General features: G+C 58.7%; 51 protein-coding genes, 6 tRNA genes and 3 pseudogenes (2 of these 60 only partly in view). 24 read left to right on the forward strand and 36 right to left on the reverse strand.

All coding sequences use genetic code 11. From position 1 onward, the window contains the following. From C4Q27_RS07990 to C4Q27_RS08000, 3 genes are all read right to left on the reverse strand, one after another. Positions 1-155: the 5' end (the start) of an amino acid permease gene (locus C4Q27_RS07990; protein WP_064492826.1), read on the reverse strand. Its footprint begins 1,285 nt before the window's first position; the window shows 155 of its 1,440 coding nt (coding positions 1-155); it begins with the start codon at positions 153-155; the stop codon falls past the left edge of the window. A 142-nt stretch (positions 156-297) separates the two neighbouring features. Continuing rightward, positions 298-1,569: a cystathionine gamma-synthase family protein gene (locus C4Q27_RS07995; protein WP_104886707.1), complete on the reverse strand. Its 1,272-nt coding sequence runs from the start codon at positions 1,567-1,569 to the stop codon at positions 298-300. A 167-nt stretch (positions 1,570-1,736) separates the two neighbouring features. After that, positions 1,737-2,621: a homocysteine S-methyltransferase family protein gene (locus tag C4Q27_RS08000; protein WP_177409998.1), complete on the reverse strand. Its 885-nt coding sequence runs from the start codon at positions 2,619-2,621 to the stop codon at positions 1,737-1,739. 119 nt (positions 2,622-2,740) lie between these two features. On the opposite strand from C4Q27_RS08000, the gene C4Q27_RS08005 reads away from it, so the two are divergent. Together C4Q27_RS08005 and C4Q27_RS08010 are read left to right on the forward strand one after the other, a co-directional pair. After that, positions 2,741-3,562: an ABC transporter substrate-binding protein gene (locus tag C4Q27_RS08005; RefSeq protein ID WP_003247511.1), complete on the forward strand. Its 822-nt coding sequence runs from the start codon at positions 2,741-2,743 to the stop codon at positions 3,560-3,562. Continuing rightward, positions 3,559-4,380 carry an amino acid ABC transporter permease gene (locus C4Q27_RS08010; RefSeq protein ID WP_003247513.1) on the forward strand — a complete coding sequence of 274 codons (822 nt, stop codon included), beginning with the start codon at positions 3,559-3,561 and terminating at the stop codon, positions 4,378-4,380. Before C4Q27_RS08005 ends, C4Q27_RS08010 begins: the two co-directional genes overlap by 4 nt. A gap of 105 nt (positions 4,381-4,485) precedes the next feature. On the opposite strand, the gene C4Q27_RS08015 is transcribed toward C4Q27_RS08010, so the two are convergent. Continuing rightward, positions 4,486-5,415 (reverse strand): malate dehydrogenase, encoded by a 930-nt coding sequence (locus C4Q27_RS08015; RefSeq protein WP_064492824.1) that lies wholly within the window; start codon positions 5,413-5,415, stop codon positions 4,486-4,488. Between the two features lie 425 nt (positions 5,416-5,840). Here C4Q27_RS08015 and C4Q27_RS08025 point away from each other — a divergent pair, with 425 nt between their 5' ends. After that, the gene (locus C4Q27_RS08025; RefSeq protein WP_104886708.1) at positions 5,841-7,226 is read left to right on the forward strand and encodes a GntP family permease; all 1,386 of its coding nucleotides are present in this window, start codon (positions 5,841-5,843) and stop codon (positions 7,224-7,226) included. Positions 7,227-7,289: 63 nt separating this feature from the next. Here C4Q27_RS08025 and C4Q27_RS08030 read toward each other — a convergent pair whose 3' ends face one another. From C4Q27_RS08030 to C4Q27_RS08065, 7 genes and pseudogenes are all read right to left on the reverse strand, one after another. Beyond that, positions 7,290-7,517, reverse strand: coding sequence for a hypothetical protein (locus C4Q27_RS08030; RefSeq protein ID WP_014755271.1), 228 nt, complete (start codon positions 7,515-7,517; stop codon positions 7,290-7,292). Between the two features lie 478 nt (positions 7,518-7,995). Next, entirely contained in the window at positions 7,996-8,406 is a 411-nt protein-coding gene (locus C4Q27_RS08040; protein WP_010951907.1) for an NUDIX domain-containing protein, read from the reverse strand. Between the two features lie 87 nt (positions 8,407-8,493). Further along, a complete protein-coding gene (locus tag C4Q27_RS08045; protein ID WP_010951906.1) occupies positions 8,494-8,949 on the reverse strand; it encodes a GFA family protein in 456 nt (151 codons plus the stop codon). Between the two features lie 181 nt (positions 8,950-9,130). Beyond that, a complete protein-coding gene (locus C4Q27_RS08050; RefSeq protein ID WP_104886709.1) occupies positions 9,131-9,601 on the reverse strand; it encodes a helix-turn-helix domain-containing protein in 471 nt (156 codons plus the stop codon). Continuing rightward, positions 9,598-9,965, reverse strand: a pseudogene (locus tag C4Q27_RS29730) (HipA domain-containing protein); the annotation flags it as partial. The pseudogene C4Q27_RS29730 and the gene C4Q27_RS08050, both read right to left, overlap by 4 nt. A 725-nt stretch (positions 9,966-10,690) precedes the next feature. After that, positions 10,691-11,080, reverse strand: a complete 390-nt coding sequence (locus C4Q27_RS08060) for a hypothetical protein (protein WP_003247529.1) — start codon at positions 11,078-11,080, stop codon at positions 10,691-10,693. Further along, positions 11,073-12,472: pseudogene (locus C4Q27_RS08065) on the reverse strand (PAAR domain-containing protein). Before C4Q27_RS08065 ends, C4Q27_RS08060 begins: the two are co-directional and overlap by 8 nt. Before the next feature lie 510 nt (positions 12,473-12,982). On the opposite strand from C4Q27_RS08065, the gene C4Q27_RS08070 reads away from it, so the two are divergent. Together C4Q27_RS08070 and C4Q27_RS08075 are read left to right on the forward strand one after the other, a co-directional pair. Beyond that, positions 12,983-15,463 carry a DUF4062 domain-containing protein gene (locus C4Q27_RS08070; RefSeq protein ID WP_104886710.1) on the forward strand — a complete coding sequence of 827 codons (2,481 nt, stop codon included), beginning with the start codon at positions 12,983-12,985 and terminating at the stop codon, positions 15,461-15,463. A 713-nt stretch (positions 15,464-16,176) separates the two neighbouring features. Continuing rightward, positions 16,177-16,761: an SLATT domain-containing protein gene (locus C4Q27_RS08075; protein WP_104886711.1), complete on the forward strand. Its 585-nt coding sequence runs from the start codon at positions 16,177-16,179 to the stop codon at positions 16,759-16,761. A 363-nt stretch (positions 16,762-17,124) separates the two neighbouring features. Here C4Q27_RS08075 and C4Q27_RS08080 read toward each other — a convergent pair whose 3' ends face one another. The 3 genes from C4Q27_RS08080 to C4Q27_RS29290 are packed head-to-tail and all read right to left on the reverse strand — an operon-like array spanning position 17,125 to position 20,391. Beyond that, entirely contained in the window at positions 17,125-17,598 is a 474-nt protein-coding gene (locus tag C4Q27_RS08080) for a nucleoside 2-deoxyribosyltransferase (protein WP_104886712.1), read from the reverse strand. Next, on the reverse strand, positions 17,591-19,192 hold the full coding sequence (locus tag C4Q27_RS08085; RefSeq protein WP_104886713.1) for an SIR2 family protein: 1,602 nt from the start codon (positions 19,190-19,192) through the stop codon (positions 17,591-17,593). Before C4Q27_RS08085 ends, C4Q27_RS08080 begins: the two co-directional genes overlap by 8 nt. Continuing rightward, entirely contained in the window at positions 19,192-20,391 is a 1,200-nt protein-coding gene (locus C4Q27_RS29290) for a DUF6884 domain-containing protein (protein WP_158666128.1), read from the reverse strand. The genes C4Q27_RS08085 and C4Q27_RS29290 overlap by 1 nt, the downstream gene beginning before the upstream one ends. An 833-nt stretch (positions 20,392-21,224) precedes the next feature. On the opposite strand from C4Q27_RS29290, the gene C4Q27_RS29295 reads away from it, so the two are divergent. Then, the gene (locus C4Q27_RS29295) at positions 21,225-21,512 is read left to right on the forward strand and encodes a hypothetical protein (RefSeq protein WP_158666129.1); all 288 of its coding nucleotides are present in this window, start codon (positions 21,225-21,227) and stop codon (positions 21,510-21,512) included. A gap of 321 nt (positions 21,513-21,833) precedes the next feature. Here the strand turns inward: C4Q27_RS29295 and C4Q27_RS08105 are convergent, their stop codons facing one another. The 10 genes and pseudogenes from C4Q27_RS08105 to C4Q27_RS08160 all read right to left on the reverse strand — a co-directional run bounded on the left by C4Q27_RS08105 (position 21,834) and on the right by C4Q27_RS08160 (position 31,260). Next, entirely contained in the window at positions 21,834-22,109 is a 276-nt protein-coding gene (locus tag C4Q27_RS08105; RefSeq protein WP_104886717.1) for a hypothetical protein, read from the reverse strand. Positions 22,110-22,143: 34 nt separating this feature from the next. Further along, positions 22,144-23,468: pseudogene (gene ltrA, locus C4Q27_RS08115) on the reverse strand (group II intron reverse transcriptase/maturase). Between the two features lie 634 nt (positions 23,469-24,102). Beyond that, a complete protein-coding gene (locus C4Q27_RS08120) occupies positions 24,103-24,549 on the reverse strand; it encodes a GNAT family N-acetyltransferase (RefSeq protein ID WP_104886720.1) in 447 nt (148 codons plus the stop codon). A 10-nt stretch (positions 24,550-24,559) separates the two neighbouring features. Further along, complete coding sequence (locus C4Q27_RS08125; RefSeq protein WP_104886721.1) at positions 24,560-26,113, reverse strand: IS66 family transposase; 1,554 nt, start codon at positions 26,111-26,113, stop codon at positions 24,560-24,562. A 63-nt stretch (positions 26,114-26,176) separates the two neighbouring features. Beyond that, positions 26,177-26,512: an IS66 family insertion sequence element accessory protein TnpB gene (gene tnpB / locus C4Q27_RS29740; protein ID WP_004575513.1), complete on the reverse strand. Its 336-nt coding sequence runs from the start codon at positions 26,510-26,512 to the stop codon at positions 26,177-26,179. Continuing rightward, positions 26,509-26,829 carry a transposase gene (locus C4Q27_RS08135; RefSeq protein ID WP_010954361.1) on the reverse strand — a complete coding sequence of 107 codons (321 nt, stop codon included), beginning with the start codon at positions 26,827-26,829 and terminating at the stop codon, positions 26,509-26,511. Before C4Q27_RS08135 ends, tnpB begins: the two co-directional genes overlap by 4 nt. 548 nt (positions 26,830-27,377) lie before the next feature. After that, positions 27,378-28,532, reverse strand: coding sequence for a Fic family protein (locus C4Q27_RS08140; RefSeq protein ID WP_104886722.1), 1,155 nt, complete (start codon positions 28,530-28,532; stop codon positions 27,378-27,380). 249 nt (positions 28,533-28,781) lie between these two features. After that, positions 28,782-30,203, reverse strand: coding sequence for a group II intron reverse transcriptase/maturase (ltrA, locus tag C4Q27_RS08150; protein ID WP_104886724.1), 1,422 nt, complete (start codon positions 30,201-30,203; stop codon positions 28,782-28,784). A gap of 499 nt (positions 30,204-30,702) precedes the next feature. Beyond that, positions 30,703-30,778: transfer RNA gene (locus C4Q27_RS08155), tRNA-Thr, on the reverse strand. 71 nt (positions 30,779-30,849) lie between these two features. Beyond that, entirely contained in the window at positions 30,850-31,260 is a 411-nt protein-coding gene (locus C4Q27_RS08160) for a pilin (RefSeq protein ID WP_012051131.1), read from the reverse strand. A gap of 216 nt (positions 31,261-31,476) precedes the next feature. Here C4Q27_RS08160 and C4Q27_RS08165 point away from each other — a divergent pair, with 216 nt between their 5' ends. The 4 genes from C4Q27_RS08165 to yacG are packed head-to-tail and all read left to right on the forward strand — an operon-like array spanning position 31,477 to position 34,374. Then, positions 31,477-32,685: a type II secretion system F family protein gene (locus C4Q27_RS08165; protein WP_104886725.1), complete on the forward strand. Its 1,209-nt coding sequence runs from the start codon at positions 31,477-31,479 to the stop codon at positions 32,683-32,685. Positions 32,686-32,687: 2 nt separating this feature from the next. Then, positions 32,688-33,554 (forward strand): A24 family peptidase, encoded by an 867-nt coding sequence (locus C4Q27_RS08170; RefSeq protein ID WP_104886726.1) that lies wholly within the window; start codon positions 32,688-32,690, stop codon positions 33,552-33,554. Continuing rightward, positions 33,554-34,177, forward strand: coding sequence for a dephospho-CoA kinase (gene coaE / locus C4Q27_RS08175; protein ID WP_104886727.1), 624 nt, complete (start codon positions 33,554-33,556; stop codon positions 34,175-34,177). The genes C4Q27_RS08170 and coaE overlap by 1 nt, the downstream gene beginning before the upstream one ends. Continuing rightward, on the forward strand, positions 34,174-34,374 hold the full coding sequence (gene yacG / locus C4Q27_RS08180; protein WP_010951889.1) for a DNA gyrase inhibitor YacG: 201 nt from the start codon (positions 34,174-34,176) through the stop codon (positions 34,372-34,374). The genes coaE and yacG overlap by 4 nt, the downstream gene beginning before the upstream one ends. A 193-nt stretch (positions 34,375-34,567) precedes the next feature. Here yacG and C4Q27_RS08190 read toward each other — a convergent pair whose 3' ends face one another. Then, positions 34,568-35,275 carry an energy-coupling factor ABC transporter permease gene (locus C4Q27_RS08190; protein WP_020190540.1) on the reverse strand — a complete coding sequence of 236 codons (708 nt, stop codon included), beginning with the start codon at positions 35,273-35,275 and terminating at the stop codon, positions 34,568-34,570. Positions 35,276-35,361: 86 nt separating this feature from the next. On the opposite strand from C4Q27_RS08190, the gene C4Q27_RS08195 reads away from it, so the two are divergent. The 4 genes from C4Q27_RS08195 to C4Q27_RS08210 all read left to right on the forward strand — a co-directional run bounded on the left by C4Q27_RS08195 (position 35,362) and on the right by C4Q27_RS08210 (position 38,164). Continuing rightward, positions 35,362-35,793 (forward strand): hypothetical protein, encoded by a 432-nt coding sequence (locus C4Q27_RS08195; RefSeq protein WP_064492471.1) that lies wholly within the window; start codon positions 35,362-35,364, stop codon positions 35,791-35,793. 55 nt (positions 35,794-35,848) lie between these two features. Further along, positions 35,849-36,478 (forward strand): DUF1780 domain-containing protein, encoded by a 630-nt coding sequence (locus C4Q27_RS08200; RefSeq protein ID WP_003247546.1) that lies wholly within the window; start codon positions 35,849-35,851, stop codon positions 36,476-36,478. A 132-nt stretch (positions 36,479-36,610) separates the two neighbouring features. Further along, entirely contained in the window at positions 36,611-36,784 is a 174-nt protein-coding gene (locus C4Q27_RS08205) for a DUF3094 domain-containing protein (RefSeq protein WP_008091951.1), read from the forward strand. 84 nt (positions 36,785-36,868) lie between these two features. Continuing rightward, positions 36,869-38,164, forward strand: coding sequence for an NAD(P)/FAD-dependent oxidoreductase (locus tag C4Q27_RS08210; RefSeq protein WP_003247549.1), 1,296 nt, complete (start codon positions 36,869-36,871; stop codon positions 38,162-38,164). 190 nt (positions 38,165-38,354) lie between these two features. Here C4Q27_RS08210 and C4Q27_RS08215 read toward each other — a convergent pair. From C4Q27_RS08215 to rluD, 8 genes are all read right to left on the reverse strand, one after another. Further along, positions 38,355-38,430, reverse strand: a tRNA-Lys gene (locus C4Q27_RS08215). A gap of 5 nt (positions 38,431-38,435) precedes the next feature. Then, positions 38,436-38,512 (reverse strand) — tRNA-Pro (locus C4Q27_RS08220). A 46-nt stretch (positions 38,513-38,558) separates the two neighbouring features. Continuing rightward, positions 38,559-38,634, reverse strand: a tRNA-Lys gene (locus C4Q27_RS08225). Between the two features lie 6 nt (positions 38,635-38,640). Continuing rightward, positions 38,641-38,717 (reverse strand) — tRNA-Pro (locus C4Q27_RS08230). Between the two features lie 4 nt (positions 38,718-38,721). Beyond that, positions 38,722-38,797, reverse strand: a tRNA-Asn gene (locus C4Q27_RS08235). Between the two features lie 444 nt (positions 38,798-39,241). Next, positions 39,242-41,806 carry an ATP-dependent chaperone ClpB gene (gene clpB / locus C4Q27_RS08240; RefSeq protein ID WP_010951887.1) on the reverse strand — a complete coding sequence of 855 codons (2,565 nt, stop codon included), beginning with the start codon at positions 41,804-41,806 and terminating at the stop codon, positions 39,242-39,244. Between the two features lie 249 nt (positions 41,807-42,055). Continuing rightward, entirely contained in the window at positions 42,056-42,796 is a 741-nt protein-coding gene (gene pgeF, locus C4Q27_RS08250; protein ID WP_010951886.1) for a peptidoglycan editing factor PgeF, read from the reverse strand. Further along, positions 42,793-43,755: a 23S rRNA pseudouridine(1911/1915/1917) synthase RluD gene (rluD, locus tag C4Q27_RS08255; protein WP_003247554.1), complete on the reverse strand. Its 963-nt coding sequence runs from the start codon at positions 43,753-43,755 to the stop codon at positions 42,793-42,795. The genes pgeF and rluD overlap by 4 nt, the downstream gene beginning before the upstream one ends. 147 nt (positions 43,756-43,902) lie before the next feature. Between rluD and C4Q27_RS08260 the strand changes: the two genes are divergently transcribed. The 10 genes from C4Q27_RS08260 (at position 43,903) to C4Q27_RS08310 (ending at position 53,807) form a co-directional block, all read left to right on the forward strand. Beyond that, positions 43,903-44,922 (forward strand): outer membrane protein assembly factor BamD, encoded by a 1,020-nt coding sequence (locus C4Q27_RS08260; RefSeq protein ID WP_003247556.1) that lies wholly within the window; start codon positions 43,903-43,905, stop codon positions 44,920-44,922. A gap of 94 nt (positions 44,923-45,016) precedes the next feature. After that, positions 45,017-45,247, forward strand: a complete 231-nt coding sequence (locus C4Q27_RS08265) for a PP0621 family protein (RefSeq protein WP_014589594.1) — start codon at positions 45,017-45,019, stop codon at positions 45,245-45,247. A 267-nt stretch (positions 45,248-45,514) separates the two neighbouring features. After that, positions 45,515-46,279: a FadR/GntR family transcriptional regulator gene (locus tag C4Q27_RS08275; RefSeq protein WP_020192253.1), complete on the forward strand. Its 765-nt coding sequence runs from the start codon at positions 45,515-45,517 to the stop codon at positions 46,277-46,279. Between the two features lie 90 nt (positions 46,280-46,369). After that, positions 46,370-47,572: an ABC transporter substrate-binding protein gene (locus tag C4Q27_RS08280; RefSeq protein WP_003247562.1), complete on the forward strand. Its 1,203-nt coding sequence runs from the start codon at positions 46,370-46,372 to the stop codon at positions 47,570-47,572. A gap of 65 nt (positions 47,573-47,637) precedes the next feature. Further along, entirely contained in the window at positions 47,638-48,498 is an 861-nt protein-coding gene (locus tag C4Q27_RS08285; RefSeq protein ID WP_003247565.1) for a branched-chain amino acid ABC transporter permease, read from the forward strand. Between the two features lies 1 nt (position 48,499). Further along, positions 48,500-49,519: a branched-chain amino acid ABC transporter permease gene (locus tag C4Q27_RS08290; RefSeq protein WP_104886730.1), complete on the forward strand. Its 1,020-nt coding sequence runs from the start codon at positions 48,500-48,502 to the stop codon at positions 49,517-49,519. Continuing rightward, on the forward strand, positions 49,519-50,271 hold the full coding sequence (locus tag C4Q27_RS08295; protein ID WP_010951882.1) for an ABC transporter ATP-binding protein: 753 nt from the start codon (positions 49,519-49,521) through the stop codon (positions 50,269-50,271). The genes C4Q27_RS08290 and C4Q27_RS08295 overlap by 1 nt, the downstream gene beginning before the upstream one ends. Next, the gene (locus C4Q27_RS08300) at positions 50,271-50,966 is read left to right on the forward strand and encodes an ABC transporter ATP-binding protein (protein WP_020192256.1); all 696 of its coding nucleotides are present in this window, start codon (positions 50,271-50,273) and stop codon (positions 50,964-50,966) included. The genes C4Q27_RS08295 and C4Q27_RS08300 overlap by 1 nt, the downstream gene beginning before the upstream one ends. Before the next feature lie 152 nt (positions 50,967-51,118). Continuing rightward, positions 51,119-52,396 carry a Zn-dependent hydrolase gene (locus C4Q27_RS08305; RefSeq protein ID WP_104886731.1) on the forward strand — a complete coding sequence of 426 codons (1,278 nt, stop codon included), beginning with the start codon at positions 51,119-51,121 and terminating at the stop codon, positions 52,394-52,396. A gap of 1 nt (position 52,397) precedes the next feature. After that, entirely contained in the window at positions 52,398-53,807 is a 1,410-nt protein-coding gene (locus tag C4Q27_RS08310) for an amidase (protein WP_104886732.1), read from the forward strand. Between the two features lie 76 nt (positions 53,808-53,883). On the opposite strand, the gene thiO is transcribed toward C4Q27_RS08310, so the two are convergent. The 3 genes in view from thiO to C4Q27_RS08325 are tightly spaced (at most 54 nt apart) and all read right to left on the reverse strand, a layout consistent with a single transcriptional unit that may run on beyond the window. Further along, complete coding sequence (gene thiO, locus C4Q27_RS08315) at positions 53,884-54,981, reverse strand: glycine oxidase ThiO (RefSeq protein ID WP_020192259.1); 1,098 nt, start codon at positions 54,979-54,981, stop codon at positions 53,884-53,886. 54 nt (positions 54,982-55,035) lie between these two features. Then, positions 55,036-55,425 (reverse strand): type IV pilin protein, encoded by a 390-nt coding sequence (locus C4Q27_RS08320; protein ID WP_010951877.1) that lies wholly within the window; start codon positions 55,423-55,425, stop codon positions 55,036-55,038. A gap of 1 nt (position 55,426) precedes the next feature. After that, positions 55,427-55,635, reverse strand: the final stretch of a protein-coding gene (locus tag C4Q27_RS08325) for a hypothetical protein (RefSeq protein WP_104886733.1). The gene runs 256 nt beyond the window's last position; only the last 209 of its 465 coding nucleotides appear in the window; its start codon lies beyond the right edge, outside the window; it ends in the stop codon at positions 55,427-55,429.

Genomic DNA, 55,635 nt, shown 5'->3' on the forward strand with positions numbered 1-55,635 from the left:
AACGGGCCGGCCTGGTTAACGGTGTAGCCCGACGTGAGAAACAGGCCGGTGCCTATCACTCCGCCCAGCGCCAGCATGACGATGTGGCGGGTTTGCATATCCTGCTTGAAGGTATGCGCCGAGGCATTTCTAGTTGTGGTTGTCTGCACGGACATTGTGGGTTACTCATGAAAGTTGGCGGGCAAGGACGTAGCAACGACCTCGTCTTGGCAGAGCGAATCGAGTTGCCTTGCATATTGTTTTTGTTCGACTTCATGAAGTGGCACCCACCACACGGGTGGGTGCTACGCGCCAGCCTCAGGCCTGCACCGGGCTCTGGCAGGCGTCTGCGTCAGCGTGCAATTCCTTTGCGACGGCCAGTTCCTCACGCACCGATGCACAGGCCTGTGCCAGGTCCGCCAGCAGGTCATCGGTTTCCTCGATGCCCACTGAAATGCGCACCAGCCCTTCGGAAATGCCCAGCGCCAGGCGCTCTTCCAAAGTGTTCTCGACATGGCTGGTGGTGCGCGCCGGGCCATAGATGGTCTCTACCGCGCCGAGGTTGCCGGCCCGGTGGGCATACTTCAGCCGCGGCAGCAAACGGGCCACGGTCGGCATGCCGCCCTTCAGCACGAAGCTGACAATGGCGCCAAACCCGCGCATTTGCGCCTTGGCAATGGCATGCCCGGCATGCGCCGGCAAACCTGGGTAGTTCACCGCTTCAACCAGCGGCTCGGTGCTCAGGTAAAGGGCCAACGCCATGGCACTGGCTTGCTGCTGGCGCAGGCGCACTGCCAGGGTCTTGATACCGCGGATGATCAGGTAGGCCGAGAACGGGTCCAGCGCCGCACCGTTGATTTCCCGGTAGTGCCGCACCTGGGCCATCAACGCCTCCGCACCGCACACCACCCCACCCAGCACGTCACCATGCCCGGACAGAAACTTGGTTGCGCTGTGCACCACCACATCCACGCCCAGCGCCAGCGGGTTCTGGTTCAGTGGGGTGGCAAAGGTGTTGTCGGCCACCACCAGCGCCCCCACCTTGTGCGCAGCGGCGCTCAGCCGACGAATGTCCAGCACCTTCAGCGTCGGGTTGGTGGGGGTTTCCAGGTACAGCAGGTCGCAACCGGCGGCAATCTCGCGCTCCAGCGCTTCAGTGTCCAGGGTATCGCACAGGCACACTTGCACGCCCATGCGCGGCAGAAACTCTTCGAAGATCTTGTTGGTGCCGCCATAGCTGTCGCGGGTCGACACCACGCGTTTGCCGTTGGACAGGAAGGTGTGCAGCACGGCACTGATGGCCGCCATGCCACTGCTGAACGCGACTGCCGACTCGGCTTGCTCCAGTTCGGCCAGTTTTGCTTCCAGCGTGGCGACCGTGGGGTTGCTCATGCGGCTGTAGATGAAGCCCGGCTGCTTGCCCTGCGCCACGTCGTACCAGGCATCGATATCGTTATAGCCATAAGCGGCGCTGACCACGATCGGGGTCTGCGTGGCGTTGTACGGGTGCTGTACCTGTTCCCCGCTCCACACAACCCGCGTCCCCACACCGGCCGCAGCATTGCCCTCGATTTTTTCGTTGTTGTTCATATCCGGTTCCCGCCCAGCTGAGTTGTGTACACCGATGCAGCATCGGCCTTCAGCGGACTATAGGGAGATGACGGAGGCCTGAAAAACGATGGAATCCGGGTCTGACTGGCGTTTTTTTTAATGGCTGCGGGCCGGACGCTGCAAAAGCCGCCCGGCCACGTGGGCGCTTAGGCCAGGTTGCGCTTCAGCTCGGCGATATGCTCCGGGCCGATGCCACAGCAACCGCCGACCATGCTGGCACCACGCGCACGCCAGTCCTTGGCCCATGCCAGGTAACCCGGCGGATCGAGGTCTTCGCGCAGTTCGTCCAGGCCATCGTTGGCAGTGGCTTCTTTGGGCTGCGGCGGGAAGGCGTTGGCATAGGCACCAATGGCAATCTCGGCGTTGTGTCGCTCGATGACCGAGCGCGCGACATCAATGGCGGCGCCGATCACCTCCGGCTGGCTGCAGTTGAACAACACCGCAGCCACGCCCAGGCTGACTGCGGCTTCGATGGCTTCGGCCACCGGTTCACCGGAACGCAGGCGCGGAACCTCGTCGACGTCCTCGTCCTGCAGGGTGAAGGACACCCAGAACGGCCTGCCGTCTGCCGGCAAATGGCTATGAATGGCCCGCACTTCGGCCACGGAACTCTGGGTTTCGGCCAGCCACAGGTCAACATGCGGGGCCAGGCCCTGGAGCAACGGGGTCAGCACCTCTGCCACACGCTCGGGCTGGAACAGGTCTGGGCGGTAGGACCCGAACAGCGGCGGCAGCGAACCGGCCACCCTGACCGGGTGCGCGCCGCTATCTGCCGCGTGCCGCGCAAGCTGGCCTGCGATATGGGCCAGCTGTCGCCCTTCGGCGGCAAAGCGTTCTTCACCGATGTGGAACGGCACTACCGCATAGCTGTTGCTGGTGATGACCTGCGCACCCGCCTCGATGAAGGCTGCATGCACACCCACGACCGCCTCCGGCGCCTCGCTCAGCGCCAGCGCCGACCACTCGGGCTGGCGAAACGGTGCACCACTGCGCTGCAGCTCTCGGCCCATGCCGCCGTCCAGAATTACCATCGTTCGCTCTGCCATATAACTTCTCTGAAGGTTCTTATGAATAAAATTCATTATGGGGATTGGCGGTTATAACTATTAAATACCCTATCACCCATTTGCCCAACATATCAGGTATGTACATGCGATTTTCTTCTCTGCTGGGTGCGGGCCTTGTACTGCTCGCAACTGCCACCCAAGCCTTTGCTGGCGCCACGTTGGAGCGGGTTGAATCGCGCAAGGAAATGGTCAACGTGCTGATGGAAAGCTACCCGCCGTTTTCCTTCCTCAATGACCACAACCAGCTCGACGGTTACGACGTGGACGTAGCCAAGGCAGTGGCCGACAAGCTCGGCGTCAAACTGCGCCTGGAAACACCGTCCTGGGACGTGATTGCCGCTGGCCGCTGGAGCGGGCGCTACGACATCTGCATTTGCTCGATGACCCCGAGCAAGGCGCGCGCCGAGGTGTTCGACTTCCCCGTGGAGTACTACGCTTCGCCCGCCGTGATCGTGGTCAATGCCTCGGATGAGCGCATCCATGGCGCCAAAGACCTGGAAGGCCGCAAGGTGGGTTCGATCAGTGCATCGAGCTACGAAAGCTACCTGAACAAGAACCTGGTCATTGAAGGCAAGGAAGACCAGAAGATCGATTACCCGTTCGACTTCGTGCAGGCTGCGCCCTACGACACTGAAAACGTCGCCTTCCAGGACTTGGGCCTGGGCACTGGCGTGCGCCTGGACGCCATCATTACCAACCTGGTGACCGCGCAGCCGCGCCTGCAGCAAGACAAGCGCTTCAAGCTGGCCGGTGCGCCGCTGTATGAAGAGCCCAACGCGGTGGCCATCGAAAAAGGCGACCCTGAGTGGGATGCCAAGGTACGCCAGGTGTTCGCCGAGCTGAAGGCTGATGGCACCCTGGCCAAGCTGTCGCAGAAATGGATTGGCGCCGACATCAGCAAATGAGCACCTTCCCTCCCTCCCCCAAGCCCGTGGCAAAGCCTGCGGGCGCCGGCCTGTTCGGCTTTCGCACCCGGTTACTGCTGACCTGGCTGGCGTTGTTCGGGCTGTTTGTCGCCTTCTTCCTCAGCTTTGACCTGAAGTTCGCCATCATTCTGGAGAAGTTTCCCAACCTGGCCGGTTTCAAGCTGGGGCCCAATGGTTTTCTGCAAGGCGCCGCACTGACCCTGTTCCTGTGCCTGTGCTCGATGGTGGTATCCGTGCTGCTCGGCTTTGCCGCCGCGCTGGCACGGTTATCCAACAGCGCGGTGTTGGTGGGTGTGGCCAGCTTCTACACCTCGTTCTTCCGTGGCACGCCGCTGCTGATCCAGATTCTGCTGATCTACCTGGGGCTGCCGCAGGTGGGCCTGGTACCCGGCGCCATCAGCGCCGGCATCATTGCCTTGTCGCTGAACTACGGCGCCTACCTGAGCGAAATCTTCCGCGCCGGCATCCTCGGCGTGGCCCGTGGGCAGCGTGAAGCAGCATTGGCGCTGGGCATGCGCACGCCGCAGATCTTCTGCCACATCATCCTGCCCCAGGCCATGCGGGTGATCATTCCGCCCACCGCCAACCAGTTCATCTCGATGCTCAAGGATTCGTCGCTGATTTCCGTGATGGGGGTTTGGGAGGTGATGTTTCTGGCGCAGTCGTATGGGCGTTCGAGCTATCGCTACCTGGAAATGCTGACCACCGCCGCCGTGATCTACTGGGTGCTGTCGATACTGCTGGAGCTGCTGCAGGCGCGCCTGGAACGGCATTTTGGCAAGGCTTATCAGCGCTGAGGGCTGCACCCGGCCCCTTGCAGAATCATCTATGCAGGCACGACGTGCAGGAGCGCCACCAGGGCGCTCCTGCATCGACCGCGTCAACTTAAGCCGCTTTGCCGCTCACAAAGCTTTCATCTCGGCAATATCCCGCGCTACCTGGTCGGCAGAGTGGTCGAACATCGCCTGTTCCTGCGCATCCAGCGGCAACTCGATAATCCGCTCAAGCCCCTTCTCTGCCAGTACGCAGGGCACACCCATGGCGATATCCGTTCGCCCATACTCGCCCTCAAGAATCGCCACCGCCGGCAAAATACGGTTCCGCCCATTGGCGATCGCATCGACCATCTGCGCAATGGCCACGCCCGGTGCATCGCAAGCGCTCCCCATCTTCTTCAACCCCAGAATCTCGCCGCCGCCCTTACGTGTGCGTTCGACAATCTGCTCGATCTGCTCATCGGACAAGAAGTGCGACAACGGCACCGAGCCAATCTGGCAGTAGCGCATCAGCGGCACCATGCTGTCGCCATGCCCGCCCAACACCAGCGCCGTGATATCCCGTGCAGAAAACCCAGTTTGCTCAGCGATAAAACACTTCATGCGCGCGGTATCCAGCACCCCCGCCTGCCCAAACACCTTGTCGCGCCCCTGCCCGCTGACGCTCCAGGCGCGGTAGGTGAGCACATCGACCGGGTTGGACACCACCAGCACCGTCGCTGTCGGCGCGTGGTGTTTGATGTCCGCCATGATGCTGTCGAGGATTGGCAGGTTGGTACTCAATACATCCTGACGCGACTGGCCGGGCTTGCGCGGCACGCCCGCCGTGATCACCACCAGCTCGGAGCCCTCGAGCATCTCGGCTTTGGCCCCGCCGTGAACATAGGTGTCGGAACCTGAATCCACAGCCGCCTGCCAAACGTCCAGCGCCTTGCCTTGCGCCAGTTCACCCTGCACGTCCATCAACACCAGCTCACGGCACAACTCATCCCGGGCGATGATCTGCGCCGCCGCCTCGCCGACCAGGCCGGCACCCACAATCGTTAATTTGTTCACCAGACACCTCCCAGCGGCGCGCGCCACCAGGAACACGCCTGCGTATAGAGAGAAGTATTGCCTGCCGGGGCCAAATGGCCACCCAAGATGATGCGACTACCTTCACTTGACAGTATTCCACGGCAGCGCAAATACTTTGGCCAGATTCATATAGATGACCATACAACAAGGTGAATCAATCGATGAACATACTGCCCAAGTGCCCCGTCGCCACACCACCACCCGCCGGCCTCAGCGCCACGCCTCCATGCTGCCCATCTTCCGTTACCAGGCGCCCGCCTGTGAGCGGCAGCTAGCGCAAAGCCGCGTTCCCTTCCTCGAAACCGCAGCAGCAGCCGCAACGGCAGCCACCTGGCATGCCCCGTGGAAACGCCCGTCACGCCTTCAAACCCTGAGTGCACGCCAGCCCAACCGAGACTCCTTGAATGACTCCCTTAGATATACAGCTATTACTGACAGCATTGGCCAGTGTTCTGGTGCTGGTGGCGCTCATCGTTTCGCGCCTGAAAATGCACCCGCTGCTGGCCTTGCTGGTGGTGTCCATTGGCGTGGGCTTCGCGACGCATATGGCGCCAGGCAGCATCGTCTCCCACCTGCTCACCGGCGCCGGCAAGACACTGGGCGCAGTGGGGGTGGTGATTGCGCTGGGTGCGATGCTCGGCAAGATCCTGGCTGACGCTGGCGTCACGGAGCAGGTCGCGGATGTCATCCTCAAGCGCACCTCCGACCGCATGATCCCTTGGGCCATGATGCTGGTTGCCTTCGTCATTGGCATCCCCATGTTTTTCGAAGTCGGCCTGGTGATCATGCTGCCGCTGATATTCAGCGTGGCGCGCAAACTGGAAAGCAAGGCGCGCTTCAAAGGCTCGGCGTACGTGTATGTAGGTGTGCCGGTCATTTCGGCGCTTGCCGCCATGCACGGCATGGTACCGCCGCACCCAGGCCCCCTGACCGCCATCGCCGTGCTCAAGACCTCGGTTGGGCCCACCATGCTCTATGGCTTCCTTGCCGCCATTCCGGCAATGATCCTGGGCGGCCCGCTGTACGGCATGTTCATTTCACCGCGCATGAACACGCGGCCCGATCAGGCATTGCTGGACCAGTTCACACTGGCTGATAAAGCCGATGGCCAACCCCGCCCCGGGGTAATGGTCGGCATGCTGGCCGCATTGCTGCCGGCCATCCTGATGCTGGTGCATGCCGTCGCCGAGATGCTGCTGCCCAAAGGCAATGCGCTGCTGGAGATGGCCAGTTTTCTGGGCAACCCGCTGATCGCCATGCTGCTGGGCGTGCTGTTCGCCGGCGCCAGCCTGGTGCTTGCGCGCGGCGGCGACGCCGAACAGCTGCGCGATGCACTGGGCAAAAGCCTCAAGCCGATCGCCTCGATCATCATGATCATTGCCGGTGGCGGTGCCTTTCAGGAGATGCTGACCAGCGCCAAGGTTGGCGATGCCATTGTGCACCTGACCCAGCAATCTGCCTTCCCTCCCCTGATTCTGGGGTGGCTGATCGCGATGTTGCTCTCGGTGTCTACCGGTTCCGCCACGGTCGGTATCGTAGGGGCTGCCGGCTTACTGGCGCCGCTGGCAGGTGCAGACTCCAGCCTCAACCTGCCTTTGCTGGCCTTGTCCATCGGCTGCGGTTCGCTGTTCTTCAACTATGCGAACCATGCAGGCTTCTGGATGGTGAAAGAATCCTTTGGTATGACCATGGGCGAAGCCACCAAGACCATTTCGGTGGTGCAGTCTATCGTGGCGGTGGTCGGGCTGATGGTGGTGTTGATGTTGAATGCGGCCATCACCATAGGTTGAACTCGAGTCAACGGGGGCTGCGCAGCAGCCCCAATCTGGCCCCCCCTCGAGCAACGATCTGGCCTAACGCTGCAGATCCTGCTCGCTTCGTTCCATTACCTTCCCACACTGCTCACTGGCCAACCGGCTGATGATCCGGATCGCCTGATGGATACCGGCCGTGTTGCGAAAACTCAGCCGCGGGTTGTGTTCGCACTCGAGCATTTCGTCGTGCTGGACCAGGGCCTCGCCTAGCAGTTCCAGGGTCCAGGCGTAGCTTTGGATGGTGGAGAGGCGTTCTTGGTCAGACATGGCGGGCCTCCGGTTGGGTGGAGACGAAGCGGGGCTTGCTAAAGGTGAAGTAGCGCAGGGCCGTTGAGGAACGGCGGAGGAGAACGGATGCGAGGATCCTGGATGGACTTGAGATGAGCATGCATGCGGTCCTTTTCGATTGAAGCACCACGCTGACCGTCGCCAAACGATTAGGGTGGCAGCTGTACGCAGGTTGGCGAACCGAGGAAAAGGAACTCGGCAGACCCGAAGGTCTCCCACGCACAGCCGCCATTACACGAAACTGCGGACGCAAAAAAAGCGCCTGCAATCGTGGTCGGGGGCGCCGATGCGCCTTTTCGTTCGGGTCGCCAAACCCGGCCGCGGAGTTGGCCGCGACTGGAGCACGGTAGCGTCGTGGGGGCTGCAATGCAAGGTTTGGAGGGATGTGAATGGACGCTGGGAGTTGTAGGAAAAGTCGGCCAAAACGGATTGGTATCAAGATCTAGTTGAAGCGCACTTAGGCTTCAGTGAGCCTTTTCCGAATAAAGCTCAAAGCATCCTTGAAAACCTGATGCCAATTTTCAGAGGGCTCGCTCATGAGAGGATGCCAAAAGAATCTGAATTCATGGCCTCCATCATCTTCTGCAAAATGCACCCAAGTATCAGGAAGGTCTTGGGCAACATGACATTCATGAAATGCCCATGTGTGTCCAGTTACGATGAAACGCCGCTCCCCCAAATGTCGCCCAACTGTCGACGGAATACCTGCTTCTTCTTTCAGCTCTCGAACCGCAGCCAGGTCGGTTGCCTCACCTGGCTCGACACTGCCTTTGACCAGCTGAAAGCCTGCTAATGGATGCTCGAACGCTAAAATTTCCAGCGTTTCCCGGCCTCGCAGAACTACAGGACAAGATTTTTCTGCTTCCATGCCGTCACACCTCCGATCCTTACACGTGAGTTGGGAAGCATAAGCGAAGCAAGCTGCCTGACCGATGAGCCCGCCTTCATCTTGACCTCACCCTTGACCCCATTCCGGGTTACCTTCATACCGCAGCCACCCCGCAACTCCCACTCCCCCATCTACCCGATCCTTAGGATGAACACGCCCTTCACTAACCGGCACATCTGCAAAATCAAACGGACTCATCCCCTCAATACACGCAACATTCACACCATACTGATCCGGCGCAGAACGCCGCTGGTGGAAGGTATAGATGCCGCACCTCGAGCAGAAGTAATGCTTAGCTTCCCGTGTATGGAACTGATAAAGGGTCAGTGCCTCCTCCCCTTGCGTCACAGTGATATCGCCTAGATTGGCTGACACGGCCACGGCCCCGCGCATGCGGCAGAGCGAACAGTTGCACCTGCGCGCGGTACGCAGACCATCGGTCAAACGCAGTTCAAACCGTACAGTCCCGCAATGGCAGGCTGCTTGGTAAACAGGGCGATCATCCTTTTTTTCATCAGTCATAACGTTTCCCTGGCCTGAGAAGGCAACCTGGATATCCACGAGACAAAGGCCCAAATCTATGTACTTTAGCCTGACACTATGATTGTCTCCCGGGAAGTGGTGTAACTGAACCAGACTTAATGCCGCAACCAATGAGTTAGAGAAAAATGGTATGAGACTTTATTTGCATACCACATCAATCTCACTGTTCCTGACTGCTTTTCCGTGCCCGTGACGATGCCGGCCTCGACACTGCCTTCTTCGCTTTGGCTGCCGGAGGGCTTTTCCCTCGTTTCGGTCCGGCCACCACGCAGGAACTGGCCAGCGACGCGCCCACCGCGATTGCCCCACCAACCTTCAACTGGCCGACAGTGTTGCCGACGAGCGTTGCAGTGGGCTTATCTTTGGCAGTCATCACCATCCCCATCCGCACACCAAAGAGACGCAGCACGCCCTCCAAAGTGCTGAGCTTCGGATTCGACTTCCCGCTTTCCAGTTCGTACAGGCTTTTCGTGGACATCTTGCACATGGCCGCGAAGGTCTTTTGATCAAGCCCTGTGACTTCGAGCCGCAGACGGCGGATGGATGTCCCAATTGGATCGAACCCTGCCGCGTTGCGCTTGACGATATCCTCTACGAGCTGAGCGCGCTCTTCAGGCTGTAGTTTTTTCATCGCAGTCCCCACTCCACGAGTCGTTTATCCAGGTTATTCACGGGTAGAGAGGCTGCATTGCGCATCGATTCAGGCGCATCGGTCAGCAGATCGGCAACGCCCTGAATGCCTCCGCCGCATGCATCAACCGTTGCAGCAGAACATCGGGATCAGTGTAACCAACAAGCTCAGCGCAGTTGTCGCGCCAATTGGAAGACCCCTTGCGCTCTGCCGCCCACTTCGTCGTCCGTGTGATGCCCTCTTCATCCTGGATCATTGACGCGAGGTCATAGATTGGCGCCAAACGAAACCTCCCACCCACACGCATGATGCAGGTGTTGCGGCCGTGGTTATCGGTGTTCCCTAGAATGCGGTTCAGCAGATCGAGATGATGTAGTCGTCGTAGGCGACAAGGCAGCTTCCATCAGCAACACGCTCAGGGTTCTCAACCGAGAGTGTCGCTACCTCGCGCCATGCACCATCGGAGAAGCCCGGATCGTGAGTCTGAGCGGCATCGCGACACCATTAATCAGCATTTGAATGCCGATTAAACTAGTGCGCACGACTGGAATCGGCAATATTTTGCCGATTAAAAGCTTAAGCACGGGCAAAACCGGCACCACACTACCGATTATGCATTCACAGCGCGCCGGTGGGTGCTAGAGGTCGTTGCTGCGTCTGGGAAGCAGGAACTGCATGTGACTCGGTCTTTGGGTTATAGGACTATGTTTTATTGCGTTGGGTAGGTGGTGGATGGCACGGGCTTCGCCCGTGTTCGCGGGTAAACCCGCTCCTACAGGGGGGGGAACGGCTAAGTCCGAGGTTTGCAGGCCTGATGAGAAAAGACAGGCATAAGAAAGCCCGCATTAGGCTGGCTTACATTGATGGCCCGATAGCAAAAATCACCATCGGCCAAATTGTCTGGTGCGGAGACAGACGGACGGTTGTTGGGCGTCAGGGCCCGGTTTTCACGGGGCTGGAATTTGGTGGATTTATAGACGTACCTCATAGGGTATCTATCAAAAAATCAGCTATTTATGGCTTTCAGTGGAATCGAATCGGGACTTGCGAAGGATCCAGTGAGAGCTACGACCGCCGTGGCATCAACGTTCACGCCTTGATGAATCCATAGGTCACCCACATCCAAGCGAAGCCAAAGGCCGTCAGCCACGTGGATACCTGTAGAGCCAACTTAAGTTTCGCAGGGAAGTTTTCTAGTTCTTCGATGTCCAGATGCCCTCGGCGCATATGTACGCCAGGCCAAATGAGTATTCCACAAAGAAACGTTATCAGCAGCCACCGAGCGCCAAAGCGCCGCGTGCCCAAAAACAGTTTCATTTGCTCCAGGCCGGGATGACTTTGGATAGCCGAGGTTGCAACAGTGAAATTTCTTGTACCCGCGATGAATGCACTGACCGCACAACCGGCCAACGCAATCACGAACGGACACGCCAGCATTATCCACTTCAGCCACACGGGCCAACTCTCGAACTCAGTCATAATGTGATTCGTAGATCAGCTCGCCCATTTGCTCACCGCCCTCCGCACCGGCGATGCTCCCAGCAAAAGCCCCTCCCCCGACCAGCGCAATGCCACATACCGGCGCCCCGAAACCCGCGGTACCAGCAGAGAACACCCCACATACAGCGAGCGCAGTGATCCCAGCAATCTTGCCACCCACGATCCCTCCCGCCAGCCCCCAGCGAAAGCACCGGCCTCAGACAAACGAATTTTTTTGCAGCCTTCGGTTTCCCCTGCACGGCAGGCCTCTTGGACTTTCAGATAGGAAGATGTACCACCTAAGCCAATTCCGACATGCCCACCATACCGAAGGTACTTACTAAGCTTCGCCACTTTGTCCAAGTATGTGGCGTACCCAGGAATCTGCCCTGGCCCGCCGGCTTTCGACCAATGATGCACAAGGCTCTTGGTCGAGATATTCAAGCTTTTCTTCAGCCGCTCGTAGGCCCCTAGATTCAGATGTTTATTCAGAAAGGTCGCCTTCAGCTGACCATCTAGCTGCTCCAATAACAGCCGTCGCTCGGCGAAGAACGATGGACTATTCAGATGGCCATGGCGCAGAAATTCTTGCTGATGCAAACGCTCGATGTTGCCAAGTGTGCTGCGAAGCTGCCGGAGGCCGTGGTCCATCATGTCCTTACCCACCCCCATGGAGAGACTGGCGTCACTAAGCAGTCCGGCAATTTCAGCCTGATACTCCATCATGAAATCTGACTCGGCAAAATCGAGTACAGCCAAGGAACGTCGCGCGCGCTCGGCGGCCGCCATGAGTTGGCCCTCCTCCTGGGTGCAGGCATAACCGTTATCCGGATCGCCGATGACGAAGATTTCCCCTGCCTTGAACCCCTGCTCGAAAGTCGGGTTCAGGCGTTGCAGGTACGAAATGGGCAAGGTCGAATCATGGCTAGCCAGCTCCAACAGAATCTGCGGGAACGACATGCTCCGGGGCACCACATAGAATCCCGGCTGCATCTGCCCAGGCAACCCGCCAACCATGGCGGGCGAAGCCCCTGCCAAAGCGCTAGAGCTCCCAGGGCCAGCGGGTTTGAGGCTAGTGCGTACGGCAACCGGCAGCCGCGGCGGGGGCATTTCCCCTAAAGGCGCCACCACCCGGTTGCTACCCTCTGGGCAACCGCAATCAACTAACGCGCCATCCATCGCGACTGGCTGGCCATCCGAGACGAAGTGCCACACCCCTTCGACGACCTTTCCTTCCAGCCCGCAAAGTGGACAAGGTGTGGTGGGATCCCCCATCCTCAGGACCATTCGTCCCTCGTCGAGGTAACCTTCCCCGGTGGCGATGCAAATCGCACCTGTGGTGGTCACATCACCGTCTACTGCTTGGCCAAGCCCATCCAGACTGACGCGCATTTCAGAGTCCCTTGCGAACTGTAGGAGCGAAAGAACCTAACAGCTAAGAAGGGGCAAATGAGGCCTCGAGCAGCTAACGAGACGATTCCTACAAGCAACGCGGATTTAGGACTAGGCACGACCTAGCGGTTTGAGAACGGGACAGCGGGAACAAAAAAGCCCGCACAAGGCGGGCTTCTATTGGTACCTTGTAGCGAGAAATCGCCATAGGCCAACTGATTCTGGTGCGGAGACAGACGGACGGTTGTTGGTCGGGAGGGCCCGGTTTTCGCGGGGCTGGAATTTTGTGGATTTTTTGATGTACCTCATAGGGTATCTATAAAAATCAGCTAGTTATGGCTTTCAGTGGAATCGAATCGGAAATTCTTGGGCTCCAACAAGAGCTACGCCCGCGCTTCATAAGCTAAGTGGCTGACGGCAGAAAACGACCCATTGCGGCCTCTTGCGAACGGCAGCAATCGGCCAACTGCAGCCGGTGATTTGTATCCGTAGAATTAGGTACGATTCATCATGGGCATGGAACAGGTTCAGTGGAAAATGGCAGGCACAAGACGGTTCATCAAAGTATTTCTTGCCTCTCCAGGCGATGTAGCTGAAGAGCGTAAGGTCGCCAAAACCATCGTTGACGATTTCAATAGCCAGCTAGCGGACGCGCTCGGATATCAACTCGAACTGGTCGGCTGGGAAGACACGCTACCCGGCGTCGGCCGGCCGCAAGCGATCATTAATCGCGATCTTGATGGATGCGACCTCTTCATTGGCATGCTTTGGAAGCGTTGGGGCACGCCGCCAGGAACGGAACCCTACACTTCTGGTTTCGAGGAAGAATTCAACCGGTCGATGACTCGAAATGCGAAGGAAGGCCGACCTGAAATCAATCTCCTGCTCAAGGATCTTGACGCCGCGTCTCTCGCCGATCCAGGGGATCACCTCAAGAAGGTCATCGCGTTCAAAGAACAGGTCTTCGCCGAGAAGAAACTGTTGGCCGGCACTTTCACGGACGTGCGGGACTTCGAGGGCAAGTTCCGCAAGTGCATTCAGGGATACGTCATCTCACTTGCCAACAAGGACAAAGAGTCAGAGTCCGAGAAAGATCAAGCACCTTCTCCCGGCACACATGCCACCCCGACATCCGAGCCAGGGCCAACGACTCCACTGTCAGTAGAAGGGGCAAGATTCCTGCGAAACTTCTTAAGCAAGGCCGAGAAGGCGACTGATGAGCATCCCCTGACTGCCATCGACGTGGCGCGGGTCAGATTGCTTTCCATGATAGCGGCCGTCCACGGTAACGATCAACAATCACTGGGACCGCATGACGCGAACCTTCTCTACAAGGCGAGGACGAATTTTGAGTTCGGTCGGCGAGAACTCAACGGGCTACGTGACGATGGCTTGGAACACCTCGAACACGAGAACGTTCCGCTCTGGCACTGGGTTGCAGCAGTCGACGGCTTCAAGAACAACAGACTGCCCGTCTGCTCTTTGGTCGGCTCGACCGAAAGGCGCGTCGGCGCGCTGAAAGCCATGCGCCTGATCGCACTACCTATCGTCGAGGAAGAGCTCGTTGGCCGCAACGAGATCGTTTCGCTGTGGTTTGCCGACACGTCCGAAACTGCAGTGCGTGTCTCCGCCTTGGATTATCTGAGCGAATGTGGTCAACCGTCAGACCTGCCCACCATCCATGAAGAGTTTGCCCGGAACGAGACACAGACGACCAGCGCGGCAGCCAACGCCATCATCCGCATATTGCTACGTGACGATCGCCGAAAAGCCTTGGAGACTCTCTACAGCTTGCAGCCCACCACGGTGAAGCAGGATCTTCTCGACGAACTGTTCAGCCACGATGCCGAGTTTGACGTTGAAGCCTTGCTGCGTGGACTCAGTCATCGCAATGTTCTGGTCAGAATCACCGTGGTCAAGTTGTTGCACAAGCGGCGGGCGCTCGGCGCAAGCGTCGCCGAACCGTTGCTAAACGACAGCAATGCCGAGGTGCGCTATGAAGCGCTGCAAGCACTCATCACTGACGGCCGTAGCTATTCCGTTGATCAAGCGAAAGCGGTCCTTGTGCGTAAGAGCCAAGCTCCCATGGGATTATTGTCCGCCATGACTCATGCCGATACGGAAGGTGAGGCAGTCTTAGATCGTTACACCCAGCAGCTCTTTGATCGCTTTACAGACGCGCAGCTCGAAGAAGAGGACCGATTAGCGATCTTCGACCAAAATGCTTATTTCGCGCTGATCCGTCGTAACTTCAGGCTGCATGGCGATAACTTACGTAAGGCAGTTGCTAATCAATTTGTAGATCGTTTTGAGTCGTTGTTGGAGGAAGTGGCTAAACGGTATGGGCCGTTGACTGACCTTGTCGAGAAAACTCGCTCAATTGGGGAGTACCTGCGCCGCAAGTTTACTCGCGAAGGCTTGGATATTATCTGTAACCGACTCGACGCGGCCGACCTTCCGCTAGTTCGCTCAATGCTTGCAAGTGGTAGTGTCAGCTACTCAGCTGCAGACCTTAAGCATCTCGGGAAGTTCGGTCAATGGTGCGACATTCCCTTGGTGATTGCATCGCTCGACCGGCCCGAGCACGGTAGTACGTATGCATCGCTGCTTTCGATTGAAAGCAGTACCAAGCGTGAGGATGTGGCGTGTACGCTATATGCGCTCGGCAAGCATCGGCTCAATGACCTGCTGGCCATCACGATGCCCGGATACCTCATTGCGCGCATCATTCCATTGATACCCGATAAAGCCTTTCTTGGACTGGCCGAAGCCGTCATCGTTTCGCTTATACAGTCAGAGTTTGAGGACGTGCGGAAGCTAGCCTCGCTCAAGTATGTCCGTGCCTTTTCTCGCCGCCAGGCAAAGGTGTTTCTTGACAAATACATGGCTGCCGATCAGTTTTATTACAACGTCGTACATTGGTTCGACTTCGGCATATCCGTCCCCAGAGACAGAATGCTGCGTGCAGCCAAGAAGGTGATGGATGCGTAGCACGCGAAGGGCGCAATGAGTTGCGCCCTGTTTTAACGTCAAAGATGTCAAACCATCAGCACTCGCGTCAGCTCAGCATTGAAGCCAGCAACGCTGCTTCAGTTCAGCCTCTACCGGTCCCATTGGTCGCATTGGTCGCATTGGTCGCATTGGTCGCATTGGTCGCATTTTACTTTGCCGTTTCCGAGACTATGGCCCCATAGATACCAAAAGGGAACAGCTGTTAAACTTGAAACATCAAGCCGGTGTCTGCAACCGCAAGACCAACGCAACTCTGGCCGTTCGAGAAACGACGCCCGAGAACCGATGATCCAAATGCTCAACAGTGCACTGCGGGCACTGCGCTCCGGGGTAGCATCGTGAAACGTACCCGAACGTCTCGGGCTGCGATCCACGGTCTATCGGTGATCTCTCAGCTATCGTGTGCAGTGATGCGTCGATCATAGACCTTATCCGCTCCCATTGGTTATCATGCAAAAACCGATGGTAGCTCATCCTTTGAACTACATTGACCGAAGGTTGTGAATTCCCATCACACGATTCACTGCACAACAAGACGATCGCTAGCCAGATTAAGATTTAAGAAAATTTAAATTGTTGTCTGCTAGATGAAAATTTAGGTTGCGGCACTTAAAACCTCACCCAAAGCAATAGACAAAAAACCAATACAGAAATAAAATCAGACTCGATAAAAACCTGCAAATAGGATTGCAATGAAAGAATTAGACACCCATCACAAACTTGCAGAAATTAACTCCATAAAAGTACTCGGTGACTGGTTAGATCGCTGTAAAAATGCTCGTGATGGACATTACAAAAGAGCTGAAACCCTATTTTATCGCTCACAGACCCTTGGATACATACTTATATATGCGACGGTCTTCGTCACAGTATTTTCATTCTTCCCAATTGACACTAAATCAATTATTTTTTGGAGCATAACCAAACAACATATATTAGTTCTTACGGGATGTATTTCAGCAGTAATTTCCGGAATAGTTACTCAAGCAAGGTATGGTGAAAGAGCTGAAATTCATCGATCTTCCGGCGCTCGATATGCAAACTTAGCTCGATTAATAGAGCTACTTGAGCTAAAGGTTAGCTCCGGAGTTATTGACAACAATGAAATCACAAAACAGTCAGTCGAAATCATCACGGAATGGAATACACTGGCAAAGGACTCGCTATTAACCCCACACAATGAAAGTAAATTACAATTAACATTTCACGTACTCATCGCACTGATAGTTTCTGCACTATTTTTCATTGTAGCAAGCAGCACACAAGCGGCAACTTAACTACAACACAGTACATTCCAATACACTAAAAATTTGCATTAAAAATTATTTAGCACTACCAATACATAACCTTGGGCATTATCGACAGAGAGGAGGCAACGTAACGGTGTCCCATAAGTGCCGCATAGCATATGGCTTTTGGTTCTCAGGCCACAGCGAATGCGGCCTAGTTCGTGATCGGCAGGCTCTTAAGTTCTCTGCAGGCTCTGTACGAAAAGCCAGTAAATGGGCTAGGAATAATTTCAAATCGCGCCCATTTACTCAATAACCCACCCCCACCAAGGTAATGACATTAGGCAGTATAGAACTTTCTCAATTTAGCAGCTGGCCAGCGCCATGAAAGATCTGTATATAATATCTAAACTACTCAATAGTCGAGAAAATATCCAGAGGTAGACGTACTGCATCTAGAAGCTCATCCACAGAGTTTAGAATGCGATGGCAACTTTCCGTAATCATTGGATTGTCTCCAATAGTTAGCAATGCACGATCGTCCGTTTTAAGCCCTATGCATAACTTCCCAAGCGCGTAGCCGTAGCCAAGCTCGAATGCTACCCCTTCATCAACCGTTCTCCCGTCAAGTACGGCGATAACGATGTCTGATTGAGAGATAGCTTCGACGTCTTTTTTGAAAACATACTGTTTCGCTGTACTTAATGCCATGCCATCAGCTACAAGCTGTCTAAGCAACCCGCCATCTCGCTGAGGAAGAAAAACGTCGACAAATGGCGCAAGCAACGCCTCAACATTGGCGTTGAAGTTTCTCTCCATATCATTGAAAAGAGAGGCGGCGAAATATGCGCGTGGTTTGCGCGATACCTTATAGAGTTTAGGCATGCCTTTCCATCACCTCTGTCAAATTCGTCGGATTATAATCTCTAAGGAGAACCTTCCGAACTACGCGCTTTGCGATCTGCCCAGGAGTTTGATCTTCAGTGTTCAAGATGAAAGTTGGTTTGTATATTTCTTTGAGTGCGATGGTTTGAGTATCAAGATAACTTTCCTCTCCGGCTTGTTCAGGTGAGCGTCCTCGAGAGTAGTTTCTTGAAACTAATGTGATGCCTTTTGCTTCCAGGAAAATAATTTCACCATCCTGCCATGCTCGCTGACGGGTAATAATATCTTTCATGGCAGCAGTCTTATTCTTGTTTTCTTCTTTATTTTGCGAGAAAGCGTATAAATCGAGAGGACCTCGATCCATAAAGTGAAACCCGATTCCTGCAATATGCATCCTGGAGTTTTTCTCTTTAAGCTCGCCATAAATAAATTTATCTACTTTTTCAACTTCGTCTTTGCTCAGAGTCTTAAATGAGCGATACATCTCGGAGGGTGGCTGCCGGGTCCACTCTTCGTGAGTATCAAAACAACGAAGATGCTCTAATAATGATGACTTTCCGGCTGCTACAGGACCAACTATATAATAGTGCCAACGTGAGCGCCGATCTTGACCCACCCCCTCAAGCTTGTCTGCAAAGTCGCGATTGCCCAAGTTTAACGTAGAGAAAAATGAACTCATTTCAGCCGAAGTTAAAAAGATAGTAAACACGTTATACAGGTCAAGATTGGCATTGAATATGTCAGATTGCCGTTCCGGGCTTAAAGAGGATTCAGTCTCAATCCAATGGATCATATAGTGATGGTTTGCTGGGCTTTTATCCCGATTAAGCCTTAAATAATTTTTTAACGAGGCATCTGCTAATGAATGACCTACGATCAACATGGTATTTTGAACGAAGCGCATAAAAATATACTCTGCACTAACACCAGGTGCTCGGGCCATGGCATCAGCAAACGAATCTTCAGTGAAGATTAGTTTAGGGCTTCTTTTTTTTAGTGAAACCTGAGGTAACAATCCATTAACGTGATATATCGTAGTGTGATTCGGTCGATCCAATAAGGCGGGACGCCATTCGACGGAAAATGATCGACCCTGAGCATCTTTGGTCGGATTATAGCTAATTGCCTGTGCTAAAATATCGTCAAAGTTAAAATTAATTACAAAGGGAATCTTCTTGGCTAGCTCTTTCAGCTGCGACAGATAAGGATGTTTTGTAATTAAGTCAGCTACATTGTTAGGAACATCTTTATAAATGGCTTCGTGTATAGATGCCGCCCAGTCGTGGTTCATCGTCGCCTCTTCGGAGGCGTTATATTTGTCCTCTTCAGGGTTTCGACGCCGATTATAAATGATTTGACCAAGATACTCAGGCGTCAACCCTGCCGTCTTGTGGGCTTCATAATCACCAGCCAATGCTGACGGAGTCTGAGCGAGTCGCCTCAATAGCTCGAACCAGTTAGGAACTCCAGCGTCGATTGAAATGCCAGCTCCTGTAACCAGATTTAATCTCTGTTGCTGCAGTCGTTGATAGAGGTGACACATGAATCGCGGCAACGCAGGTTGGCGAAGCGTCGCAGAAACCAAGCCATCCATTATAAATCTTGCTCCTGCATTGATATTATATGATCAACTGACCCTAAGTCATTGGGGTTATATTTTTTTGACACGTCGCGTAGATTCCATAGTCCTGATTTGACTATGGGGAGCATAGGAGAAGATTTGCCTAGCCAATCCATAGCAGTTTCGTCAATTTTTTCAAAATCTTCAGTGCAAAGTGCTATGAGCTGAGTCTCGACATGGGCTCTCAAGCTATCTTTTGAAGGCTCGTCATCAATCGGAATAATGAATACTTCAAGATTGCTTAGGTAACCACTCACCTCTTTTTCAAGCTCAATCTCTTTCTCTCTTATTTCACCGGATGCGTGCTGTCCATCACCCCAGGTTGAATATTTGTGCCCAAGCTTCTGAGACTCCAGAAGAGCTCTGCCGACATGGAGGCGAAAAATAGAGCCCCGGTGATTACCGCCACCATCGATCTGTCCAAAGTGACTTCGCAATCGAGTTCTTAGTGTGGATTTAGATTCGGAGCTTACAGCGTGGGTTCCGACTCTTACAATTCTTGGTCCCGCATTCAAAAAATTCTGTTCTCGAGGGTCCAAGAAGACATAGACGCCACGCTTTGGAAGTTTATTACCGGAAAGCTCTGCAAAACTGAAAGTAAGTCCACTTTCTCTAGCAGTATCGATGTAGGCGTAAAGTTTTTTCAGATCTTTTATGCGGGCGCTTACACGTTCAGCCTGTTCTAGCCAGATTGGTATGTGCTCAAGATTTAAATTAATAAAAGGACATATTATTTCTATGTTGCACTGAAGCTCTGATGCTAGCAGCAGTAAAGGATGTGCATAATTGCTTTCTGCTAGCAATATTACCTTTGCGCCATTGTTAAGTTCAGATAACGCCTGCAGAACCTCGGTCGCCCACTGTTTTTTTGTATCGGGATCCAGAGTACCGATATCTACATCATATGGTTCGACAAGCTGATTTGGTTGCAGAAGCCCATGTTTCGCTGAAAGAACGAAGAAGCTAGATCCAATATTTTTCGCAATTGATTTTGAGCGTTTAAACCTGTCGGAGGTATATAAGTCCTTAGCAGGTGTTGGACTTTTCCTTTTGTGTCGACCGCAACCGATCACAAAGATCGGAGGCTTCTCGCCGCTGATCAAAAGCGGGGCAAGTGGCTCAAAGGTTGGAAGCGCAAAGAGATCACCCTGGATGGCTTCATCGAATTTCATTTCTATCACGCTGTGGGCTTGGCTTTCGAGAATCTTAGCGGATTACGCTTTTCGTTTCTATGGGTAGCCATCGCTCAGGCGACGCTATGGCCTGAAGCTCCTTCAATCGCCTTGATCGCCCCCGCCCGGCGATCACCACCTGCGTATGGCATGAAATTTTTGGCGAATGCCGAGGACTTTGGATTCTCTTAGCCGCCATCAGGCGCAGGCCTAGAAAATGTCAGGCACGCGGTGGATCAGCGCTTGCGTCATGCATATGATCTAGATTACGAAAGGTACTGACGCTCGATCTCAGCATAGCTGGAAGGTCTCAAAAGTTTCTTTCGGTACGGACCTATATAGCGAACTGTGTCGAGCGCGGAGATTCAGATTGGCGAATAATTGCGGGGACATATAAGGGCAGGGTAAAGAGCAATATACTTAGGGCTTGGATTTCTTGGGTGATAAAAAATGGATAGACTCTTTTTAGTGCGATTGGGTGGTGGGCACGTTCTATTTTGCTATCGTATATATCCCGGACTATGTAAAGGATATATCTGATGGCAAATTAAGTGCTGCGCGCGAATGCTTGGCTTCTGATATTCAAGAGATTTGCTTTATAACAAAGCTTGAGCTTGTCGATGTTGAAGCTCTTATCAAACCGCGTGAAATAAAGCTAGGATTTAAATACCCATACACAGCCCAAGACTTGTTGCTAGAGGTGCAAGACAGGTTCGTAAGTAATAAATTCATACCGTTAGATAAGCGGTAACAGCTAGTTTCTACGGTCAATGCAATGATATCTCGGTCGCCTGTAGAATCAGTCCGGCCTCCTGCGGTTTAACCGGCATATAGTGGCTTCATATTTGCTTTCTCTATTAGTCTCCTTGGCTGCTGCGCTTGGACTTAAAAGTTTAATGCGTAAAATTTTAGTGGATCGAGAAATTGAAGTCGATCTCGCCTGCGAGGAAGTTTTCAATAACGATAGAGTCGTCGAACCATATATCGAAGCCAAAAAAAAATACAAGACTTTGATTGCCGAGATCTTAAAAGAGCTTGATGTAGAGTTTGCTCAAAGCGCTTTTCCAAATCCTGGGTACGACTTTGTCATACAAGGTGTAAATCCCCCGATATTAATTTAGGTCAAGGCTTATAAGCAATTAATGGGTTTAGGTGCCGCGCGAGAAATTTGCGCAAGTCTAACGCGCTCCGGTTGGGATGGTGTTCTGATAGTCGCATGTGGTCTTACAAAAAATGCGGCGCGTTACGTTGAGCAATTTAATTGCTATCAGAGATGAAAAGATACACCTTGTAACGGGGCGGTATAAATACACTGTTAAACTGCAGTTATCACGGGTTCTAAGGCCTCCGATGTAGCGGTGAAGCATTATTGGGGCATCGGTGAATGGTAGGTGGCCTGATGCCGGTGGCTGTTGTTAGTGATTCATATGAGCAGATCCGAATCAAAGATTGAATACCCACGCCTTTTTTAGACGTAGAGCGAGCAGGCGGATCGTTAGCAGGTAGTAATACCGCGTAGCATCGCCATGTTGACGCATACGGTGCTCAAGGAACCAAACAACATGCTTTCTCTGCCAAGCCCAAGGTGTCTCCCGCTGCCATCGCTCTGCGATTTCAGCTTGGATAATCCTCGCTTGCTGCAAATGGCGTTGCCGGGTTGAGTGTGACCCGGTCAGCACCCCAGCGAGGAACAGCTCCATGTCGAATGGCTTACTCATGAGTGCCCTCCAATGGTCGCGGTAAGGATGGCAGTTACCTGCCACCCCCCGCACAGATCCGTACGTGCGGAACTACCGCATACGGCTCCTGCCTCAGGTACGTGACGCGAAGCGTTCCTCTGGGTAAGGATGAACGGTTCTGGGCCTTGGTATATAGAGGTCGGCAAGGCGTCCATATCGCGACCACTGAAGCCTGTTCCTCTGGCTACGTCGTTTGAGGGCTTGCCGCCATAAGCGGCAGACCGCAACTCGAAAACCATCAAGACGTAACAGGTTTCCTGGCACGGCGTGATAGTTGAAGTATCCCCCAACAACACTGCCAAGCCATCGGCCTACGACTTGAACAGGCTCATGTCGGCGGCGATTTAGAGCGACCCGAATGGATTGTAATGTCGCACGCATTCGCTTCTTGACCGTCAGGCGCAGTATTTGAAACCCACCGCTTCTATTGGTACTACAACAGTGTGTGAAGCCCAGGAAGTCAAATGTCTCCGGTTTTCCTAACCCTCGCTTCCTACGATTTCTCGCAGCAAAACGACCAAACTCAACTAGCCGTGTCTTCGGGGCGTTGAGGGATAAACCGAACCTGGCCAAGCGCTCCTGCAACTGCACCAGAAACTGCTGAGCCTGCCATTGTGTCCTGAAACCCACCACACTGTCGTCCGCGTAGCGCACAACGATCACATCGCCACGGGCGTGGCGCTGGCGCCACTGCCTTGCCCACAGATCCAGCACGTAGTGAAGATAGATATTCGCCAGCAACGGCGATATCACTGCGCTTTGGGGCGTCCCCTTGGTCGCAGCCACCCTACGGCCATCCTCCAAAACTCCCGCCTTAAGCCATTTGCAGATAAGCCCGAGCAGGCGCCGATCTGCAATCCGGTGTCCCAGAAACATCAGCATCCATTCATGGTCGATCTCATCAAAGAACGACGTGATATCCGCATCCAATATCCAGTTCACCTTCTGGCCCTTCAGCGCGACCGTTAACGCATCCAGCGCATCGTGCTGGCTACGTCCCGGCCGAAACCCATACGAGAATCCCAGAAAGTCCTCTTCATAGATCGCATTCAGAACGGTAACGACTGCCTGCTGTACGATCTTGTCCTCCAGAGAGGCAATGCCCAACGGGCGTTGCCTGCCATCGGCTTTGGGAATGTAGACCCGCCGCGATGGCGTTGCTCGATAGGCTCCACCGTGGAGCCTTGCGTGCAAATCAGTTACCCGCTGGAGAAGACCTTCCTCGTATTCCCGCCACGACATGCCGTCTACGCCTACCGCTGCATCGCGGCGCAGGGCATAGAAACTCTGCGCCAGTAACTGCGGTGTGATGTGGTGCAGCAAAGCCGTGAACTGCATGCCCTTGTTCCTTCGGGCTGCTTCACGTACACCTTCAAGTCCCATCGACGCGCAACTGATCCGGCTCAGTGTCCGGGGCGCGGGAGGCTTGTTGGTGTTTCCCTTGGCTACGTCCCTTTCCTCCACTATCTCCGAAGGGCCAGGCCCTTTGTTCGATGGCTTCTCAGGTACTACGGACGTATCCGACTTCTCGGCGGCGTAGACAGCAGGGTTACGGCTTTTGGCCTTTCCTGCTCCGCCCGGTGCTTGCGCACCGGGCGCCGCTGAGATCTCCCAGTTTCCGTGCGAAGGACTTCCCGACGTGCACAGGGTCTCCGACCGCGCGGGATCAGAGCATGACTGGCGTATAACACCATGCTCCGTATTGCCTTCTGCTTCGCTTAACAGCATCGGCATCCCGGATTCCTGATTACGCGGCTCAATGGCTGGCCCATCGGTTTCCCCTGTCAACGCTTCACCCTGCACCTCGCGGTGCAACGTGCATGACTCGGGGTCTGGTTGATTCGCCATTTCTTACCAGTATCGAACTTTCATCGACTATCCTCCGCCAGCTTTAACTGGCGCACTAAGCGTCCGGCCAATCCACCTCATGCAGAATCGTCATCTTGGGCCAGCCTGTTGAGGCCGCGTCCGGTTAAGTAAGGTCTTTTTTGAAGTAAACGCGATTGAAGCCATCCTCCGTCCGCTCCGCTACTTTCACATAACCAAGCTTGGGATATATCGAGAGGTTGTCTGTCATCTTTGCATTGGTATATAGACAAACGGAGTTCACACCACGCTGTCGGGCGGCATTTTCACAAAAGCTAATGAGCCTCTTTCCAACCCCACATCCGGCTGCGCTCGGAAGGACTGCCACATTTTCCAACAGGAAATACCCATCCTTGACATAAAACACAATAAAGCCTTGAAACCCGTTCTGGCCGTCCGTCGCAACATAGACCACTCCTGCCGCTATCTGCGCGACGAAATCGGCGATCATTGGGGCTGGCTTACGCCCGATTAGTGGCACATAACGAGCGTAGGCTTGTTTAGCGCAATTTCTAATATCGGGCTCATCACTTGCGTCGGCTAGCCGGATCATATTGCTTTCCTTAACGACTTTTATACTGCCAAGCTCCAGCCCACTGATGCGGCAGCAGGTGCTCAATTTCACTGGCCCGCTGAGTCGGCAGCCGCATCAGCACATCCTTGAGATAGGCATACGGATCATGCCCATTCATGCGCGCCGATTGGATCAGGCTCATGATTGCAGCCGCCCGCTTGCCGCTGCGCAGCGACCCGGCAAACAACCAGTTCGAGCGGCCAAGCGCCCATGGCCGTATCTGGTTCTCGACCTGGTTGTTGTCGATGGGCACAGCCCCATCGTCCAGGTAGCGCGTCAGCGCTACCCAGCGTTTCAGGCTGTAATCGAGGGCTTTGGCCGTGGCTGATCCATTGGGCACCAGGTCTCGCTGGGCCAGCATCCAGTCATGCAGTGTTTTGATGATCGGCACCGCCATTTCCTGGCGTATTCGCCAGCGGTCTTCATCGCTCATGTCCCGCGCTTGGCGTTCGACCTCGTACAAGCCGCTGATCGAGTGCAGGGCCTGTTCAGCCAGCTGGCTTTTATTCGCCACGTGCAGATCAAAGAACTTGCGACGGGCGTGGGCCATGCAGCCGATTTCAGTGATGCCTTGCTCAAACCCGGCTTTGTAGCCAGCGAAGTCGTCGCAGACCAGCTTGCCGTTCCAGTCGCCCAGGAAGTTGCGTGCATGTTCGCCAGCACGGCTTGGGCTGAAGTCGTAAACAACCGCTTTAAGCGCCGAAAACGGCGTCGTGCTGTAGGCCCAGACATAGGCCCGGTGGGTTTTCTTCTCGCCGGGCGCAAGCATCTGTACCGGTGTCTCGTCGGCGTGGATCACGCCCTGTTTCAGCACAGCTTCACGCAACGCATCGACCAGCGGCTGGAGTCGCACGCCGGTTTGTCCAACCCACTGCGCCAAGGTCGAGCGAGCAATCGCCAGCCCGGCGCGGCCAAAAATCTTCTCCTGCCGGTACAGCGGCAAGTGATCGGCAAACTTGGCCACCATCACGTGGGCCAACAAACCTGCGGTCGGGATACCTTTGTCGATAACCTGGGCTGGCACCGGCGCCTGAATCAGGGTTTCGCACTGACGGCAGGCCCATTTACCACGCACATGTTGCTCGACAGTAAACACGCCCGGCGAGTAATCCAGCTTCTCGCTGACGTCTTCGCCGATGCGTTGAAGTTGGCAGCCACAGGCGCACTGGGTGTTTTCGGGTTCGTGACGAATCACCGTGCGTGGAAACTGCGGTGGCAATGGCGCACGTTTCGGGGATTGCCGTGGTTCGGCCTGTGGCGCATCTGGGAGAAGCTGTTTTAGCTCGGCCTCGATAGCTTCAAGGTCTGTGTCGAGCAGGTCATCCAGCAAGCTGCTTTGCGCCGGGCTGATTTGCTCGCTGCGCTTGGCAAACTTGTGCCGTTTGAGCAGGGCGATTTCGAACTTGAACTGTTCGATGAGGATTTCATCGTTCTGAATCTTCCTGCTCATCGCCTCGACCTGGGATTGCAATTGCACCGCCTGTGCCGCCAAGGCACGAAGCTGTTCCGGGGTCATCTGGTCGAGGTTGGGCGAGAAAGTCATGCCGCCGATTGTGCCAGAGCAGGCTCGGGGCGACGACAAGTAGACCAGCCAAATGGCCGGCGTTTACAGCATGCTAATCACACCGCCTGCACCGACGCGCTGCCACGGCAGGCCCAGCACCAACGCCTGGAGTTGTTCGCTGTCGAGTTCGACCTCGCAGCCGTGGCGAATGCCGGGCCAGTGGAACTTGCCTTGGTTCAGTCGACGCGCTGCCAGCCAGACACCGACGCCATCGTGCACCAGCACTTTCATCCGGTTAGCCCGGCGATTGGCGAACAGATAAGCGCAGTGCGGCTTCGCCGCACCGAACACCGCAATCACCCGGGCTAATGCCGTCTCGGTGCCGGCCCGCATGTCCATCGGCTCGGTGGCCAGCCAGATGGCATCGATGCGGATCATTGAGCGAAAGCCCGAATAAATTGCGCACAACCCTCGGGATCCGAGGCTGGCCATTTCACCGTGATCACTTGCCCGGCCACGGGCAACTCGATGATCACTGACGCTTCGACTGGCCGTTTAGGTGCGGCTTTTAGCGGGACGAAAGCTGGTAGTGAAGCCGCTGCGGGCTGATCTCGATAGAGCGGCAGCCATTTGCGGATGACGTTGGCATTGATGCCGTGGTTGATGGCGACACTGGACACGGTTGCGCCAGGTTGCAGGCATTCCTGAACGACCTGGGCTTTGAACGGTTTCGGATAAGAGCTTCGTTGGCGCATGGAAATCCTGGCGATAAGGGTGATCGCGTCCGCTTAAAAATACGCGGACACCATCGCCCTTAATGCTGGAGTTCGGAAGGTGAGTTCAGTATCTCGGCGCATGGCACGGGCTTCACCCGTGTTCGCGGGCAAGCCCTAATGCCAGTCAGTTAACGTTTTCCGGCTTGATTGGGGCTGCTTTGCAGCCCTTCGCGGGCTTGCCCGCTCCCACAGGGATCGCGCTAGCTTTTAGAAATTGAGCAAGACAGTTGGCTCACACAGGTACGGGGTAATATTCCGGGTAGCGATACCTGTTCGACTGCCCGGCTGCGCATGCTTTGAAAAGCTGCTCCGCAGTATCTTGAAAGGATTTCGTGGGGAGAGAGAACTGTGTTGCAGGGCACAGTTCAGCGGTGGAGCAAGAATTGCCGGGGCCGCCTTGCGGCCCTTTCGCGACACAAGGCCCACACACAGGGCGTGGAATACTCGAGCATCGTGCTTCCATTCGGGCCTTAATGTTCACGAAAGGAGACGAATTCAAGCTGAATTAGTGCCGATCTTGCAATTATTCAAGGCCTGTCGAGTGGCTCTGGAATGAACCCCTGCTCCCTCAGTGCCTTGATGACCCCACGTACCAGATAATTGTTGGAAAAACCAATGGTGTATTGCCTCGAACCTGGGTTGATTGGCAGAAGCATGCCTTGCTCTACCAGGTTCTTGATCTGATAAGTCCGTTGGTTAGCCGTGAGCGCGGGGAGTGCCTGAGCAATGTCACTCGATTTCACGACCTTCAGCTTTATGACGCTGACCAGAATCTGTTCCTCGGTCTCGGTAATCCACTCTCGACTGCGTGCAAAACTCACCGCCGGCAACAGAATGCATTTCGTGAGGTAGCCATAGTCGGTGAGCTTGTCCACCTTCTCCAATTCGTCGCGGATGCCCTGCAGCACATAGGTACACCATGCCTCCAGCCCTGCTGTGGTGCCAGTATCGGCAAGCCCCAGCATGGTGTAGTACTTGTCCCGGTCATTGCAGAACACCGCAGTAGGGTTGAGCACCCGACCACCCGTGTTCACGTTGAAGCCGTACTTCATCAACAGCGCATAGGTCAGCAGCCTTACCACCCGCCCATTGCCATTGCCGAATGGGTGAATCCAACCGAAACGGTGGTGCGCCAGGGCGACCTTCATCAGCGCGTATTTAGGGGAATCGTCGCGATTGATGAAGCTGACCAACTCCTGCATGTACTGCGGCACCAGCACACCTTCTGGAGGCAGATGCTCCGCCTGTGCGATCCTGACCGCCCCTTCCCGGTAGGCGCCTGGCGTTTTATCGCCTTCACGCCGTAACCCCATTACGGTCATGGCGTGCAATTCTCGGATCGTATGCTCTGTCAGGTCTGCACCAGGCTTGATCACCTCTTCGATGTAATCCATCGCCTTTTCGATGTTGGCAATTTCCAGCAACTGATCGGTGCTCTCGGCCTTCCCTTCGACTTTGCTGTCGATGTAGTCGGCCAGTGTGGTGTGGTTGCCCTCGATTCGAGCAGACCCCAAGCTCTCCAGCGTGTGGAACAGCGACTTCAACTGAAAGAACACCTGAGGTGGAGTGTCCCCTTCCAGCCTCAGCCTGCGCAGAAATTCGAGCTCGGCCAGAACGTCAACCAGCGGCGAGTCGAAGGACGGGTTCAATAGCTGCAGGTCGTGGTGAGAAAACTGGGGCATCTCAAAATTATCTCTAAACGGGAAAATCATTATCTAGAAAAATTTCGGTTCTCACCCCGTAAACACTGGCCAAAACCTGATCGACAGCTAACCACTATCTAAAAATACGTGCAACCCTAAGTGGAAAACTGCGAACCGTTAAGTCAAAAACACGCAGATCCCTGGGGAAAAAAGCGGGATCGAGTAGGAGGCGGGCTCACACCCGCCGTCCTCTCACACCACCGTGCGTACGGTTCCGTACACGGCGGTTCAAGCTATGCGGCTAAGCCGGTTGATCGTATCCAGTATCGAGACCAGTCCGAGTCGATCCCATAGCTTCTTCGGCAGCGCCTGATTCATATGTGGCGCCCCCGAGTTCCACCACGGGCCTCGGCCGTTACAGACCGATTTACAGGCACGCTCTTCGCTTAAGCCCAGACGCATCAGGTTGCGCGCCCTCGTAGAGGGCTGCTTCCATTGGCGCCAGATGGCACAGCGGAGTTTGTGCCTGATCCAGCCATCCAGTTCCTCAAGTGGCCGTTTGCTCTGGCTAAGCTTGAAGTAACCCGCCCAGCCTCGCAGGACAGGGTTTATCCGCTCGATGGTATTCGTTATCTTGCGACCCCGTGCACCGCGTAGCAGCTCTGCGAGCCGGTCGCGCAGGCGACCCAGGCTCGTCGTTGCCACCCGCAGCCTTGGCTGCTGATGCCAGCTCATCCCATAGCCCAAGTAGTCACACTTCCAGGCTCTCGCGACTCGACTCTTCTTCTGATTCACCGTCAGTTTCAAACGTTGATTCAGGAAGCGTTCGACACTGGCCAGTACCCGTTCGCCCGCCCGAGGACTGCGCACATAAATGTTCGCATCATCGGCGTAGCGCACGAAGCGATGACCCCGCCGCTCCAATTCGCGGTCGAGCTCATCCAGAAGGATATTCGACAGCAACGGCGAAAGCGGGCCGCCTTGCGGCGTCCCCTCCTGCCGTGGGCTGACGACACCGCCCGACATGATCCCGGCTTCAAGGTAGCGGCGGATAAGCCTGAGTACGCACTTATCTTTGACCCGGCGCTCGATACAGGCCATCAGGATGTCGTGGTTGACTCGATCGAAGAACTTCTCCAGATCGATTTCCACGCACCAGCGGTGTCCCGCTGTCACATGAGCACGAGCCATCTCGATGGCTTGATGCGTACTTCTGCCCGGACGAAAACCATAGCTGTAGTCCGAGAACAGTGGGTCGAAGATAGGTGTGAGCTGCTGCTGCAGTGCTTGCTGGATCAGGCGATCCACGACGCTGGGGATTCCCAGTTGCCGTGTGCCGCCCTGCGGCTTGGGAATTTCAACCGCTCGCACTGCTTGGGGCTGGTATTCACCGGCCAGTAACCTGACCTTGAGGGTTGGCCAATACTGTCTCACGTAGCCCGCCAAGTCAGCGACCGTCATGCCATCAGCACCCGGAGCCCCCTTGTTGCTAACCACGCGTTGATACGCACGCCTGAGGTTGGCCGGTGCAAGCACCCGCTCCATCAGCGTGTCCGGCTCCGCGTTCGTCCACGTCGCTGACGCCGCCGGCACCTTTGCACTGTCAGGCATCACCCTCGGCTTCTGGCCGGGATTCGGAGTGACAGATTCCGTTGTAGGAAATTTCTGCATTACGGCTACCAACGAGACAGTGACGCCTACTAGCGGCATAACCTGTTCGGCCCTTGGTGGCGCGGTTATCCGCCACTTACTACGGCTTCGGCTGACTTCTGCACGTTCATCCCGTCGCCTCTCGACGCTCGGTAGCACATCGGCAAACGTGCAGATCTCCCAGGGTAATTCGCGCGACCTTCCTGCTTATGCCTGTCGGATTTACGTCACAGCGCCCCGTGCAAGTATTGGGCTTTGGCGATTGTTGCCGCCTGACCCCGCTGTGCCGCCTGATCCGCTTCCTGTTCGTCAGGCCAGCATTTTGCCTCGGGCTTCCTTCAGATTCGCGGTCACCCGCGACACCCTTGCCTCCGGCTAACACTTCCCCTTGCCGGGTGTGTAGAGGACTTTCACCTCCAAGTCACCCGCTCGGCCACCACAGCCAAGCAGGTTGCGCTTACGCGCAACGCGCCATGCCTGGCGCACAACAAAAAAGCCCGCACAAGGCGGGCTTCTATTGGTGCCAGGTAGCGAGAAATCGCCATAGGCCAACTGATTCTGGTGCCGGAGACAGGAATCGAACCTGCGACCTTCGCGTTACGAGTGCGCTGCTCTACCGACTGAGCTACACCGGCGTGTAGCGCAACGTACCACTGCTCACACCCGTAACGCAAACCCCTGTTTCCGCTGGTTTATTGCCCTGCCCTCAAGCCCCCTTGCACCCTTTGGGCGCCAGGTCTTCCTCGATGTCGGTCGTGCACGCCCAGCCGCTGGCCGAACGCGTCAGGGTCAGGGCCTTGCCCAGCGCGTTGGCCGGCGCATCCACCAGGGTGCAGACAATGCTGCCGCTGCCATCCGCGGCCTTGCCGCTGGCCGTGATCGCACAATGCGCCGTCGCCGGCTGGCCACCCAGGGCGGCGACATCCGCTACATCCTTTCCATCATTCAGCCGCAGATCCATCGCCGTCTTCAGCGCGCTGATCTCCAGCAACCCGGCCGCGGCCTTGGAGCGTGCCTGGTGGTTGGTGTACATCGGTAAGGCGATGGTCGCCAGAATGCCGATGATCGCGACGACGATCATCAGTTCGATCAGGGTGATACCGCGTTGCCCTTTCATGAACGTAGTTCCTTTTTGATTCGCTTACACATTGAGGTCAGTTGCGCCCCAACCGGCAGCGGCGCAGTAGGCCTGAACAGACACCTTTTGTCACCCCTGCCCGCACGGGCGTCATCTTCGCTGAACTACTCTAGTGAGCATCACGGACGCGTGCCCTTGCATGGACGCGGCAAGCTGTTTCCAGGCTTGTCGCCAGGGCTGAACAAGGACCTTTGCATGACTTCATCTTCACTTCTCTACCGCTGGCACGGCACCGACGCCAACGGCACGCCGGTCAGCGGCCAAACACCCGGGCGCAGCCCGGCTTATGTGCGCGCCGGGCTGATTCGCCAGGGCATCACGGTGGCGAGTTTGCGGCCGGCCAGCGGGCTGGCGTTCAGCTTGCCAAAGCGGCGCGAAAAGGCTGACCCGGCGGGGTTCAGCCGGCAGTTGGCGACGTTGCTCAAGGCCGGGGTGCCGCTGCTGCAGGCGTTCGAGGTGATGGGCCGCAGTGGTTGCGATGCGGCGCAGGCGGCGTTGCTGGAAAGATTGAAACAGGATGTGGCCTCGGGCCTGGGGTTGGCGGATGCATTGCAGCGTCACCCGGCATGGTTCGATGCGCTGTATTGCAACCTGGTACGGGTGGGCGAACAGTCCGGTACGCTCGACCGGCAGCTGGAGCAGCTGGCCGGCATGCTGGAACAGCGTCGGGTGCTGCACAAGAAGGTGCGCAAGGCGATGATCTACCCGCTGCTGCTGTTGCTGACCGGGCTGGGGGTGTCGGCAATCTTGTTGCTGGAGGTGATTCCTAAATTCGAGAGCATGTTCTCGGGCATGGGCGCGGCGTTGCCGGCATTTACCCAATGGGTGATCAACTTGTCCACAGGGCTGAGCCGGTTTGCGCCGCTGCTGCTGGTGATGGGCTTGGTGCTGGGTGTTGCCGTGCGCCAGCTTTACCGGCAGCACGCGCCAGCGCGCCTGTGGATATCTCGGCGGGTGCTGGGCTTGCCCGTGTTTGGCAAGTTGCTGGGGCAGGCCGCGCTGGCGCGGTTTGCGCGCAGCCTGGCAACGTCCTACGGCGCCGGGGTGCCGTTGCTGGATGCGCTGGGGACGGTGGCGCGGGTAACGGGTGGCGACCTGCACGAACAGGCGGTGTTGCGGCTGCGCCAAGGCATGGCCAATGGACAAGGGCTGAATCAGGCGATGGCCGGTGAACCGCTGTTTCCCCCCTTGCTGGTGCAGTTGACGGCCATCGGTGAATCCAGCGGCACGCTGGACCAGATGCTGGAAAAAGCCGCCAGCCATTACGAGGAGCAGGTCAGCCAGGCGCTGGACCAGTTGACCAGCCTGCTGGAGCCGGCCATCGTGCTGATCCTGGGCTTGCTGGTGGGTGGCCTGGTGGTGGCGATGTACCTGCCGATCTTCCAGTTGGGTAGTTTGATCTGAACATGACTTTATGGGCTTTGCTGGCTGAACAGCCAGCGTACTTCCTTACTTTCGCCACGGTGCTCGGCCTGCTGGTGGGCAGTTTTATCAATGTGCTGGTGTATCGCCTGCCGATCATGCTGGAGCGGCAATGGCAGCGTGAGGCGCAAGAGGTATTGGGGCTGCCGACCACGCAGCACGCGCGTTTCGACCTGTGCCTGCCCGCCTCCCGGTGCCCACACTGCGCGCACCGGGTTCGTGCGTGGGAGAACATTCCGGTCATCAGCTACCTGGCCTTGGGCGGGCGCTGTTCGTCCTGCAAAAAACGCATCAGCCTGCGTTACCCGGTAGTGGAAGTGGCCAGCGCGCTGCTGTCGCTGGTAGTGGCCTGGCGCTTCGGCGCTTCGGTAGAGGCGTTGGTGGCTCTGCCGCTGACCTGGTGCCTGCTGGCGCTGAGCCTGATCGATGCGGACCACCAGCTGCTGCCGGATGTGCTGGTGCTGCCGACCATGTGGCTAGGGCTGATCGTCAATGCCTTTGGTATCCATGTGGCCCTGGCCGATGCCCTGTGGGGCGCAGTGGCCGGGTATCTCACCCTGTGGACGGTGTACTGGGTGTTCAGGCTGGTCACCGGCAAGGAAGGCATGGGCTATGGCGATTTCAAGCTGATGGCGCTGATCGGGGCATGGGGGGGTTGGCAGGTGCTGCCGTTGACGCTGCTGTTGTCGTCGGTGGTGGGGGCGCTTGTTGGCCTGTGCCTGCTGCGTTTTCGCCGGCATGCCTTGGGCACGGCAATCCCGTTTGGCCCTTATCTGGCAATTGCGGGGTGGATTGCCGTGCTCTGGGGTGATGAAATATACGCCTCATACATACAACTGCTTGGATACTGATGACCACTGCGGCCTTTACCCCCTGGATTCTCGGCCTGACCGGCGGCATTGGTAGCGGCAAAAGCGCCGCTGCCGAGCGCTTTGTCGAGCTTGGCGTGCACCTGGTCGATGCCGACCAGGCGGCGCGCTGGGTTGTCGAACCTGGTCGCCCGGCCCTGGCCAGCATCGTCGAGCGCTTCGGCCCGGGCGTGCTGCAGGGCGACGGCCAGCTCGATCGTGCCGCCCTGCGCCAGCTGATATTCACCGACCCGGCGCAACGCAAATGGCTGGAACAACTGCTGCACCCGCTGATCGGTCAGGAGATTTTCAGCTATCTGGCCAAGGCGCAGTCGCCTTATGCAGTCTATGTGTCGCCGCTGCTGATCGAATCGGGCCAGCACCACAAGACCCAACGTGTGCTGGTGATCGATGCGCCGCAGGACCTGCAAATAGCCCGTACCCTGGCGCGGGACAACACCAGTGCCGAGCACGTGCAGGCCATTTTGCAGGCGCAGTTGGCCCGTGAGGATCGCCTGCGCCATGCCGATGATGTGGTGGTCAACGACGGCGACCTGGCCGCGCTGCATGAGCAGATTGACCGCCTGCACCACTTTTACCTGACTTTGAAAGGAGGCCAGCCATGAGCCAGCCATTGACCGTCGATTGCCCGACCTGCGGCGCGCCTGTGGAATGGAGCGAAAAAAACGCGTTCCGACCGTTTTGTTCGGACCGTTGCAAGCTGATCGACCTGGGCGCCTGGGCAGCCGAGGAGCACAAGATTGCGGGGTCGGAAGAGTCCGAAGATGAGCTGTATTCGGGGGACCTGGAGCCGCGGCATTGAGCTGATCCAAAAATACAACGCGGGCCCACAACCCGCGCGGTACCTGTGGGAGCGGGCAAGCCCGCGAAGCAGGCGGCGCAGTGGATGGCACGGGCTTCGCCCGTGTTCGCGGGCATGCCCGCTCCCACAGTGAGAGTGCAACCGCTGAGTGCTGTGCATTACCCCCGAAGAGGCCGGCACAGCCACCACACATTCACCGCTCATCTTCCTTCCAGGGCGCCTGCAGATACCGTGTGCGGTTGAAGGTTTCCAGCCACTCGGGGCAAAACACCACCAGCGCACTGATCACCATGCCGTTGATGAACGCCTCGGGGAACATCATCAGCCACAGGTAGCCAACAAAGTCGCTGAGCCACTCCGGCAGGGCAAAACGCCCGTCCAGCCACAACACCCCTAGCGCTGCGGGGACGCAAATCAGCACAGTCAGCGCTGCCGGAAAAAAACCCGAACAAAAGATGTAAACAAACAGGTTTCGGGGCTGGGCACGCTCCACCAATAGCGCGCACACCTCGGTAATCAGCACCGGCAAGCCAACCAGCAACAAACCATTCACCCCCAGCGCCGCCAGGTCCTGACGCCCCAGCGCCAGCAAGCCGAGCTGGGCCATGAACCCACCCAGCACCGCCAGCGGCCAGTCCAGCAACAGGGTGACCGCCGTCATGCCAATAAAGTGGTACGACACCCCGGTATCAAAGTCGCGCCGCACCAGCCACAGCGCAAACAGGCAGAACACCGTGCCAAACAGCAAATGCTGGCGGCGCCGGTCGGTAAACAGTTCAACCCAGCGAACCCGGCTGACCGCCCAGATCAGCAACGGCACATAACCCAGCCAGCCAAGGGTAAGGGTGGTGCCGGATAACACCTGCGCGCTGATCACCTGAACAATACCCTTTGCGGCCATGTGGATAAAACCGAGTCTACACCCATTCTCCCATTCCTTCGGCTGCGGTAGGCTGACGCTTCCATTCGATGCAGGAAGCATTGGTCATGCAGGAAGGAACCAACCCCGCCCTGCTACTGGCAGCGGCACTCAACGCCATCATCGGCGTAATTCACCTGGCCATCATCGCCGTGGGGCCGCGTTGGTACCGATTGTTCGGGGCCGGTGAGCGCATGGCGGTGGCCGCCGAGAAGGGCCGCTGCTACCCGGCGCTGATTACTGCCGCCATCGCCTGCGTGTTGCTGGCCTGGTCGGCCTATGCGCTGTCGGCTGCCGGGGCGATCGGGCGGCTGCCCTTGCTGCTGCCAGTCATTTGCCTGATCACCCTGGTGTACTTGCTACGCGGTCTGCTGGGGCCAGTATTGCTGGCGGGCACCGGGCGTTCGCAGCGTTTTATCGTGGTCAGTTCGCTGATCTGCCTGGGCTTTGGCGTGGTACATCTGGTCGGGCTGGTGCAGCAGTGGCCAGTGCTGGGCTGATTCTCACGCTTAAACAGCATCTTACCGTCATCGATTAGCGGCTAAGCTTGTCTGCATGGATGACTCAGACTACCTGCGCCTGCTTACCATCCAGGCCGAACAAGCCAATGCCTTTCTCTCCAACGCCCGTAAGTGGGAGCGGGAGCGTTGGGTGTGCCAGCGCCTGTTGCAGGGGCTGAACATTCCCTACCGCAGCGAGGACTTCACCCCGGCGGGGCAGGAGCCGCCAGACGTGCTGTTCCGCGACGCCGCCTTCGAGGTGTTTTTCGTGCTCGACGAGGGCCGCCGGCTGAACGATGAATGGCGCGAGGAGCTGCAGCGGCGACGCAGTGCGTTTTCCCTGGCGCAGCTGGTACGCCGCGAAGCACGCCCACGGCGCATCAGTGCCACCGAACTGCTGGGGCGCCTGGCGCCCACCTTGCGCAAGAAGGCGCACAATTACCGGGAACGCGGGCTGGAGCTGAACGAGCTGGACATCATCGCGTTCTCCAGCCTCAAGCGCGAAGTGCTCGACCTCAACACCCACTTCCCGCCGCCTACCGAATACCTGCGCCAAGGCTGGCGTTCGCTGTCGCTGGTCGGGCCAACCTTTGCCCGGGTACTGTTTGCCCACCCCGATGCGCCGGATTTCCTGCGCGGCAACCTGGGCCGCAGCATCGTCTTCGACGTAGGCATCAGTCTTTGATCCAGTGCAGCGACTGTTTGCGATGGCGTACACTCGGCGCCAGGGATAGAAAGCATTATCATTTGTTTCAAGCGCCTGCGCGAACGCTGTAGCGTTTGCGCAGTCACAAACGTCTACCTGACGAGGCCCACCATGACCAGTCGCCTGAACCCGGAAGATCAGCGTCGTGTCGATGAGTATCTGCGAGCCCCCCAGCACCAAGTCGAGCGCAGGCCCTTCCGGCCGTGGCTGCTCCTTGTGCTGGTGCTGGCCGTGACCATCGGGTTGGGTCTGATCAGCCGCCTGCTGAGTGGACTGGTGCTATGAGCTGCTTCGCGCTCGCCCTCCCCTCGTGCAGTTTGCGGCCGGCCCCCAGGGCCACGAATTCCGTAAACCTTATGAGATATTCCCATGACTCATCGCATCGTGATTGTCGGCGGCGGCGCCGGCGGCCTGGAACTGGCGACCCGCCTGGGTAAAAGCCTGGGCAAGCGCAAGCAGGCCGAAATCACCCTGGTCGACACCAACCTCACGCACATCTGGAAGCCACTGCTGCACGAAGTGGCCGCCGGCTCGCTGAACTCCTCGGAAGACGAACTGAACTACGTGGCTCAGGCCAAGTGGAACCACTTCAATTTCCAGCTGGGGCGCATGAGCGGCCTGGACCGTGAAGGCAAGCAGATTCAACTGGCTGCCACCCTCGACGAAGAGGGCCGCGAGCTGCTGCCTGCGCGCACCCTGGGCTACGACACCCTGGTGATTGCCGTGGGCTCCAACACCAACGACTTCGGCACCCTGGGCGCAGCGCAGCACTGCCTGTTCCTGGATACCCGCAAGCAGGCGGAGCGTTTCCACCAGCAACTGCTGAACCACTACCTGCGTGCCCACGCCGGCGACGTGGCCAGCGAGAAAATCAGCGTAGCCATTGTCGGCGCCGGTGCCACCGGTGTAGAGCTGGCGGCCGAGCTGCACCACGCTGCCCACGAGCTGGCGGCCTATGGCCTGGACCGCATCCAGCCCAAGGACATGCACATTACCCTTATCGAGGCGGGCCCGCGCGTTCTGCCAGCGCTGCCGGAGCGCATCAGCGTACCGGTTCACAAAACCCTGGAAAAACTCGGGGTGAAGGTGATGACCAACGCCGCGGTCAGTGAAGTGACCGAGGACGGCCTGAAAACCAAGGACGGTGAAGTGATCCAGGCCAGCCTGAAGGTGTGGGCAGCCGGTATCCGCGCGCCAGGTTTCCTCAAGGACATCGATGGCCTGGAAACCAACCGCATCAACCAGCTGGTCGTGCGCCCTACCCTGCAAACCACCCGCGACGACAACATCTTTGCCTTCGGTGACTGCGCCGCCTGCCCGCAACCTGGCAGCGACCGTAACGTGCCGCCGCGCGCACAGGCGGCGCACCAGCAGGCTTCGATGCTGGCGCAAAGCCTGAAGGCGCGCCTGGAGAACAAGGCCCTGCCGACGTACGAGTACAAGGACTATGGCTCACTGGTGTCGCTGTCGCGCTTCTCGGCGGTGGGCAACCTGATGGGTAACCTGATGGGCAGCGTGAAGCTGGAAGGCTGGCTGGCGCGGATGTTCTATGTGTCGCTGTACCGCATGCACCAGATGGCGCTGTACGGGTTCTTCCGCACGGCGTTGATGATGCTGGGTAGCAAGATTGGCCGGGGTACCGAGCCGCGCCTGAAGTTGCACTGACAGGCGCCCCCATGCCCTGTAGGCGCGGGTTTACCTGTGAATGCGATGGTGGCTGCGCTGCCGTATTCGCGGGTGAACCCGCTCCTACAAAGGGGCGGTGTGGCAAATAGATGCAGGTGGGATTGCACCGATGGGCGCATTTTTCGGGGCAAAAGAAAAAGGGCATCTCATGCGAGATGCCCTTTGTTCATGGTGGGTCGTGTAGGATTCGAACCTACGACCAATTGGTTAAAAGCCAACTGCTCTACCAACTGAGCTAACGACCCAAAAATGGTCGGGGTGAGGGGATTCGAACTCCTGACATCCTGCTCCCAAAGCAGGCGCGCTACCGGACTGCGCTACACCCCGAGTGTTTCAAAAAAAAGGGCATCTCTTTGAGATGCCCTTTTCTACATGGTGGGTCGTGTAGGATTCGAACCTACGACCAATTGGTTAAAAGCCAACTGCTCTACCAACTGAGCTAACGACCCGGAAAATGGTCGGGGTGAGGGGATTCGAACTCCTGACATCCTGCTCCCAAAGCAGGCGCGCTACCGGACTGCGCTACACCCCGAGATTGGCTCCGCGACCTGGACTCGAACCAGGGACCCAATGATTAACAGTCATTTGCTCTACCGACTGAGCTATCGCGGAACTGAACTTCGGTACAACTCCGAAGACTGTGTTCGCTTCGGACTCTTTAGCTTCTTCGCTTTCGCGTTGCCGCTGCTGAGGCCGGCTATTCTACATTCTTCGTTTTGCTTGTCAACCACTTTTTTTCATTCAACTTACTGATTTGTAAGTTGTTTTGCGATTACCGATGTTGCTGGTGATTCGCTTAGTGCCTGACAACGCGGCGTATATTAGGGGCACTCTAAATTTGATGCAAGCAAAAATTTCAAAAATTTCAGACGGTTATCCAAGATTGGCGCAAAGGCCCGAAATAGCTGGGCTGTGCCGGCCCTTTCACGGCTAAACCCGCGCCTACGAGGGGCTGCAGAGCCTGCAAAAATCTGCGCAGAGTTGGCCGCGAAGGGGCCGGCATGGGCAACAGGCAGAAAAAAGCCCCGCAAACGCGGGGCTCATGGTGCAACACAATCAGCCGAAGACGATTTCGTCGCCTTCCACCTTGGCGGTGATCGCCGTACCGGGCAGGAACTTGCCGGCCAGAATCAGCTGCGCCAGCGGGTTCTCGATCCAGCGCTGGATCGCCCGCTTCAGCGGCCGCGCGCCGTACACCGGGTCGTAACCCACGGCAATCAGCTTGTCCAACGCCTCTGGGCTCAGGCTCAGCGACAGTTCGCGCTCCAGCAAACGGCTGCGCAGGCGGCCGAGCTGGATTTCGGTAATACCGGCAATCTGCTCGCGGCCCAAAGGCTCGAACACCACCACTTCGTCGATGCGGTTGATGAACTCGGGACGGAAGTGCGCCCCCACCGCATCCATCACCGCCGCACGCTGTGCCTCGCGGTCACCCACCAGTTCCTGAATCTGCGCAGAGCCCAGGTTGGAAGTCATCACGATCACGGTGTTGCGGAAGTCCACAGTGCGCCCGTGGCTGTCGGTCAGGCGGCCGTCTTCCAGCACCTGCAACAGCACGTTGAACACATCCGGGTGGGCTTTTTCCACCTCGTCCAGCAGCACCACCGAGTAAGGCTTGCGCCGCACGGCCTCGGTCAGGTAACCGCCCTCTTCATACCCTACATAGCCTGGTGGTGCACCGATCAGGCGCGCTACGGAGTGCTTCTCCATGAATTCGGACATGTCGATGCGCACCATCGCCTCTTCGGTGTCGAACAGGAACTCGGCCAGCGCCTTGCACAGTTCGGTCTTGCCCACACCGGTCGGGCCGAGGAACAGGAACGAACCACTTGGCCGGTTCGGGTCGGACAGCCCGGCACGTGAGCGGCGTACGGCGTTGGCTACGGCGGTTACCGCCTCGCTCTGGCCAATCACGCGCTGGTGCAGCAGCTCTTCCATCTTCAGCAGCTTCTCACGCTCGCCTTCGAGCATCTTGGCCACAGGAATGCCGGTCCACTTCGACACCACTTCGGCAATTTCTTCCTCGGTGACCTTGTTGCGCAGCAACTGGTTGTCGGTCTTGCCGTGCTGGTCGACCATCTGCAGGCTGCGCTCCAGGTCCGGGATCACCCCGTACTGCAGTTCGGCCATGCGGTTCAGGTCGCCTTTGCGACGGGCGGCTTCCAGCTCCTGGCGAGACTGCTCGATCTTTTGCTGGATCTGCGCCGAGCCCTGCACTTCAGCTTTCTCCGAAGCCCAGATTTCTTCCAGGTCGGAATACTCACGCTCCAGCCGCTCGATTTCCTCGGTCAGCTTCTCCAGGCGCTTTTTCGCCGCTTCGTCTTCTTCTTTCTTCAGCGCCTGCGACTCCACCTTCAGCTGGATCAGGCGGCGATCAAGGCGGTCGAGCACTTCCGGCTTGGAGTCAATCTCCATGCGGATGCGGCTGGCCGCTTCGTCGATCAGGTCAATGGCCTTGTCCGGCAGCTGGCGGTCAGTAATGTAGCGGTGGCTGAGCTTGGCCGCAGCGATGATTGCACCGTCGGTGATGGCCACCTTGTGGTGCACTTCATAGCGCTCTTTCAGGCCACGCAGGATGGCGATGGTGTCTTCCTCGCTCGGCTCCTCGACCAGCACCTTCTGGAAGCGGCGCTCCAGGGCGGCGTCCTTTTCGATGAACTGGCGGTACTCGTTCAGCGTGGTGGCACCTACGCAATGCAGCTCGCCGCGGGCCAGGGCCGGCTTGAGCATGTTGCCGGCGTCCATGGCGCCCTCGCCTTTGCCGGCGCCGACCATGGTGTGCAGTTCGTCGATGAACAGGATGATCTGGCCTTCCTGCTTGGACAGTTCGTTCAGCAGGCTTTTCAAGCGCTCTTCGAACTCACCGCGGTACTTGGCACCGGCAATCAGCGCGCCCATGTCCAGCGCCAACAGGCGCTTGCCTTTGAGGCCGTCGGGCACTTCACCATTGATGATGCGCTGGGCCAGGCCTTCGGCGATGGCGGTTTTACCCACGCCGGGCTCACCGATCAGCACCGGGTTGTTCTTGGTACGGCGTTGCAGCACCTGCACTGTGCGGCGGATTTCATCGTCACGGCCAATGACCGGGTCCAGCTTGCCCTCTTCGGCACGCTTGGTCAGGTCGACGGTGTATTTGTCCAGCGCCTGGCGCGATTCCTCGGCGTTGGCGTCATTCACTGCCGCGCCGCCACGCAGGTTGTTGATGGCATTTTCCAGCGCTTTCTTGCTCACGCCCTGGCTCAGCAGCAGCTTGCCGAGCTTGCTGTTTTCGTCCATGGCGGCCAACAGCACCAGCTCGCTGGAAATGAACTGGTCGCCCTTCTGCTGCGCCAGGCGGTCTGCCTGGTTAAGCAGGCGTGCCAAGTCCTGCGACATGTTCACGTCGCCGGTAGGGTTCTGTATTTTCGGCAGTTGGTCGAGTTCTTTCACCAGCCCCTGGCGCAGGCCATTGATGTCGAAGCCTACCTGCATCAGCAGCGGTTTGATGGAGCCACCCTGCTGTTCGAGCAGCGCCTGTAACAGGTGCACGGGCTCGATGGCAGGGTGGTCCATGCCAACGGCCAAAGACTGGGCATCGGATATTGCAAGTTGCAGCTTGCTGGTTAAACGGTCTATTCGCATGGTGTACCTTCCTTTAAAGGGCAGGTCGGAGCGATGGACAGCGCCTGTTTATAAAGAAACCTGCCTGAGATGACTTTATAGATAAGGCTGATTCTGGAAGATTCAAGCGTAGCGGGGTTGACCAAAGTCAACCTGTTGGATTAATGGGGGCCATTCGCGGGCATGCCCGCCCCCACAGTTACACCACCGGTTTCAACGTTTGCGGAATCTCTGTGGGAGCGGGCGTGCCCGCGAAGAGGCCGGTACAGGCTAGCGCGGGTCCAGCCAGACCAACGATGCAAAACGCCCCCCCTGCGGGGTACGGCGATAGGAGAAGAACCGCGCATCACTGACCGTGCACAAGCCACCGCCATAAACAGCAGTCACGCCACGGGCAGCCAGGCGAATACGCGCCAGCTCATAGATATCCGCCAACAGCTTGCCTGGCCGTTCGCCGTCGACGAATGCCCGAGCTGCTTGCGGGTGCACGGCGGTAAAGGCATCACGCACTTCCAGCCCCACTTCGAATGCTTGCGGGCCGATGGCAGGCCCCAACCACACCAGCACCTCTTCTGGCGGCAGCGCCAGCCGGTCCAGCGTGGCTTCCAGCACACCACCCGCCAGCCCGCGCCAGCCCGCATGCGCCGCCGCCACGCGGGTGCCGGCACGGTCGCAGAACAGCGCAGGCAGGCAATCGGCGGTCATCACGGTGCAGGCAATACCAGGCTGGCGGGTCCAGCTGGCATCGGCCTCGGCCACCACGGTCGGGTCGGCATCCGCCACCACCCGCCCATGCACCTGCTTGAGCCAGGCCGGTTGGATGGTGAACTGTTCGCTCAGGCGGCGGCGGTTCTCGGCGACCGCGGCAGGGTCATCCCCAACATGGTCGCCGAGGTTGAAGGTTTCATAGGGCGGCAGGCTGACGCCGCCCTGACGGGTGGTGACACAGGCGCGGACCGAAGCCGGGGCCGGCCAGTCGGGGAACAGCAACGCCTGCGTCAGGTCACTCATCCGATGAAGCTCTCGCGGTCCTGGTTCAGCAGCGACAGCAACCAGACGAAGTCATCCGGCAGTGGCGATTCCCACTTCATGACTTCACCGGTAATCGGGTGGGCCAAGGCGAGGAAACGCGCATGCAGCGCCTGGCGCGGGAAAGTCTTGACCGCCTCGACCATGGTCGGGCTGGCAGCGGGCGGAATACGGAAGCGCCCGCCGTACGTCTGGTCACCAACCAGTGGGAAACCCACGTGGGCCATGTGCACGCGAATCTGGTGGGTACGGCCGGTTTCCAGCTTGACCCGCACATGGGTGTGCGAGCGGAAGCGCTTGAGTACGCGGTAGTGGCTGACCGCCGGCTTGCCGCCGTCAGTTACAGCCATGCGCTGGCGCATGCCGCCGTGGCGGCCGATGGGCGCGTCGATCTTGCCACCGGCAGTCACCACGCCAATCACGATGCACTCGTAGATGCGGCTGACCTTGCGGGCCTGCATCTGCTCGACCAGCTTGGTCTGCGCCTGCAGGGTCTTGGCCACCACCATCAGGCCGGTGGTGTCCTTGTCCAGACGGTGCACGATACCGGCGCGCGGCACGTTGACGATGTCTGGCACATGGTGCAGCAGCGCGTTGAGCAGGGTGCCGCTGGCATGCCCGGCCGCCGGGTGCACAACCAGCCCGGCAGGCTTGTTGATCACCAGGATGTGGTCGTCTTCGTAGACGATATCCAGTTCGATATCTTCTGCGATCCACTCGCCCTGGGCCTCTTGTTCGGCCTCCAGGGCAAGCAGAGAGCCACCATGAACAAGGTCTCGAGGGCGCACGACTGCACCATCGACCGTCAGGCGGCCCTCTTTGATCCACGAAGTTAGCCGCGAACGCGAGTACTCGGCGAACAATTGGGCGGCGACCTGGTCGAGGCGTTGGCCGCCCAGTTCGGACGGTACCTCTGCGCTAAGTTGAATGATCTCGGACATGCTCGATTCGGCGGGCGCACAGCCTTTGGTTTCGGCTGCGAGCTTGTGGTTAAATACGGCTTCTTTTGTCCCGGGGTTGGCCGGGGCGCTCATCATAACAGGACGGCACCGCCCAAGACAGCGGCCGTCAAAGGGACGCAAGCCGCCATGCGAGTGAAACACCTGCTGCTGATCGCCATCCTCGGGCTTACCGCGGCCTGTTCCTCTAATAAAGAGGTCATTGACGAGAACCTCAGCGAGGCCGAACTGTACCAGCAGGCCCAGGCTGATCTGGACAACTCCAGCTACACCAGCGCCGTGAACAAGCTCAAGGCCCTGGAGTCGCGCTACCCGTTCGGCCGCTATGCCGATCAGGCGCAGCTCGAGCTGATCTACGCCAACTACAAGAATTCCGAGCCCGAGGCCGCCAAGTCGGCCGCCGAGCGCTTCATCCGCCTGCACCCGCAGCACCCGAACGTCGATTACGCCTACTACCTCAAGGGCCTGACCTCGTTCGACCAGGACCGTGGCCTGCTGGCGCGCTTCCTGCCGCTGGACATGACCAAACGTGACCCGGGCGCCGCCCGCGACTCGTACAACGAGTTCGCCCAGCTGACCAGCCGCTTCCCCAACAGCCGCTACGCGCCAGACGCCAAGCAGCGCATGATCTACCTGCGCAACCTGCTGGCTTCGTACGAAATCCACGTGGCCGACTACTACCTGAGCCGCCAGGCTTATGTAGCGGCTGCCAACCGTGGCCGCTACGTGGTCGAAAACTTCCAGGAAACCCCGTCTGTCGGTGACGGCCTGGCGGTGATGGTCGAGTCGTACCAGAAGCTGCACCTGGACGAACTGGCCGCCACGAGCCTGGAAACCCTCAAGCTCAACTACCCAGACCACCCGAGCCTGGTCGATGGCGAGTTCCAGCCCAAGCAGACCGAGTCTGACGGCCGCGGCTGGCTGTCCAAGGCCACCTTGGGCCTGATCGAAACCGAAACCCCGCTGCCGCCAGGCGAAACCCGCGCCAACCAGGACGTGGTCAAGCAGTTCCAGGACGCGCGCGACGAGATGCCGCGAGAGCTGCTGCCTAAAGACGAGAACGGCGACCCAATCGTGCCGGAAGGCCCGAAAGAAGCCGAGAAAGACCGTTCCTGGTTCAGCTACATGACCTTTGGTCTGTTCGACTGACCTTCAGCGGTGAATGAAAGGGAGGCCTTGGGCCTCCCTTTTTTATTGGCCGCGTCCTAGACTGTCGGCTTCTTCAATCGACAAGCTGGACATCATGGTTCGCCTACTTTTCTGGATCGCCCTGATCGCCGCCGCGTTCTGGCTGTGGCGCAAGTACAAAGTCAGCCAGCAGTCGCACCCCGAAGCGAAGCTGGATGCGCCGCTGAAGATGGTGCGCTGTGCCCATTGCGGCGTGCACCTGCCCAACGACCGGGCGCTGCAGCAGGGCAATGAGTGGTATTGCAGCCAGGCCCACCTGCAGCAGGGCCCTGGCCACCAAGGCTGAACACGATGTCTGTTCAATCCTGAAACCAATTCGAAATCTGTGGGAGCGGGCTTGCCCGCGAAGCAGGCACCACGGTGTATGGCACCGGCTTCGCCGGTGTTCGCGGGCACGCCCGCTCCCACAGTTTTTATCTGCAATTTCGTGTTCCACATATCCCTCCCCGACCCTTTCACACCATTTACGACCCCTCCCCCACCACCAGCATTGACCCATCCGGCCAAAATTCGCTAAATCCTATTTATCCGCATAAATATGAAAAATAGCGAAATGCTCAAACCCAAACGCAAGCGCCAGAAGCTGTCCGATGTGATCGTCGAATCAGTCAAGCGCTCGATCGTCACCGAAGCGCTGCACCCTGGCGACCGCCTGCCCACCGAGCGGGAGCTGATGGAGCATTTCGAATGTTCCAAGGGCACCGCCCGCGAAGCCCTCAAGGCGCTCGAAGTAGAAGGCCTGGTCAGCACCCGCACCGGCCCGACCGGGGGCGCCTACCTGAACGAAGTGGGCACCGAGCCAGCCAGCCGCGCACTGCGCAACTACCTGCACTTTCAGCACCTGGACGGCGAACAGGTGTACCAGCTGCGCAAAGTCATCGAGGTAGAACTGGCGGTGTCGGTGATGGGCAAGCTGAGCGAAGCCGATTACGCCGCACTGCAGGCCAACATCGACTTCTGCAGCGCGCCGGAAGACAGCGAAGAAGGCCAGCGCGAACAGCGCCTGGCGGAGCTTGAATTCCACACCCTGCTGGCCAACCGCTGCCCCAACCCGTTGCTGCGTTTCATGGCGGTGTTCCTCAACGACCTGCTGCGCGACCTGGTGGTGCTGAAAAAGGCCTACCTGCCCAAGCGCCAGCAGTTCGCCGCCGCCAACATCGACTACCACAAGCAACTGCTGACCGCCTTGCGCGCCAGCGACGAACCCGCCGTACGCCGGCTGATGCACGAACACATGTGCGACGCCGAGCACCACATGACCGCGCTGGAAGGCGAGGTTGCCCGTAACTTCCTGCTGGAGTTCGATCACCACCACTGATGCGCCTGTAAAGAGGCCTGCACACAGGCCCGGCCGTACCCGCTTTGTCATTGCCACTCCTGCCTAATAACCACAAACAAGGAGTTACTCATGCAAAGACGTACCCTGCTCAAGGCAGGCCTTGCCCTGGGTGCCTTAGGTAGCCTCCCCTTGGGGGCACACCGGGCATTCGCCGACCAACCGCTGACCTTCTATGGGCTCAAGTCCATGTCGGGCGCCTTCGCCAGCTACGGCAAGTACGCCGACATGGGCTCGCGCCTGGCCATCGCCGAGCACCCACAGTTGCTCGGCCACCCGCTCAAGTACAAAGTCATCGACACCGAAGGCAACGCCGGCAAGGCAGTGCGCAAGGTGCAGGAAGCCATCGGCCAGGATGGCGCACGCTTCTTCCAGGGGTGCACCCTGTCGTCTTCGGCACTGGCGGTGTCCAAGGAAATCCACAAAGCCGGCGGCGTGTTCATGACGCCTGTGGGCGCCGACGAAATCACCGGCAAGGACTGCAATGCCTCAACCTTCCGCTGGTCGGTGCCCACCTATGGTGCCATCCGCGAAACACTGGTGCCGATGAGCCGCCAGCTGCCCCAGGCCAAGCGCTGGTACACCATCACCCCGCAATATGTATTCGGCGATGCCCTGCTGGACAACGCCCGCAAAGTGTTCGCCGAGCTCGGCGTGGAACACATCGGCAACAGCTACCACTCGCTGCAGGAGCAGGAGTTCTCCGGCTACCTGACCAACGCCATCGCCGCCAAGCCCGACGTGCTGGTGTTGCTCAACTTCGGTAGCCAGGCCTCCAACGCCCTGCGCCAGGCGGTCAACTTCGGCATCAAGGACCGCATGAAAGTGCTGATGGTGTGGTCTGCCGGCCTCGACCAGTTCCAGGAGCTGGGCAGCGACGTGCTCGAAGGCGTGTACCTGGGTGCGCAGTACTGGCACCAGGTCGACACCCCGCTGAACAAACAGTTGGTCGCCGCCACCCGCAAGGCCTATGGCATCAACCCCAACTATCCGCTGGCCGCCGACTACATCGGCACCAAGGTGATGCTCGAAGCCATCGTCAAGGCCGGCAGCCTGGACGGGGCCGCCGTGTCTGCGGCATTGCAGGGCATGCGCTTCCAGGGCCCGACCGGCGAAGAACTGATCCGCCCGGGTGACCACCAGGTGCTCAAGGACTACTACCTGCTGCGCGGCAAGCCCCAGGGGCAGATGCGCGACGAGGACGACCTGGCCGAAGTCATCAGTTCGGGCCGCTCGTTCGTCGAGGTCGATCACACCGGTTGCGCCCTGGCCTGAAGCTGCGGCGTTAGTCACAAACACTTGTACAGGCAGCCGCCCGGCGCGCTGTCGAGGGCACGCTCATGCTCGATTTGTACCTGTTCCAACTGCTCAACGGCCTGGGCCTGGGGATGATCTACTTCCTCATCGCCGTAGGCCTGACGATCATTTTCGGCCTGCTCAACTTCGTCAACTTCGCCCACGGCGCGTTTTTCTTGCTGGGCGCCTACCTGTGCTACACCGCCGTGGCCGTCACCGGCAACTTCTGGCTGGCACTGCTGATTGCGCCACTGGTGGTGGCCGCGCTGGCCTGGGCGGTCGAGCGCCTGTTGATCAAACGCATCTACCACCTGCCGCACACCTTCCAGATCCTCGTCACCCTCGGCATCGCGCTGATAATCCAGGAAGCGTCGGTGCTGATCTGGGGCCCGGTGGGCAAGAACATTGCCGTGCCACCCGAACTGCGCGGGGTGCTGATACTCGGCGACTTCATCTACCCCTACTACCGCTTGTTCCTGATCGGCTTCGCAGCGCTGATCGGTATTGGCCTGTGGCTGCTGCTGGAACGCACCCGTTTCGGCGCACTGGTGCGGGCCGGTAGCGAAAGCACCGAAACCGTGTCGCTGTTGGGCACCAACATTTTCCGCCTGTTCTCCCTGACATTCGCCCTGGGCGTGGGCCTGGCAGGTGTGGCGGGTGTGCTGTTTGCGCCGCTACGGGGCGCCCAGCCCTTCGTCGGCCCGGAAATCCTCGGCATTGCCTTCGTGGTGGTGGTGATTGGCGGCATGGGGTCGTTCGGCGGGGCGCTGGTTGGCGGCCTGCTGGTGGGTGTGGTGCAAAGCATGATGACCAGTCTCTGGCCGCAAGGCGCCAGCCTGATGATCTACGGCGCCATGGCAGCAGTGATTCTGGTCCGTCCCTACGGCCTGTTCGGGAGAGCCTGAGATGAGCGAGAAAAACCCATTGCCAGTCGCCAAGGGCCGCGCCCCGGCGCTGCTGTCGCTGGTAGTTGCCAGCCTGGTGGCGCTGCCGCTGTTGCTGCCCTCGGCCACCCTGGCCACCGAGATCCTGATCTTTGCCATGGCCGCACTGGCCTGCAACCTGCTGCTCGGCTACACCGGACTGCTGTCGTTCGGCCAAAGCATCTTCTTTGGCGTGGGCGCCTATGGCGCAGCGCTGCTGATGATCCACCTGCAGTGGGGCATGTTCGCCGCGCTGCTTGGCGCAGCTGTGTTCGGCGCCCTCCTCGCGCTGCTGGTGGGCGCACTGGCGATCCGTCGCACGGGCATCTACTTCGTCATGCTGACCCTGGCCTTCAGCCAGATGGCCTACTTCCTGGCCTATACCCTCAGCGGCTGGACCGGCGGTGACAACGGCCTGCTTGATGTGCCACGGCCGAATATCGAAATCGCCGGCCATGTGCTGGTCGACCTGGCCGACCCACGGCACTTTTATGTGTTCGTCGCGGTGCTGTTCCTGTTGATCTTCGCCGCAGCCCTGCGGGTGATCCGTTCGCCATTCGGCAGCACCCTGCTGGCTATCCGCGAGAACGAGACCCGCGCCGCCGCCATCGGCTACGACACCCGCCATTTCAAGATACTTGTGTTCATGCTGTCGGGCGCCATCACCGGCATCGCCGGGGCGCTGTACGCCATGCTGCTGCACTTTGCGCCGCTGTCGAACATCGACCTGATGATGAGCGAGAACATCCTGATCATGACCATCGTCGGCGGCACCGGCTCACTGTTCGGCTCGCTGCTGGGGGCCGGCGCCATCGTGCTGCTGGGTGACGTGCTGTCGGAGCTTTGGCCACGCTGGCTGATGCTGCTGGGGGTGATCCTGATTCTGGTGGTGGTGTTCATGCGTGGCGGCCTGTGGGGCGGCCTGACCGAACTGGGCAAGCGCCTGCTGGCCACGCGCAATGCCGATGACAAACCCCAGGCCAAGACCAAGGAGACCCTGTGATGAGCGACTACCTCCTGGAAACCCGCCACCTGGAGCTGGCCTACGGGCCGTTCAAGGCGGTCGCGGGTGTTGACCTCAAAGTGCGAGCCGGCACCATCCACACCATCATCGGCCCCAACGGCGCCGGCAAGACCAGCCTGTTCCACTGCCTGACCGGCGAGCGTCAGGCCACGGCCGGCAAGATCCTGTTCAATGGCCAGGACATCATTCGCAAGCCGTCCCACGGGCGCGTGGCGCTTGGCATGGCGCGCTCGTTTCAGCTCACCAGCCTGTTCCAGAACCTTTCAGTGCGCGAGAACCTGCGCCTGGCCGCCCAGGGCCGTGATGGCCTGGGCGCGCTGAACTTCTGGCGCAGCGTCGAGCACAAGCGCAGCCACTGGAACACCGCCGACCAGGTGCTGGAGCGCCTGAAACTGAGCGCCCGTGCCGAAACCCTGGCGGGCGAGCTGTCGCACGGCCAGCAAAGGGTGCTGGAAGTGGGCATGTCGATCTGTGCCAAGCCCACCCTGCTGATGCTCGACGAACCCACTTCGGGCATGGGCATCGACGACATCCCGGTGATGACCGACCTGATCAGCGACCTTGGCCGCGACCATACCGTGCTACTGATCGAGCACAACATGAGCATTGTCATGTCGATCAGCCAGCGCATCACGGTGATGAGTCACGGCCAGATCCTGGTCGAGGGTACCCCTGAACAGGTGCGCAACGACGAGCGCGTACGCACCGCCTACCTTGGAGAGGCCGCCTGATGCTCAACGTCGATTCGATCCATTCCTACTACGACAAGAGCCATGTGCTCGAAGGTGTCTCGCTCAAGGTCGAGGCAGGCGAACTGGTAACGCTGCTGGGGCGCAACGGTGCAGGCAAGACCACCACCTTGCGCAGCATCCTTGGCATCGTCCGCCCACGGCAGGGGCAGATCAGCTTCAACGGCCAGCAACTGGTTGGCCGCGAAATTTTCGATATCGCCCGGCTCGGCATTGCTCTGGTGCCGGAACACCGCGGCATTTTCCGCCAGCTCAGCGTGGAGGAGAACCTGAAGATTGCCGTGCGCAAGGCCAGCCGGTGGCAGCTGGAGGACGTGTACAGCATGTTCCCGCGCCTGAAGGAGCGGCGCCGCAACGGTGGTTTCGCCCTGTCCGGTGGCGAGCAGCAAATGTTGGCTATCGCCCGCGCCCTGCTCAACGGCCCCAGGCTGCTGATCCTCGACGAGCCCACCGAAGGCCTGGCCCCGGTGATTGTCGACGAACTGGTGAAGATCCTGCGACGGATCAAGGACGAAGGGCTGTCGATCCTGCTGGTAGAGCAGAACCTGATGGTCTGCGATGCCCTTGCTGATCGCCACTATGTGCTGGAGCAGGGCCGCGTCGCTTACCAGGGCAGTGCGGCGCAGTTCCGCGAGGACCCGAGCATCAAGAACCGTTACCTGGCCCTTAGCGCCTGACCCGACCGTGCTTACCTGTACCGGCCCTTTCGCGGGTAAACCCGCGCCTACAAAGGTGTCACCACCCTCAGCCCTGCGAGGCCTTTGTAGGAGCGGGTTCACCCGCGAATAGGCCGGTACAAGCAACCCAGTAATTTCAGGAGAGATGAACCATGAACACCCGCATCGATCCCTCGCAGCACCTGCTCGGCCAAGGCCCTCTGATCAACCGCGAGCGCCTGTGGCAATCATTGATGGACCTGGCCCAACTCGGCGCCACCGCCAAGGGTGGCGTATGCCGCCTGGCCCTGACCGACCTCGACCGCCAGGCGCGCGACCTGTTCGTGCGGTGGTGCGAAGAAGCCGGCTGCACGGTCAGCGTCGACGCCATCGGCAATATCTTCGCACGCCGCCCCGGGCGCAACCCTGCCCTGCCGCCCATCATGACCGGCAGCCACATCGACACCCAACCCACCGGCGGCAAGTTCGATGGCTGCTACGGCGTCATGGCCGGCCTCGAAGTAATGCGCACGCTCAACGACCTGCACCTGACCACCGAAGCCCCGCTGGAAGTGGTGGTATGGACCAACGAAGAAGGTTCGCGCTTCCCGCCCTGCATGATGGGCTCGGGCGTGTTTGCCGGTAAGTTCGGCCTGCAGGAAACCCTGGAGAAGGTCGATGACCAAGGTCTGTCGGTCGGCGCTGAATTGCAGCGCATCGGCTACGCCGGCCCGCGCGTGCCTACCGGGCATGCCGTGGGCGCCTACTTCGAAGCACATATCGAGCAAGGCCCGGTGCTGGAAGACCAACGCACCACCATCGGCGTGGTCCAGGGCTGCCTGGGGCAAAAATGGTTCGACCTGACCCTTACCGGCGTCGAGGCGCATGCAGGCCCCACACCCATGCACCTGCGCAAGGACGCATTGGTCGGCGCAGCCGAGGTGGTGGCTGCGGTCAACCGCGTCGCTCACGCGCACCAGCCACATGCCTGCGGCACGGTCGGCTGCCTGACCTTGCACCCAGGCTCGCGCAACGTCATCCCCGGCCAGGTGCACATGACCATCGACCTGCGCCACCTCGACCCTGGGCACCTCGACGCCATGGTCAGCGAAGTGCGCGCAGCCATCGAAAACAGCACGGCGAAACATGGCCTGAGCTATCAGCTGACCCCGACAGCCGACTTCCCGCCGCTGTACTTCGCCAAGCAGTGCGTGGATGCCGTGCGCCAGGGGGCGCGTGCGCTGGGCCTGAGCCACATGGATATCGTCAGCGGCGCCGGTCACGATGCAATCTTCCTCGCCGAACTGGGCCCGGCCGGGATGATCTTCGTGCCATGCGAAGGCGGCATCAGCCACAACGAAATCGAAAATGCCGCGCCCCAGGACCTGGCCGATGGTTGCGACGTCCTGTTGCGCGCCATGTTCCAGGCCGCCAACCCGGGAGCCCGTTGAAATGACCCAGAAAACCGCGATTGGCGAACTCACCGCCGTCGAACTGCTCGAACTGTACCAGCGCCGCCAGTTGTCACCCGTCGAGGTGGTCGACGATGTGCTGGCGCGCATCGACCTGCATAACCCGGCGGTCAACGCCTTCTGCCATGTCGACGGCGAAGGTGCCCGCGCCGCCGCCCGTGCCAGCGAACAGCGCTGGCAGCGCGGCGAGCCCTGTGGCCGACTGGATGGCGTACCCGCCTCGATCAAGGACCTGACCCTGACCCGCGGCATGCCCACCCGCAAAGGCTCGCGTACAACCTCGGGTACCGGCCCGTGGGAAATCGATGCGCCCTTCAGCGCCTTCATGCGTGAAGCCGGTGCTGTGCTGGTGGGCAAGACCACCACGCCGGAGTTCGGCTGGAAAGGCGTGACCGACAACCCGCTGTACGGCATTACCCGCAACCCTTGGGATACCAGGCTGACTGCCGGTGGTTCGTCTGGTGGTGCTGCGGCAGCCGCCGCGCTGAACCTGGGGGTGCTGCATCAGGGCAGCGATGCCGGTGGTTCGATTCGCATCCCTTGCGCCTTCACCGGCACCTTCGGCATCAAACCGACCTTCGGCTATGTGCCGCAATGGCCGGCCAGCGCCATGACCGTGCTGTCGCACCTGGGGCCGATGACGCGTACCGTGGACGATTCGGTGCTGATGCTTGACTGCGTAGCGCGCCCCGATGCCCGCGACGGTTTGGCCGGCGCACCCCGGCAGGCGCCGTGGCTCAGCCAGCAGCAAGATCTGAGCGGCCTACGCATCGCCTACAGCGCCAACTTCGGTTACGTGCAGGTCGACCCACAGATCCAGGCACTGGTGGCGCAAGCGGTGCAGCGCCTGGCGCGGCTGGGTGCGCAGGTAGAGGAAGTGGACCCGGGCTTCAGCGACCCGCTGGAAACCTTCAACACCCTGTGGTTTGCCGGTGCGGCGCGGTTGGCAAGTGCCTTGAGCGATGAGCAGAAAGCGTTGCTTGACCCGGGGCTGCGCTGGATTGCCGAACAAGGTGCACAGATCAGCCTCGGCGAATACACCCAGGCGCTTGAGGCACGGGCAGAATTGATTGCGAAGATGAATGCCTTTCATCAGCGATATGACGTGCTGGTATCGCCGATGCTGCCGTTGGTGGCGTTCGAGGCCGGACACAACGTGCCGCCTGGGTCGGGGATGGCGCAATGGATGGAGTGGACGCCGTTCAGCTATCCGTTCAACCTGACCCAACAGCCGGCGGCCTCGGTACCCTGCGGGTTCACCCGCGAGGGGTTGCCGGTGGGCCTGCAGGTGGTGGCCGGGCGCTTTGCTGATGAGCAAGTGCTGCGGGTGTGCAAGGTGTATGAGCAGCATTATCCGAGCCGGCACCTGCAAGCACCGATTACTGGCTGAAATCTGTGTTGGCTTTTGCGGCCCTTTCGCGGGTAAACCCGCTCGCGTAGGAGCGGGTTTACCCGCGAAGAGGTCCTCAGCCCAAACGCCCTTCTGGCGCATACGGCGCCGGGTCGATAATCGGCTCGGCCCCTGTCAGCAAATCGGTAAACAGCTGGCACGAAGCCGGCGCTAGCACCAGCCCATTGCGATAATGCCCGCAGTTCAGCCACAACCCTTCATGCCCTGGCACAGGCCCAATGTAAGGAATGCCTTCTGGCGACCCCGGCCGCAGTCCCGCCCAGTGCGCCACCACTGTCGCGCCTTCAAGCTCTGGCAACAACTCCACCGCCGATGCTTTCAGGCTTTCCAGCGCATCCCCGGTCGGGGTCTTGTCATACCCGGCGTGTTCCAGCGTGCTCCCTACCAGAATGTGCCCGTCACGTCGCGGGATTGCATAGCGCCCCTTGGCCAGCACCATGCTCGGCAAGAAGTCTTCAGCGCACTTGAACAGGATCATCTGGCCCTTCACGGGCTCCACCGGCAGTTCAAGGCCAAGGGTACGCAACAGGTCACCACTCCAGGCGCCTGCGCTGAGCACAACCTCATCCGCCGCCAGTACCCCATCTGCCGTCTGTACACCGGTCACGCGCCCCTTTTCCTGCACGAAGCCGGTGATCTGGCAGTGTTCGCGCAAGCTCACGTTCGGCAGCGCCAGCAACGCTGCTTTCAGCGACTTGACCAAGCGTGGGTTGCGCACATTGGCCACGCCAGCCATGTAGATGGCGTGCTTGAAGCCCGGGCCCAGCACCGGCACCGCATCGTAGGCCGCCGAAATATCCACGGCACTGAGCGGCCGCTGCTCGCGCGCGGCCCAGGCCAACGCTTCGGCCTCGTCGTCCAGGTCGAGCCAGTACAGCCCGGTGGTGTGAACTTCCGGGTCGACGCCGGTGCTGGCGAACAGACGCTCGCCCAGCTGGGGATAAAAGTCCTGCGACCAATGCGCCAGAGCGGTCACGGCGGGGCTGTAGCGCCACGGGTACAACGGCGAGACAATGCCTCCGCCAGCCCAGGACGACTCTCGGCCAACCTCGCCCTGATCGCACACCACCACCTGGCCGACCTTGGCTGCCAGGTTGAATGCCGTCAGCAGGCCGATCACCCCGCCGCCAACCACCACTACTTGCTTGCTCATCTGTCGATCCAACACCTGAAGTAAAACCGCGATGCACCGGGCATCATTGAACCTTCAACTTCCCCAACAGTGCGTGCTGTGCTCAACGGCGCCCGGATTGTGCTGCACGCCAGCCTGGTCGAGCTGGAAATCGCCACAGCCATCCTGTGCCATCAGCCCATGCGGTAGCCGCCGGGCGCGCAGCGTGAAGGTGTCACTGTCGCGCTGGGCCTGAAGGCTGTAGTAGCGGGTACCTTCGGGCAAGACCAGGTCGCCCTCGGCGTATTGGCCAGTGCGCACGCGGTGGCGCTCCAGGCGCAGGGCAGCATCATGCAGCAGGCCAACCACTTCGCTGCGCGCGGCTCGCCGAAGCTGGTCGCTGTAACTGGGGTAGGCAATGGCTGCCAGAATGCCGGTCACGGCCAGCACAATCAACAACTCGATCAGGCTCAAGCCTTGCTGCATGTCAGTCTCCTCGCAATCTTTGCCGCCAGGTGATGCGTTGGGTTTGATTGCCGGCCACGGCGTAGACCGCTTCCAGCACATGCCGTGAGCGGCTTTGCTTGCTGACGGCGGTAATCCGGAACAGGCTAACCGGCTGCCCTTCGGGCATGTGCGCGGCACGTTCGCTGACACCCAGGTTCTGCAGCTGGAAAAAGCCGGTCTGGGTACCTT

Origin of the sequence: Pseudomonas sp. SWI36 (assembly GCF_002948105.1) — a bacterium.
In the GTDB taxonomy this organism is placed as follows: Bacteria; Pseudomonadota; Gammaproteobacteria; order Pseudomonadales; family Pseudomonadaceae; genus Aquipseudomonas; species Aquipseudomonas alloputida.

Coding starts and splice junctions, on each gene's coding strand:
- C4Q27_RS07995 (WP_104886707.1), bottom strand. CDS start 1,569: ATGAACAACAACGAAAAAATCGAGGGCAATGCTGCGGCCGGTGTGGGG.
- C4Q27_RS08000 (WP_177409998.1), bottom strand. CDS start 2,621: ATGGTAATTCTGGACGGCGGCATGGGCCGAGAGCTGCAGCGCAGTGGT.
- C4Q27_RS08005 (WP_003247511.1), top strand. CDS start 2,741: ATGCGATTTTCTTCTCTGCTGGGTGCGGGCCTTGTACTGCTCGCAACT.
- C4Q27_RS08010 (WP_003247513.1), top strand. CDS start 3,559: ATGAGCACCTTCCCTCCCTCCCCCAAGCCCGTGGCAAAGCCTGCGGGC.
- C4Q27_RS08025 (WP_104886708.1), top strand. CDS start 5,841: ATGACTCCCTTAGATATACAGCTATTACTGACAGCATTGGCCAGTGTT.
- C4Q27_RS08030 (WP_014755271.1), bottom strand. CDS start 7,517: ATGTCTGACCAAGAACGCCTCTCCACCATCCAAAGCTACGCCTGGACC.
- C4Q27_RS08040 (WP_010951907.1), bottom strand. CDS start 8,406: ATGGAAGCAGAAAAATCTTGTCCTGTAGTTCTGCGAGGCCGGGAAACG.
- C4Q27_RS08045 (WP_010951906.1), bottom strand. CDS start 8,949: ATGACTGATGAAAAAAAGGATGATCGCCCTGTTTACCAAGCAGCCTGC.
- C4Q27_RS08050 (WP_104886709.1), bottom strand. CDS start 9,601: ATGAAAAAACTACAGCCTGAAGAGCGCGCTCAGCTCGTAGAGGATATC.
- C4Q27_RS08060 (WP_003247529.1), bottom strand. CDS start 11,080: ATGACTGAGTTCGAGAGTTGGCCCGTGTGGCTGAAGTGGATAATGCTG.
- C4Q27_RS08070 (WP_104886710.1), top strand. CDS start 12,983: ATGGGCATGGAACAGGTTCAGTGGAAAATGGCAGGCACAAGACGGTTC.
- C4Q27_RS08075 (WP_104886711.1), top strand. CDS start 16,177: ATGAAAGAATTAGACACCCATCACAAACTTGCAGAAATTAACTCCATA.
- C4Q27_RS08080 (WP_104886712.1), bottom strand. CDS start 17,598: ATGCCTAAACTCTATAAGGTATCGCGCAAACCACGCGCATATTTCGCC.
- C4Q27_RS08085 (WP_104886713.1), bottom strand. CDS start 19,192: ATGGATGGCTTGGTTTCTGCGACGCTTCGCCAACCTGCGTTGCCGCGA.
- C4Q27_RS29290 (WP_158666128.1), bottom strand. CDS start 20,391: ATGAAATTCGATGAAGCCATCCAGGGTGATCTCTTTGCGCTTCCAACC.
- C4Q27_RS08105 (WP_104886717.1), bottom strand. CDS start 22,109: ATGAGTAAGCCATTCGACATGGAGCTGTTCCTCGCTGGGGTGCTGACC.
- C4Q27_RS08120 (WP_104886720.1), bottom strand. CDS start 24,549: ATGATCCGGCTAGCCGACGCAAGTGATGAGCCCGATATTAGAAATTGC.
- C4Q27_RS08125 (WP_104886721.1), bottom strand. CDS start 26,113: ATGACTTTCTCGCCCAACCTCGACCAGATGACCCCGGAACAGCTTCGT.
- tnpB (WP_004575513.1), bottom strand. CDS start 26,512: ATGATCCGCATCGATGCCATCTGGCTGGCCACCGAGCCGATGGACATG.
- C4Q27_RS08135 (WP_010954361.1), bottom strand. CDS start 26,829: ATGCGCCAACGAAGCTCTTATCCGAAACCGTTCAAAGCCCAGGTCGTT.
- C4Q27_RS08140 (WP_104886722.1), bottom strand. CDS start 28,532: ATGCCCCAGTTTTCTCACCACGACCTGCAGCTATTGAACCCGTCCTTC.
- ltrA (WP_104886724.1), bottom strand. CDS start 30,203: ATGCCGCTAGTAGGCGTCACTGTCTCGTTGGTAGCCGTAATGCAGAAA.
- C4Q27_RS08160 (WP_012051131.1), bottom strand. CDS start 31,260: ATGAAAGGGCAACGCGGTATCACCCTGATCGAACTGATGATCGTCGTC.
- C4Q27_RS08165 (WP_104886725.1), top strand. CDS start 31,477: ATGACTTCATCTTCACTTCTCTACCGCTGGCACGGCACCGACGCCAAC.
- C4Q27_RS08170 (WP_104886726.1), top strand. CDS start 32,688: ATGACTTTATGGGCTTTGCTGGCTGAACAGCCAGCGTACTTCCTTACT.
- coaE (WP_104886727.1), top strand. CDS start 33,554: ATGACCACTGCGGCCTTTACCCCCTGGATTCTCGGCCTGACCGGCGGC.
- yacG (WP_010951889.1), top strand. CDS start 34,174: ATGAGCCAGCCATTGACCGTCGATTGCCCGACCTGCGGCGCGCCTGTG.
- C4Q27_RS08190 (WP_020190540.1), bottom strand. CDS start 35,275: ATGGCCGCAAAGGGTATTGTTCAGGTGATCAGCGCGCAGGTGTTATCC.
- C4Q27_RS08195 (WP_064492471.1), top strand. CDS start 35,362: ATGCAGGAAGGAACCAACCCCGCCCTGCTACTGGCAGCGGCACTCAAC.
- C4Q27_RS08200 (WP_003247546.1), top strand. CDS start 35,849: ATGGATGACTCAGACTACCTGCGCCTGCTTACCATCCAGGCCGAACAA.
- C4Q27_RS08205 (WP_008091951.1), top strand. CDS start 36,611: ATGACCAGTCGCCTGAACCCGGAAGATCAGCGTCGTGTCGATGAGTAT.
- C4Q27_RS08210 (WP_003247549.1), top strand. CDS start 36,869: ATGACTCATCGCATCGTGATTGTCGGCGGCGGCGCCGGCGGCCTGGAA.
- clpB (WP_010951887.1), bottom strand. CDS start 41,806: ATGCGAATAGACCGTTTAACCAGCAAGCTGCAACTTGCAATATCCGAT.
- pgeF (WP_010951886.1), bottom strand. CDS start 42,796: ATGAGTGACCTGACGCAGGCGTTGCTGTTCCCCGACTGGCCGGCCCCG.
- rluD (WP_003247554.1), bottom strand. CDS start 43,755: ATGTCCGAGATCATTCAACTTAGCGCAGAGGTACCGTCCGAACTGGGC.
- C4Q27_RS08260 (WP_003247556.1), top strand. CDS start 43,903: ATGCGAGTGAAACACCTGCTGCTGATCGCCATCCTCGGGCTTACCGCG.
- C4Q27_RS08265 (WP_014589594.1), top strand. CDS start 45,017: ATGGTTCGCCTACTTTTCTGGATCGCCCTGATCGCCGCCGCGTTCTGG.
- C4Q27_RS08275 (WP_020192253.1), top strand. CDS start 45,515: ATGCTCAAACCCAAACGCAAGCGCCAGAAGCTGTCCGATGTGATCGTC.
- C4Q27_RS08280 (WP_003247562.1), top strand. CDS start 46,370: ATGCAAAGACGTACCCTGCTCAAGGCAGGCCTTGCCCTGGGTGCCTTA.
- C4Q27_RS08285 (WP_003247565.1), top strand. CDS start 47,638: ATGCTCGATTTGTACCTGTTCCAACTGCTCAACGGCCTGGGCCTGGGG.
- C4Q27_RS08290 (WP_104886730.1), top strand. CDS start 48,500: ATGAGCGAGAAAAACCCATTGCCAGTCGCCAAGGGCCGCGCCCCGGCG.
- C4Q27_RS08295 (WP_010951882.1), top strand. CDS start 49,519: ATGAGCGACTACCTCCTGGAAACCCGCCACCTGGAGCTGGCCTACGGG.
- C4Q27_RS08300 (WP_020192256.1), top strand. CDS start 50,271: ATGCTCAACGTCGATTCGATCCATTCCTACTACGACAAGAGCCATGTG.
- C4Q27_RS08305 (WP_104886731.1), top strand. CDS start 51,119: ATGAACACCCGCATCGATCCCTCGCAGCACCTGCTCGGCCAAGGCCCT.
- C4Q27_RS08310 (WP_104886732.1), top strand. CDS start 52,398: ATGACCCAGAAAACCGCGATTGGCGAACTCACCGCCGTCGAACTGCTC.
- thiO (WP_020192259.1), bottom strand. CDS start 54,981: ATGAGCAAGCAAGTAGTGGTGGTTGGCGGCGGGGTGATCGGCCTGCTG.
- C4Q27_RS08320 (WP_010951877.1), bottom strand. CDS start 55,425: ATGCAGCAAGGCTTGAGCCTGATCGAGTTGTTGATTGTGCTGGCCGTG.